Source organism: Alcanivorax jadensis T9, from assembly GCF_000756655.1.
GTDB classification, from domain to species: domain Bacteria; phylum Pseudomonadota; class Gammaproteobacteria; order Pseudomonadales; family Alcanivoracaceae; genus Alcanivorax; species Alcanivorax jadensis.
Genome location: NZ_ARXU01000011.1, coordinates 1 through 55981, shown reverse-complemented (window position 1 = coordinate 55981; position 55981 = coordinate 1). Strand labels below are relative to the sequence as shown.

The 55981-nt window shown below is 58.8% G+C and carries 58 protein-coding genes, 2 tRNA genes and 1 riboswitch (1 of these 61 cut by a window edge); of the genes, 37 read left to right on the top strand and 23 right to left on the bottom strand.

Annotation, left to right across the window (positions count from 1 at the left end; all coding sequences use genetic code 11):
* The 11 genes from uca to T9A_RS12905 form a co-directional block, all read right to left on the bottom strand.
* On the bottom strand, nt 1-737 hold the 5' portion of the coding sequence (uca, locus tag T9A_RS12955) for an urea carboxylase (protein WP_035249147.1). It extends 2854 nt beyond the left edge of the window; 737 of the gene's 3591 nt are visible here — the first part of the coding sequence; it begins with the start codon at nt 735-737; its stop codon lies off the left edge, out of view.
* A 91-nt stretch (nt 738-828) separates the two neighbouring features.
* A complete protein-coding gene (locus tag T9A_RS12950; RefSeq protein WP_035249145.1) occupies nt 829-1470 on the bottom strand; it encodes an urea amidolyase associated protein UAAP2 in 642 nt (213 codons plus the stop codon).
* Between the two features lie 58 nt (nt 1471-1528).
* On the bottom strand, nt 1529-2245 hold the full coding sequence (locus T9A_RS12945; RefSeq protein WP_035249142.1) for an urea amidolyase associated protein UAAP1: 717 nt from the start codon (nt 2243-2245) through the stop codon (nt 1529-1531).
* A 10-nt stretch (nt 2246-2255) separates the two neighbouring features.
* Entirely contained in the window at nt 2256-3047 is a 792-nt protein-coding gene (locus tag T9A_RS12940; protein WP_035249140.1) for an ABC transporter ATP-binding protein, read from the bottom strand.
* 15 nt (nt 3048-3062) lie between these two features.
* A complete protein-coding gene (locus T9A_RS12935) occupies nt 3063-3881 on the bottom strand; it encodes an ABC transporter permease (RefSeq protein WP_035249136.1) in 819 nt (272 codons plus the stop codon).
* An 84-nt stretch (nt 3882-3965) separates the two neighbouring features.
* A complete protein-coding gene (locus T9A_RS12930; protein WP_035249134.1) occupies nt 3966-5030 on the bottom strand; it encodes a putative urea ABC transporter substrate-binding protein in 1065 nt (354 codons plus the stop codon).
* 56 nt (nt 5031-5086) lie between these two features.
* Nucleotides 5087-5229, bottom strand: a riboswitch (guanidine-I (ykkC/yxkD leader).
* 187 nt (nt 5230-5416) lie between these two features.
* Nucleotides 5417-6202: a dienelactone hydrolase family protein gene (locus tag T9A_RS12925; protein ID WP_035249132.1), complete on the bottom strand. Its 786-nt coding sequence runs from the start codon at nt 6200-6202 to the stop codon at nt 5417-5419.
* A gap of 13 nt (nt 6203-6215) precedes the next feature.
* Nucleotides 6216-6530 carry a hypothetical protein gene (locus tag T9A_RS12920; protein WP_035249130.1) on the bottom strand — a complete coding sequence of 105 codons (315 nt, stop codon included), beginning with the start codon at nt 6528-6530 and terminating at the stop codon, nt 6216-6218.
* 78 nt (nt 6531-6608) lie between these two features.
* Nucleotides 6609-7151 (bottom strand): glutathione peroxidase, encoded by a 543-nt coding sequence (locus tag T9A_RS12915; RefSeq protein ID WP_035249282.1) that lies wholly within the window; start codon nt 7149-7151, stop codon nt 6609-6611.
* Nucleotides 7152-7222: 71 nt separating this feature from the next.
* Nucleotides 7223-7585: a HopJ type III effector protein gene (locus T9A_RS12910; protein ID WP_035249128.1), complete on the bottom strand. Its 363-nt coding sequence runs from the start codon at nt 7583-7585 to the stop codon at nt 7223-7225.
* A 190-nt stretch (nt 7586-7775) separates the two neighbouring features.
* Nucleotides 7776-8171, bottom strand: coding sequence for a hypothetical protein (locus tag T9A_RS12905; protein WP_035249126.1), 396 nt, complete (start codon nt 8169-8171; stop codon nt 7776-7778).
* Between the two features lie 69 nt (nt 8172-8240).
* Here T9A_RS12905 and T9A_RS12900 point away from each other — a divergent pair, with 69 nt between their 5' ends.
* From T9A_RS12900 to T9A_RS12870, 7 genes are all read left to right on the top strand, one after another.
* Nucleotides 8241-8561 carry a GIY-YIG nuclease family protein gene (locus T9A_RS12900; protein ID WP_035249124.1) on the top strand — a complete coding sequence of 107 codons (321 nt, stop codon included), beginning with the start codon at nt 8241-8243 and terminating at the stop codon, nt 8559-8561.
* On the top strand, nt 8545-9135 hold the full coding sequence (locus T9A_RS12895; RefSeq protein WP_035249122.1) for a LemA family protein: 591 nt from the start codon (nt 8545-8547) through the stop codon (nt 9133-9135). Before T9A_RS12900 ends, T9A_RS12895 begins: the two co-directional genes overlap by 17 nt.
* A complete protein-coding gene (locus T9A_RS12890) occupies nt 9132-9848 on the top strand; it encodes a TPM domain-containing protein (RefSeq protein WP_232222112.1) in 717 nt (238 codons plus the stop codon). Before T9A_RS12895 ends, T9A_RS12890 begins: the two co-directional genes overlap by 4 nt.
* The gene (locus T9A_RS12885; protein ID WP_035249120.1) at nt 9848-10459 is read left to right on the top strand and encodes a TPM domain-containing protein; all 612 of its coding nucleotides are present in this window, start codon (nt 9848-9850) and stop codon (nt 10457-10459) included. The genes T9A_RS12890 and T9A_RS12885 overlap by 1 nt, the downstream gene beginning before the upstream one ends.
* A 281-nt stretch (nt 10460-10740) precedes the next feature.
* Nucleotides 10741-10953, top strand: a complete 213-nt coding sequence (locus tag T9A_RS12880) for a hypothetical protein (RefSeq protein ID WP_035249117.1) — start codon at nt 10741-10743, stop codon at nt 10951-10953.
* Between the two features lie 164 nt (nt 10954-11117).
* On the top strand, nt 11118-11645 hold the full coding sequence (locus T9A_RS12875) for an outer membrane beta-barrel protein (RefSeq protein WP_035249115.1): 528 nt from the start codon (nt 11118-11120) through the stop codon (nt 11643-11645).
* A 79-nt stretch (nt 11646-11724) separates the two neighbouring features.
* Complete coding sequence (locus tag T9A_RS12870) at nt 11725-12090, top strand: hypothetical protein (RefSeq protein ID WP_035249114.1); 366 nt, start codon at nt 11725-11727, stop codon at nt 12088-12090.
* Nucleotides 12091-12323: 233 nt separating this feature from the next.
* Here T9A_RS12870 and T9A_RS12865 read toward each other — a convergent pair.
* Nucleotides 12324-12400: transfer RNA gene (locus tag T9A_RS12865), tRNA-Met, on the bottom strand.
* Between the two features lie 215 nt (nt 12401-12615).
* Between T9A_RS12865 and iscR the strand changes: the two genes are divergently transcribed.
* The 4 genes from iscR (at nt 12616) to T9A_RS12845 (ending at nt 15925) form a co-directional block, all read left to right on the top strand.
* Nucleotides 12616-13080: a Fe-S cluster assembly transcriptional regulator IscR gene (gene iscR / locus T9A_RS12860; protein WP_035249113.1), complete on the top strand. Its 465-nt coding sequence runs from the start codon at nt 12616-12618 to the stop codon at nt 13078-13080.
* 137 nt (nt 13081-13217) lie between these two features.
* The gene (locus T9A_RS12855) at nt 13218-14369 is read left to right on the top strand and encodes an IscS subfamily cysteine desulfurase (RefSeq protein ID WP_035249112.1); all 1152 of its coding nucleotides are present in this window, start codon (nt 13218-13220) and stop codon (nt 14367-14369) included.
* A gap of 104 nt (nt 14370-14473) precedes the next feature.
* Nucleotides 14474-15040 (top strand): heme NO-binding domain-containing protein, encoded by a 567-nt coding sequence (locus T9A_RS12850; RefSeq protein ID WP_035249111.1) that lies wholly within the window; start codon nt 14474-14476, stop codon nt 15038-15040.
* A gap of 318 nt (nt 15041-15358) precedes the next feature.
* Nucleotides 15359-15925, top strand: a complete 567-nt coding sequence (locus T9A_RS12845; protein WP_035249110.1) for a heme NO-binding domain-containing protein — start codon at nt 15359-15361, stop codon at nt 15923-15925.
* A gap of 158 nt (nt 15926-16083) precedes the next feature.
* Here the strand turns inward: T9A_RS12845 and T9A_RS12840 are convergent, their stop codons facing one another.
* The 7 genes from T9A_RS12840 to sufB all read right to left on the bottom strand — a co-directional run bounded on the left by T9A_RS12840 (nt 16084) and on the right by sufB (nt 22395).
* On the bottom strand, nt 16084-16530 hold the full coding sequence (locus tag T9A_RS12840; RefSeq protein ID WP_035249109.1) for a SufE family protein: 447 nt from the start codon (nt 16528-16530) through the stop codon (nt 16084-16086).
* A 45-nt stretch (nt 16531-16575) separates the two neighbouring features.
* Nucleotides 16576-17121, bottom strand: a complete 546-nt coding sequence (gene sufT, locus T9A_RS12835; RefSeq protein ID WP_035249108.1) for a putative Fe-S cluster assembly protein SufT — start codon at nt 17119-17121, stop codon at nt 16576-16578.
* Between the two features lies 1 nt (nt 17122).
* Nucleotides 17123-17482, bottom strand: coding sequence for a HesB/IscA family protein (locus T9A_RS12830; RefSeq protein WP_035249106.1), 360 nt, complete (start codon nt 17480-17482; stop codon nt 17123-17125).
* A gap of 140 nt (nt 17483-17622) precedes the next feature.
* Nucleotides 17623-18837 (bottom strand): aminotransferase class V-fold PLP-dependent enzyme, encoded by a 1215-nt coding sequence (locus T9A_RS12825; RefSeq protein WP_035249103.1) that lies wholly within the window; start codon nt 18835-18837, stop codon nt 17623-17625.
* Nucleotides 18837-20063, bottom strand: a complete 1227-nt coding sequence (sufD, locus tag T9A_RS12820; protein WP_035249101.1) for a Fe-S cluster assembly protein SufD — start codon at nt 20061-20063, stop codon at nt 18837-18839. The genes T9A_RS12825 and sufD overlap by 1 nt, the downstream gene beginning before the upstream one ends.
* Complete coding sequence (gene sufC / locus T9A_RS12815; RefSeq protein ID WP_035249099.1) at nt 20060-20815, bottom strand: Fe-S cluster assembly ATPase SufC; 756 nt, start codon at nt 20813-20815, stop codon at nt 20060-20062. The genes sufD and sufC overlap by 4 nt, the downstream gene beginning before the upstream one ends.
* Nucleotides 20816-20955: 140 nt before the next feature.
* Nucleotides 20956-22395: a Fe-S cluster assembly protein SufB gene (gene sufB, locus T9A_RS12810; RefSeq protein WP_035249097.1), complete on the bottom strand. Its 1440-nt coding sequence runs from the start codon at nt 22393-22395 to the stop codon at nt 20956-20958.
* Between the two features lie 309 nt (nt 22396-22704).
* Here sufB and ndk point away from each other — a divergent pair, with 309 nt between their 5' ends.
* The 12 genes from ndk to T9A_RS12750 all read left to right on the top strand — a co-directional run bounded on the left by ndk (nt 22705) and on the right by T9A_RS12750 (nt 36938).
* On the top strand, nt 22705-23136 hold the full coding sequence (ndk, locus tag T9A_RS12805; protein ID WP_035249095.1) for a nucleoside-diphosphate kinase: 432 nt from the start codon (nt 22705-22707) through the stop codon (nt 23134-23136).
* An 83-nt stretch (nt 23137-23219) separates the two neighbouring features.
* Nucleotides 23220-24365, top strand: coding sequence for a dual-specificity RNA methyltransferase RlmN (gene rlmN, locus T9A_RS12800; protein ID WP_035249094.1), 1146 nt, complete (start codon nt 23220-23222; stop codon nt 24363-24365).
* Complete coding sequence (gene pilW, locus T9A_RS12795) at nt 24362-25144, top strand: type IV pilus biogenesis/stability protein PilW (RefSeq protein WP_035249092.1); 783 nt, start codon at nt 24362-24364, stop codon at nt 25142-25144. The genes rlmN and pilW overlap by 4 nt, the downstream gene beginning before the upstream one ends.
* Nucleotides 25141-26046, top strand: coding sequence for a RodZ domain-containing protein (locus tag T9A_RS12790; protein WP_035249090.1), 906 nt, complete (start codon nt 25141-25143; stop codon nt 26044-26046). Before pilW ends, T9A_RS12790 begins: the two co-directional genes overlap by 4 nt.
* 20 nt (nt 26047-26066) lie before the next feature.
* The gene (gene ispG / locus T9A_RS12785) at nt 26067-27185 is read left to right on the top strand and encodes a flavodoxin-dependent (E)-4-hydroxy-3-methylbut-2-enyl-diphosphate synthase (protein WP_035249088.1); all 1119 of its coding nucleotides are present in this window, start codon (nt 26067-26069) and stop codon (nt 27183-27185) included.
* Between the two features lie 102 nt (nt 27186-27287).
* Nucleotides 27288-28556, top strand: coding sequence for a histidine--tRNA ligase (gene hisS, locus T9A_RS12780; protein WP_084573498.1), 1269 nt, complete (start codon nt 27288-27290; stop codon nt 28554-28556).
* Nucleotides 28557-28668: 112 nt separating this feature from the next.
* Entirely contained in the window at nt 28669-29304 is a 636-nt protein-coding gene (locus tag T9A_RS12775; protein WP_035249086.1) for a YfgM family protein, read from the top strand.
* Nucleotides 29305-30447, top strand: a complete 1143-nt coding sequence (gene bamB / locus T9A_RS12770) for an outer membrane protein assembly factor BamB (protein ID WP_035249083.1) — start codon at nt 29305-29307, stop codon at nt 30445-30447.
* A gap of 129 nt (nt 30448-30576) precedes the next feature.
* Nucleotides 30577-31983 carry a ribosome biogenesis GTPase Der gene (der, locus tag T9A_RS12765; RefSeq protein ID WP_035249081.1) on the top strand — a complete coding sequence of 469 codons (1407 nt, stop codon included), beginning with the start codon at nt 30577-30579 and terminating at the stop codon, nt 31981-31983.
* 104 nt (nt 31984-32087) lie between these two features.
* The gene (locus tag T9A_RS12760) at nt 32088-34139 is read left to right on the top strand and encodes a TonB-dependent receptor plug domain-containing protein (protein WP_232222111.1); all 2052 of its coding nucleotides are present in this window, start codon (nt 32088-32090) and stop codon (nt 34137-34139) included.
* A 4-nt stretch (nt 34140-34143) separates the two neighbouring features.
* Nucleotides 34144-35001 carry a type 1 periplasmic-binding domain-containing protein gene (locus T9A_RS12755; RefSeq protein WP_035249077.1) on the top strand — a complete coding sequence of 286 codons (858 nt, stop codon included), beginning with the start codon at nt 34144-34146 and terminating at the stop codon, nt 34999-35001.
* Nucleotides 35002-35009: 8 nt separating this feature from the next.
* Nucleotides 35010-36938 carry an ATP-binding protein gene (locus T9A_RS12750; protein WP_035249074.1) on the top strand — a complete coding sequence of 643 codons (1929 nt, stop codon included), beginning with the start codon at nt 35010-35012 and terminating at the stop codon, nt 36936-36938.
* Here the strand turns inward: T9A_RS12750 and xseA are convergent.
* Nucleotides 36883-38241 (bottom strand): exodeoxyribonuclease VII large subunit, encoded by a 1359-nt coding sequence (xseA, locus tag T9A_RS12745; RefSeq protein WP_035249072.1) that lies wholly within the window; start codon nt 38239-38241, stop codon nt 36883-36885. The two genes, T9A_RS12750 and xseA, sit on opposite strands and share 56 nt — an antisense overlap.
* 165 nt (nt 38242-38406) lie before the next feature.
* Between xseA and guaB the strand changes: the two genes are divergently transcribed.
* The 3 genes from guaB (at nt 38407) to T9A_RS16685 (ending at nt 43370) form a co-directional block, all read left to right on the top strand.
* A complete protein-coding gene (gene guaB / locus T9A_RS12740) occupies nt 38407-39876 on the top strand; it encodes an IMP dehydrogenase (RefSeq protein ID WP_035249070.1) in 1470 nt (489 codons plus the stop codon).
* A 96-nt stretch (nt 39877-39972) separates the two neighbouring features.
* The gene (gene guaA, locus T9A_RS12735; protein WP_035249068.1) at nt 39973-41544 is read left to right on the top strand and encodes a glutamine-hydrolyzing GMP synthase; all 1572 of its coding nucleotides are present in this window, start codon (nt 39973-39975) and stop codon (nt 41542-41544) included.
* A gap of 47 nt (nt 41545-41591) precedes the next feature.
* On the top strand, nt 41592-43370 hold the full coding sequence (locus T9A_RS16685; protein ID WP_198030670.1) for an acyltransferase family protein: 1779 nt from the start codon (nt 41592-41594) through the stop codon (nt 43368-43370).
* A 242-nt stretch (nt 43371-43612) separates the two neighbouring features.
* On the opposite strand, the gene T9A_RS12725 is transcribed toward T9A_RS16685, so the two are convergent.
* The gene (locus T9A_RS12725) at nt 43613-44815 is read right to left on the bottom strand and encodes a helix-turn-helix transcriptional regulator (RefSeq protein ID WP_035249066.1); all 1203 of its coding nucleotides are present in this window, start codon (nt 44813-44815) and stop codon (nt 43613-43615) included.
* Nucleotides 44816-45251: 436 nt separating this feature from the next.
* Between T9A_RS12725 and infC the strand changes: the two genes are divergently transcribed.
* From infC to T9A_RS12685, 8 genes are all read left to right on the top strand, one after another.
* On the top strand, nt 45252-45812 hold the full coding sequence (gene infC, locus T9A_RS12720; RefSeq protein WP_052042985.1) for a translation initiation factor IF-3: 561 nt from the start codon (nt 45252-45254) through the stop codon (nt 45810-45812).
* A 38-nt stretch (nt 45813-45850) separates the two neighbouring features.
* Entirely contained in the window at nt 45851-46045 is a 195-nt protein-coding gene (gene rpmI / locus T9A_RS12715; RefSeq protein ID WP_035249063.1) for a 50S ribosomal protein L35, read from the top strand.
* Between the two features lie 27 nt (nt 46046-46072).
* A complete protein-coding gene (rplT, locus tag T9A_RS12710; RefSeq protein WP_035249061.1) occupies nt 46073-46432 on the top strand; it encodes a 50S ribosomal protein L20 in 360 nt (119 codons plus the stop codon).
* 266 nt (nt 46433-46698) lie between these two features.
* Nucleotides 46699-47718 carry a phenylalanine--tRNA ligase subunit alpha gene (gene pheS / locus T9A_RS12705; protein WP_035249058.1) on the top strand — a complete coding sequence of 340 codons (1020 nt, stop codon included), beginning with the start codon at nt 46699-46701 and terminating at the stop codon, nt 47716-47718.
* Between the two features lie 99 nt (nt 47719-47817).
* A complete protein-coding gene (gene pheT / locus T9A_RS12700; RefSeq protein ID WP_035249055.1) occupies nt 47818-50208 on the top strand; it encodes a phenylalanine--tRNA ligase subunit beta in 2391 nt (796 codons plus the stop codon).
* A 25-nt stretch (nt 50209-50233) separates the two neighbouring features.
* A complete protein-coding gene (ihfA, locus tag T9A_RS12695) occupies nt 50234-50536 on the top strand; it encodes an integration host factor subunit alpha (RefSeq protein ID WP_035249053.1) in 303 nt (100 codons plus the stop codon).
* Nucleotides 50517-50876, top strand: coding sequence for a MerR family transcriptional regulator (locus T9A_RS12690; protein WP_035249051.1), 360 nt, complete (start codon nt 50517-50519; stop codon nt 50874-50876). Before ihfA ends, T9A_RS12690 begins: the two co-directional genes overlap by 20 nt.
* Before the next feature lie 424 nt (nt 50877-51300).
* A tRNA-Pro gene (locus T9A_RS12685) sits at nt 51301-51377 on the top strand.
* Between the two features lie 346 nt (nt 51378-51723).
* On the opposite strand, the gene T9A_RS12680 is transcribed toward T9A_RS12685, so the two are convergent.
* Nucleotides 51724-52422 carry a hypothetical protein gene (locus tag T9A_RS12680; RefSeq protein ID WP_035249049.1) on the bottom strand — a complete coding sequence of 233 codons (699 nt, stop codon included), beginning with the start codon at nt 52420-52422 and terminating at the stop codon, nt 51724-51726.
* A 113-nt stretch (nt 52423-52535) separates the two neighbouring features.
* Between T9A_RS12680 and T9A_RS12675 the strand changes: the two genes are divergently transcribed.
* From T9A_RS12675 to T9A_RS12665, 3 genes are all read left to right on the top strand, one after another.
* Nucleotides 52536-53960 (top strand): winged helix-turn-helix domain-containing protein, encoded by a 1425-nt coding sequence (locus tag T9A_RS12675; RefSeq protein WP_007150858.1) that lies wholly within the window; start codon nt 52536-52538, stop codon nt 53958-53960.
* A gap of 376 nt (nt 53961-54336) precedes the next feature.
* Nucleotides 54337-55047, top strand: a complete 711-nt coding sequence (locus tag T9A_RS17440) for an inovirus Gp2 family protein (RefSeq protein WP_084573497.1) — start codon at nt 54337-54339, stop codon at nt 55045-55047.
* 49 nt (nt 55048-55096) lie between these two features.
* Nucleotides 55097-55294 carry a helix-turn-helix transcriptional regulator gene (locus T9A_RS12665; RefSeq protein ID WP_035249040.1) on the top strand — a complete coding sequence of 66 codons (198 nt, stop codon included), beginning with the start codon at nt 55097-55099 and terminating at the stop codon, nt 55292-55294.
* 232 nt (nt 55295-55526) lie between these two features.
* Here T9A_RS12665 and T9A_RS12660 read toward each other — a convergent pair whose 3' ends face one another.
* The gene (locus T9A_RS12660) at nt 55527-55883 is read right to left on the bottom strand and encodes a hypothetical protein (protein WP_007150100.1); all 357 of its coding nucleotides are present in this window, start codon (nt 55881-55883) and stop codon (nt 55527-55529) included.
* Between the last annotated feature and the right edge of the window lie 98 nt (nt 55884-55981).

Sequence of the window (55981 nt, the reverse complement as noted above, 5' to 3'; positions counted from 1 at the left end):
AGGTTGGGCGCGGGAGTTTCTTCCAGCACTTTCTGGTGGCGTCGCTGGGCGGAGCAGTCGCGCTCGCCGAGGGTGACCGCATGGCCCTGGCCGTCACCGAAAACCTGCACCTCGATATGGCGAGCACGGGCGATATATTTTTCGATAAAAACGCCATCGTTGGAAAAGTTATTGGCGCTCAGGCGACGTACCGTGTCCCAGGCCTTGTCCAGACTGGCGGCGTTCTCACAGATCTGCATGCCGATGCCGCCACCACCGGCGGTGCTTTTCAGCATCACCGGGTAGCCGACCTGGTCTGCCGCTGTCAGGGCAGCCTTTTTGTCGGTGAGAAGGTCGGTACCGGGCAGCAAGGGAACGCCGGTGTTTTCTGCCAGGGCACGGGCGGTGTGTTTCAGGCCGAAGGTGTCCATCTGTTGTGGCGTCGGGCCGATAAAGGCAATGCCACGGGCTTCGCAGCCCTGCACAAAATCCGGGTTTTCACTGAGAAACCCGTAGCCCGGGTGCACCGCCTCGATGCCGTGCTGTTCCATCAGGGCAAACAGGGCATCCTGATTCAGATAGGTGTCGCGGGCGCTGCCTTCACCCAGACAGTAGGCCTCGTCGGCCTGGGTCACATGCAGGGAATCCCGGTCTGCTTCCGCATAGACGGCCACGGCGGTAACGCCGAGTTTTTTCAGGGTGGCAATAACACGGGTGGCAATGGCGCCGCGATTGGCAATCAACACTTTGTTGAACATGGCGATGTCTCTTTGACGGCTGACGGGTCGTCCCGTCATTGCGTTCTCTGGCCGCCGGGGTCGTCCCCGGGGAAGTGCGGATCAATCAGAATCAATGGTTCCAGATCAGCACTTCAATGGGTGTGGGGTTGTAGCCGTTGCAGGGGTTGTTGAGCTGCGGGCAGTTGGAAATCAGCATCACCACATCCATGCAGGCGGTCAGTTCCACATATTTTCCCGGGGCGGAAATGCCGTCCTCGAAGGTGAGGCCGCCGTCGGCGGTGACCGGCACATTCATGAAGAAGTTGATGTTATGGGTGATGTCCCGTTTGCCCAGATCAAACTCCGGGTGCTGGTTGACGGCCAGCATCCAGCTGTCCCGGCAGGCATGCATGCAGCGCTTTTCCAGGTCGTAGCGCACCGTGTTGCTTTCCGTGGCACAGGCGCCGCCGAGGGTGTCGTGGCGACCACAGGTATCGGCGACGATTTCCAGCAGCGGGTTGATGCGGTTGGACATCAGCACGCTACCGGCAGTGAGGTAGACGTTGCCCTGCTCGCGAATGGTGTCCATGGCGCTGTAGCGTTCCGCCGGGTCGGCAGCGCTGTAGAAAAGGGTGTCGGCGGCCTGGTTGCCTTGCAGATCGAGCAGGCGAACGGTCTGGCCTTTTTTTACCGTGTGAATGAAGTAATCCCCGGCGGCGACCACTTCACGGAAGCTGGCCTGTTCCGGTTGTCGGTGGCTTTCTTTGATCATGGTGGATCCTTTCTTGCCTTGGTTATCGCGCCTCGAGAGGCGCTCCTACAGGAGCGGGTTACACACCCAGGTGGTACAGACGATTGTTCTCGAAGGCGCGGCCATTTTCCGGGCGGAAGTGTTTGCAGTAATCGTCGTCGCTCAGTGGGGCGGCTTTGAGCATCTCCACCTGTACTGGTTTCATCGGATAGTCTGCCGCCGGGTTCAGCGGGTGCGGGCAGGTATGCAGGATCACCAGGGTGTCCATCTCGAAGCGCAGGGTGACGCTGGCACCGGCGCGGGCGGCGCTGGCATCGAAGACCAGGTTGCCGTCATCGTCGGTGATGACTTTGGAAAAAAGATTCAGGTTGGCGGCCAGGTCCCTTTCGCCCAGGCCGTACTTGGCCAGTTCGGTAAGGAAGCTGTGTTCGCCACTCAGGGTCCACTGGTTGTGACAATCCTGGTAGGAGCGCACCTGATATTTTTCCTTCAGGCTTTTTTCGCTGAGCGTGCCGCAGACGGTGTCGTGCCAGCCGAAATCATCGTCGACCATGGAGGCAAACACCCGGCCCATGTCCGAGTAGAGGCAGTTGCCCCGGGTCAGCTTGAAGGTGTGCTGGCCTTTCAAGGTGTCCGGGGCGTTGTAGCGTTCCAGCAGGTCTTCCGGGTTGTACATCAGCAGGGCCAAGTTGGCGCCACCTTCCACGTCGGTAAATCGCAGTTGCATGCCACGGCGTACCCGCATCGACCAGTGGGCGCTGCCGGGCAGGATGGTGGTGTAAAGACTGTCGCTCATCAGGCGCTCCTTAGAGGATGTCGTGGAGAACGCGGCTGGTATTGCCCACGCTTCGATTTATGTTTGTCAGGGTGCCGCTTTCGCAATCACCCACCGGCAGGTCGTAGGTCACCCGGGCGCCATAGGCACCGGGGGCCTGCGGGTCCAGGCGGGGCTTGTCGAACACCCACAGCCGGGTACCCAGGTAAAAGCCTTCGTTGATGTCATGAGTGATCATGAACACGGTGAGTCGCTGTTCTTTCCACAGCGACAGCACCAGCTTGTGCATGTCGGCACGAATGCCCGGGTCCAGGGCGCCGAAGGGTTCGTCCAGCAGCAGGATGCGGGGTTTCTTGATCAGCGCCTGAGCCAGGGCCAGCCGTTGTTGCATGCCGCCGGAGAGTTCATGGGGGTATTTGTCCACGGCGTGGCTGAGGCCCACGCTTTCCAGCATGGCCAGGGCGTCTTTTTGTAGTTGCTTGCGACGCTTGCCAAAACTGAAACCCAGCCAGGGGCTGTGCTGCAGTTCGCCGCCGAGCATGACGTTTTCCAGGGCGGTCAGATGGTTGAGTACCGAGTAGCGCTGGAACACGATGCCACGACTATCGTCCGGTTCGCCGGGCAGGGGCTGCCCATCCAGCAGCAGTTCACCACGGCTGGCCTGTTCGGTGCCCAGCAGCAGTTTCAGGAAGGAGGTTTTGCCACAGCCGGAGGCGCCGACGATGGTGACGAACTCACCTTCCTGGACGGTGGCGTTGAGGCGTTCCAGCACTACCTGGTCGCCGTATTCCTTCCACAGGTTTTTCATTTCGATGATAGCCATTACCACGGATCTCCCTTAATGAGCCTGTTGATGGAACCAGGGGTAGCGCCATTGCGAGTAACGACGCAGAAGAAAGTCGATGGCAAAGGCCAGCAGGGTGATCCACACCACATAGGGCAGAATCACATCCATGGCCAGATAGCGCCGTACCAGGAAGATGCGATAGCCCAGCCCTTCGGTGGCGGCGATGGCCTCGGCGGCGATCAGGAACAGCCAGGCCGGGCCCAGGGACAACCGCACGGCGCCGATCAATCGCGGCATCAGTTGCGGCCATACCAGGCGGGTAATGATCTGCCAGGTATTGGCGCCCAGGGTTTGCAGCTTGATGATCTGCTCTTCCGGAATTTCCAACGCCCGTTGCTGCAGATCACGAATCAGAAAGGGTGTAATGCCGATGATGATCAGCATTACCTTGGCCAGTTCACCCAGGCCGAAAATAATGAACAGCACCGGCAGGATCGCCATGGGCGGTACCAGTGACAGGCCGGTCACCAGCGGTGACAGGGTCGAGCGGATATAGGGAATGGTGCCGTTGCCGATCCCCACCACCAGGGCAACCAGCGCACTGATGGCCACACCGATGCCAAGCCGTTGCAGGCTGGCCAGGGTGTCGTTCAGCAACAGATAGTCGCCGCTGCGCTTGCTGGGTTCGAATGCCATACGCTGGATGGCATCCACAAAACTGCCCAGCGCCGGCAGCAATTTGTCGTTGGGGTTTTCCGTCAGGCGTGCATCGGAGGCCACCATATAGACAATCAGCAGCAGCACGAAGGGCAGCAGGCCCAGTGCCCAGGCACCGACACGTCCCGGTTGACGGTTGATCAGTTTTTTCATGGCAATTCCCGGTGATTGAATTCGCAACAGGCCGGACCCCGCACGCTGGCGTGGTGCGTGCCAGCGTGCGACGTGTTTGCGGTGTTACAGCTTTCCTTCTGCTGCCATGGCCATGTAATCCGGGATAAAGCGCAGCGTTACATTGCTGTCGCTGCCATAGATGCCCGCCGGGGTTTCGATACCCACAAAGCCGGCATCCGGAGCGCCTTCACCCAACAAGCCGTGCTGGAAGGAAAATTCCGCCACCTTCTGCATGGTGTCTTTCAGTGCCGGGCTGTTGACGAAGGCCACGGCCTCGGCGGGCTGGTAGAACATGCGGGTGGAATCCAGCTGGGCTTCATAGCCGGCCAGGTCGGTACCGGAGGCATTGGCCATGAAGGTACGGGCGGCCTTGCCGGCCTCATCATCGGCGGACATGGTGGCCATGATCTCGTACCAGGCACCGGTCAGCGCCTTACCGAAATCCGGGTTGGCTTCCAGGGTGTCGGTGTTGACCACCATCAGGTCGATGATTTCACCAGGGATCTGCGCGGAGTCGAACACCTTGTGGCTGTCCGGCATGGCAGTGATTTCGCTGAGCAGCGGGTTCCAGGTAGCCACGGCGGTGACGCCTTTGGTGGTGAAGGCGGACACCAGATCCGCATCCGAGGTATTCACCACGGTCAGGTCGCGCTCAGTCAGCCCCACGGTTTCCAGGGCACGGGCCAGCAGGTAGTGGGAGACCGACAGTTCCACCAGGTTGACCTGCTGGCCCTTGATGTCGGCCAGCTTGTCGGTGCCTTTGAGGACCACGCCGTCGTTACCGTTGGAGAAGTCACCCACGATCAGGGCGGTGGAATCCACGCCGCCGGCGGCGGGAATGGTCAACGCATCCATGTTGGTCATGGCGCAGCCGTCATAGGCACCGGCAGTGTACTGGTTGATGGATTCCACGTAGTCGTTGATCTGTACTACATCAATCTCGATGTCGTACTTGTCGGCCCACTTGTCGACGATCTTCTGTTGGGCACCGTAATCCCACGGCATCCAGCCCACATAGATGGACCAGCAAATGCTGAAGGAATCTTTGGCCAGTGCGGTGACCGGCATCAGGGATGTGGACAGGACAAGTGCTGCAACGGCAGCGGTCTTACGTACGGAAAGGGTCATCTCGGACCTCCTTGGCTACGGACGATGAGGAATCCAATGACAACGCGGTCATCGTGTCCTCCCGGGCTTTTGTCCCGCCGTGTAACCTTCAGCCGCATGTGCTGCGAAACGACTGCAAGAAGGTCGACTGCTCTCGGACCAGGCATCGGCTGCACGCTGTCTGTCGGCGCAGGCGACCGGAACCCTAGCGGTCTATTGGTTCAAATTGTATTGAGTGCTTAATGGCAACGTGGCCATTCGATTCCTCTTCTTTTGGTAAAGCAAAGGGAATGCCAAGTGGTGAGAGTGAGGAAAATCAGGGGGTTTGGCACAGAAGAAAAACGAATCGGGCAGAAAGATGGGCAGTGACGGGGCATTGCGTTGTGCAATGCCCCTAACTGGTGCGCTTATTCCGCGTGGGATTTATGTTCGATGAAATCCACCAGCGCTTTCCAGCTCACCTGGTCCGCATGGGCATCATAGCCCACCGGCATGTCGAAGCGTTCTGCCACCGCATCCGCCTTCGGATTGGTGAAGCTGTGCTTGACGCCCGGGAAGCTGAGCAGCTGGAAGTCGGCGCCGGCCTCGGTCATTTCCTTCACGAAGCCGGTGACTTGTTCGGCGGGAATCATCGGATCGGCCTGGCCGGTGGCGGCGAGAATACGCGCCTTGATGTCACCCGGTTGGGCGGGAGTGTCGGTGCCCAGGGTGCCATGGAAGCTGGCCACGCCGGCCAGGTCGGTGCCCATGCGGGCCTGGTTCAGTACCACGCCACCGCCAAAGCAGTAGCCGATCGCGAACAGACGGCCTGCTTCTACCTGCTGCTGTTTCAGCATCATCTTGCGGGCGGCTTCGAAGCGGGCGTTCATCTTTTCTGGCTCGGCCATGGCGGATTTCATGAAAGATTCCGCATCCTTCGGATGAGTGGCCACCTTGCCGGTGCCATACATGTCTACCGCCAGGGCGGTATAACCGGCCCGGGCCAGCATGCGGGCGCGATCGCGGGCGTAATCGTTCAGGCCCCACCATTCGTGGATCACGATTACCCCGGGCCCGGGTTTTTTCTGTTTGTCATTCAGGTACATGACGCCGGTGCCCAGATCGTCGGGCAGGGTGACCGGGGTTTCAATGATGTCGCTGAACGCGGTCTGACTCATCATAAACAGGGATACCAACAGCAGAAGCCGTTTCATTGCAGATCCTTCTTCAGTCGTGCCACACCCAGCGTAACGGTTCTCCGAAATCATCATAAATCAGCTTGCGGGTGGGGCGGTGGGTGAGTCGTTGGCGGCGGGGTTTGTGCTTGCGCGCGTCGATGGTGGCGGCCACCTGGCTCAGATCGGTGCGCTGGGGTTGGCGGGGGCCGTTGAACAGCACAGTCTGGTGCCCTTTCCCGTGCACGGGATCGGTACCACTGACGCCACGGGGGATCTCCTTGATCTCTCCGCCCTTGGACAGATAGCGCTCCATATCGCGCTCAAGCTGATGGCGTTGCTGTTCTTTGCTGCTGCGAACCTTCACAGGACTCACCGCCGGGTAATAATGGGTGACCGTTCACAATATCAGCCTCTGCCGGAGGCATCTACCTCCTTGCCCAGGTCACCGGGTCAATGCATCGCGGATGGCCGCTTCCAGCTCACCACCGCGTGGCTCCGCCGTTGCCGGGAAATGGCGAATAACGGAGCCGTCCGCCGCTACCAGATACTTGTTGAAGTTCCAGCCCGGCGCCTGGGTGGCGGCACCAAGGGCCCGGAATACCGGGTTGGCGTTGTCGCCCTTGACCGAACTGGTGGCGGCCATGGGGAAGGTGACGCCGTAGTTCACATAACAGACTTCCGCGGTATCGGACTCACTGTTCAACTCCTGGCGGAAGTCGTCAGAGGGGAAGCCCACCACAAGCAGGCCCTGCTCCCGGTAGGTCTGGTACAGCGCCTCCAGATCCTTGAACTGCGGGGTGTAGCCACACTGGCTGGCGGTATTCACCACCAACGTCAGCTTGTTGCGGGTGAGGGCACAGAGATCCAGCGTTTGCTGGGAATGCAGCTTTCTGACGGTGGTATCCAGGGCGTCGGCACAGCCGTCCGCCGCCTGCACCGCGGGTGTCAGTAACAAGGCAAACAGCAGGCCCAGATAGCGCGCCATGATCATCTCTCCATGAAATTGTCTGCACAGGATTCACGAAAGCGGATCAAGATGGCGCGAAGGGGATCACATTATCGAGGAACGAGGGCGTCGCCTTCGAACTGCACCTGGCTCAGGCCGTGGCGCATGAAGGTGCGGATGTTGGCGTGGTCGGTGCCGTCCGGGTTGCCCTGAACGTCATGCCGATAGAAATGCCCGAAGCAGGCCAGGGTCTGGGCGTCGGACAGGTTGTTGAGTTTGGCGAAGGCAAAAATCTTGCAGGATCCCTCATTGCTGCCTGCCTCATTCACCACCTGGTCATCGCCACTGCCGTTGGTAAAGCGGGTAGGGGTGTAGGTGTAGTGCTCGGCAATCACCTCCTGCACCTGCTCGAAGGCGACAGCATCGGGTACCAGGTTCAAGGCAAACATCAGGGTCTGAAGGGAATTGCTCATGGGGCGTCCTGTTCCGGTCAGTGAAAAGCGGAAGGGTAGCCGCATCACCGGAACAGGGGAAGGGGCAGCTACGGTTACCCGTTGGAGCGTTGTTCACAAAGCGAAGAGGTTGCCTGACCAGTTTTGGCATTCGCCTTGCCAGCAAGGCTCCAACGGTGGGGGTTGGCACGTCCCTTTTTCAAAGAGGCGGTTACTTCAGCGCCGGGTCTTTCGGTAGCACCATGCCGGTGCCCTGCAGCGGGTCACAGTTCTTCAGCACCACCTTGCCTTCGAGCATGTTGCCCCGGGAGTATTCCTGGAAGATGCACTCGTTGGTTTCCGGGTTGTAGTTCTGGATCCACAGGTTGTCGCCCTTCCAGGTGGCACCGATGTGGTACTGCTCTTCGGGCACCTTGATATTCATGGTGCCGCCAAAGCGTTTCACAAAAATCTGTTCCAGCCAGAAGTAGTAGGCCAGGGTGGCCACTAACCAGATCACGGCGGCAATAATCAGTGCCGGCTTCCATTTGCCCAGACGCACGCCGATACCGAACAGGGCACCGATGACGAGTACTGCAACGAGAAACCAGTAAAGGTAGGTAATCATTTTTTCATCCTTGTTGTCTTGAACGTCTCTGGCATCATAGCAGCCAGTAAAAAGTGGGATGTAAAAACCATGCAAGAGTGGTGGGTGTATATGCTGCGCTGTGCGGACCAGACACTGTATACCGGTATCAGTACCGAACCGGCCCGGCGTTTTCACGAGCATAATTACAGCCCCAAGGGCGCACGTTACACCCGTGCCCGCCGACCGGTACAGCCGGTGTTGCTGGTGCCCGCCGGCGATCGAGCCTCCGCCTCGCGGCTGGAAGCCCGGCTCAAGCGGTTGACCCGTAGCGAAAAACAGCAGTTACTGGCGAGCCTGCGCGACGACAAGCGCAAGGAACCGCTGTCATTCTGGATTGAAGGAGCAGAGAACCATGACACTTTGGCGTAGCCTTTTTCTGGTCATGCTGGCCGGCTGGCTCAGCGGCTGTGGCATCAACAACATTCCCACCTACGACGAACAGGTAAAAGCCGCCTGGTCGCAGGTGGAAAACCAGTATCAGCGCCGGGCAGACCTGATCCCCAACCTGGTCAATACCGTGAAGGGCTATGCCAGTCACGAGAGGGAAGTGCTGGTGGAAGTGACCCAGGCCCGCGCCAAGGTGGGCTCCATCCAGGTGGATGGGAACATGCTCAATAATCCGGAAAAACTGAAACAGTTCGAGCAGGCCCAGCGTCAGCTCGGTTCGGCCCTGCAACGGTTGATGGTGGTGGCGGAACGCTATCCGGACCTGAAAGCCAACCAGAATTTCCTGGCGCTGCAATCGCAGCTGGAAGGTACCGAGAATCGCATTAGCGTGGCGCGCCGTGACTACATCGCCGCCGTGCAGCAGTACAACACCGAAATCCGTACTTTCCCCGGGCGGCTGTGGCACAGCTTCCTGTACAGCGACATGGAAATGCGTGAAACCTACGAAGCCACCGCGGAAGATGCGGATCAGGCGCCGGCCGTCAGTTTCGAATGATGCGCTTATTTACCCTGCTGATACTGCTTCTGTCGTCGCCCCTGTGGGCGGCGCCGGAATTTCCCGAACTCACCGGCCGGGTGGTGGACAACGCCAACCTGATGACCGCCGCCCAGCGTCAGAGCCTGACCCAGGCACTGGCCTCGGCGGAACAGAACACCTCCAACCAGGTGGTCGTGGCCACCCTGTCGGATCTGCAAGGTTATGAGATCGCCGACTACGGCTACCAGCTGGGCCGCCACTGGGGTATCGGCAGCAAGGAATCCGATAACGGTGTTCTGCTGATCGTGGCGCCCAAGGATCGCAAGGTCCGCATCGAAGTGGGTTACGGCCTGGAAGGGGTGCTCACCGATGCGCTTTCCAGCGTCATCATCCAGCAGGAAATCCTGCCCGCCTTCCGCCAGGGTCAGTTCTACGGCGGTATCCAGGCCGGTGTCACCGCCATTCAATCGGCCATCAAGGGCGAATATCAAGGCGAACGCCAACCCCGCGACAAACCCAGCGGCCTCAAGGCCCTGCTGATGCTGATCGGCATGGTCGTGGTCACCTTCCTGCTGTCCTTTGGTGGCGGTGGGGGCCGGGGTGGCCGTCGTGGGGGTATGTTCCTGCCGGTGCCCATGGGCGGCTTCGGCGGCGGTGGTGGTTTTGGTGGCGGCGGCTTCGGCGGCGGCGGTGGTGGATTCGGAGGCGGTGGCGCCTCGGGAGGTTGGTAATGTTGCTGGATAAAAACGCACAGGAAACCCTGTCCCAGACCATCGGTGAACAGGAAAAACGCACCGACGCGGAGCTGGTTACGGTACTGGCAGGCCAGGCCGACGATTACCGCTACGTGACCCTGCTGTGGGCGGCCTTGCTGTCCCTGCTGGTGCCGGTGGCTTTGCTGTTCCTGCCGGTCTGGCTGACTCCCTTTGAAGGCCTACTGCTGCAATGGGGGGTACTGCTGGTGCTGGCGGTGCTGTTCCGCCTCAAGCCGGTGCAGTTCCGGGTCGTGCCCCGTCGCCTGCAACGCATGCGCGCCGCCGGCCTGGCCCGGCAGGCGTTCCTCGAGCAGGGCCTGCACCGCACCCGCGGCGGCACTGGCCTGATGATCTTCGTCAGCGAAGCGGAACACTACGTGGAAATCCTGGCGGATCAGGGCATTGCTCGCCATGTGGATGACAGCGAGTGGCAGACCATCGTGGATGCCTTCATCGCCCGGGTGAAAGCCGGCCGGGTAGCGGAAGGCTTCCAGGAATGCGTGGCCGCCTGCGGCGACAAACTGGCCACCCACGTGCCCGCCACGGAACAAAAAAATGAGCTGCCGAACCACTTGATCATGCTCTGACCGACGAATGGTTAACTCATTCATTTTCTTGAGAAAAAGCCTGCCCTGTGCAGGCTTTTTTACTGTGAAATCAGGCGGTTGACTCACTTCGCATTTTCTTGAATATGAGCAAACAGGGTTATTGCACCGGGTAAAAGGTTCCGGTAACAAGAGAGAGCAAAGGTAAAACGCACGAATAAAAATACCGGCTCACCCCGAACAAGGACTGAGCGGTCGTCACCTCAAAGCAGGGTCGCCATGGGCCTTGATGTAGCTGCTTTGACACAGCGAGGAGAGAGACGATGAGACTGTTTCGCGAAAAGAGCGCTGCTGCCATCCCCCCGGTGTTGATCACCGAGTCCAACGATGTGGAGCGCCTCAAAGCCATCGCCCGCAACACCGCCGCCTTCGATCTGGGCGTCCAGGACGTGGAGTGGGAAAACGATCTCCCCGATGACCACGGCTGCATGCGCCTGAAACTCAGCGGCGACTATTACTTCGTGATCCGTCCCTGAGCGCCGTTGTTGATCGTGCGACATGCCCTGATATCTGCAACCGGAGCGCAGTAACCCTTAACAGGCGAATCCCCTGACGCCCGCACCGGCGTTTGCCCTCTGGCATCCTTCCTGCCTCGTGATAAAGTCGTACCTGAATCAATAATGATCGCAGGGAGCGACACATGAAAACCCCTTTGCTTGCTACCACCGCCATCCTCGGCGCCATCACACTTTCCACCCCTGTCTTTGCCTCTCACAGTGTCTATGGCGTCCTCAAAGGCGGCTGGACCGATCTGGATGACCGGGATATCCCCTCCGAAGTAGACACCACGGACACCACCTTCTCGCTGCTGGGTGGCGTCAGCTTCCCCCTGGCTCGCGATACCTTCTCCGTTGGCGTGGAAGGCGGTGCTGTGTGGCTGGGTGACTACGGTGACGACAACGAAGTCGATATCTCCGGCATCGAAGCCGCCGCCATCGGCAAGGCCCGCATCGCCACCGGCACCGACCTGTTCCTGCGCGCCGGCGCCCTGCGCTGGGACGCGGAATTCGACCACGGCAGCGACGAAGACGGCACCGACGGCTTCTGGGGCGCGGGCTTCACTTACGGCCTCGACAACCTGAAATTCCGCGGCAGTGTGGACCGCTATTCACTGGATGAGGTGGATGTGGAGGCGTATACGCTGGGGCTGGAGTATCGGTTTAACTGATTAGCCTCGGCCTCCTGTTTTTGTAGGAGCTATGCTTGCATGGCGAATGGAGTTTGCTGGTCACAAAGGAAGTGATGGAATGCAGGAAGTGAAATCGAATCTGTACCCTTGCAGGCATTGTAGTGAAACGGGCATTTGCACATCGGGTGAAGAAGGAAAAAGTTGCCGGGCCTGCGCTAAATATCACGAATTGAAAGGCAGGGACTTGGCCGGTTTGGCGTGTGGCACCTGTGGGGGTTTGGGCCAGTCAGAACCCATTACTGAGAGAATGAACAAACGAGTTAAGCCTGTTCTGGCTATGCTTATCGTTTTCTCGATCCTTATCTTTATCTTTCTTTTGGCACTCACCAAGAACCCACACTTCCCGGAATTTCTGGCTTTCGGCGGAACCCTGATTGGTGGGGTAACGGCGTTTTATTTTAATGCTAAGAGTGGCGGCGTGTAGTAGATTTTCTAGATTTTGAGCTTGGATTTTTCCTTCAACGTTTGCCCACCCTATTTGAGAAAATATGCTCTAGAAAGCATAAACGCTGTTTTTGAGTAATTGTGCTATGGGTGAGAGAGGTTCTGTCGGAGAGAAGTTGAAGATTTTGCTTCGCGCACTGGGGCTAAGCAATGTCTAAAGTCGTAAAACAAAAAAGGGGCCTGACGTTTCCGTCAGGCCCCTTTTTCTTTATCTGGTAGCAAGGGGCGGACTTGAACCGCCGACCCCAGCATTATGAGTGCTGTGCTCTAACCAGCTGAGCTACCTTGCCATTTGAGGTCGCGAATTTTCCGCGAGGGAGGGGTGGGTGTCAAGCGCTGGGTGCCTTTGTGGGTAATGTTTGATCAGTTGTTGGCAGAGAAAGGGGATATCTGCCATAGTTGCACATTAAATGAAAATGATTCTTAATTGTAATTCATTAATACTTGACCAAATTGCTCAGGATTACTACGCTTCACGTCAAATACACGCAATAAGGGTGTGGATATGCGGTTGACTACAAAAGGTCGCTACGCGGTGACGGCGATGCTGGATCTGGCATTGCATGCGGCCACGGGCCCGGTGTCGCTGGCGGATATTTCCGATCGTCAGGGTATATCCATTTCCTATCTGGAGCAGTTGTTCGCCAAGTTGCGCCGTAATGGCCTGGTGAACAGCGTACGCGGGCCGGGCGGGGGCTATCAGCTCAGCCGGGCCAGCGACGATATTGATGTGGCGGCGGTGATTGCGGCGGTGGACGAGTCGGTGGATGCCACCCGTTGCGGCGGCCACGGGGATTGCCAGGAAGGCGATACCTGCCTGACCCACCACCTGTGGTGCGATCTGTCGGATCAGATACAGGCCTTTCTGGGCGGTATTTCCCTGGGGGAGCTGGTGGCTCGCCAGGAAGTGAAGCAGGTGGCCCAGCGTCAGGACCGTCAGCATCAGCGTCTGCCCGTCAGTAGCCTGTAAGCTGCTTCTGAATCCTCATCGTCAGCCTTTGCCGGCACCGCACACCCTTTACCCGGCAACCACGATGACGGTGTGGATTCAGGTATAATCTCCTCTCTGTTTTTTCGCCAACCCCAATCGCCACAAGCCAAGTCGCCATGAGCCAAGCCGTCTATCTCGACTACGCGGCAACTACCCCGGTAGATCCGGCGGTGGTTGATGTGATGGTCCGTCATCTCGGTCCCGAAGGGACGTTCGCCAACCCGGCCTCACGTAGCCACCTTTATGGCTGGCTGGCAGAGGAAGCGGTGGAATCCGCCCGCCGTCAGGTGGCGGACCTACTGCAGGCGGACCCGCGGGAGATTGTCTGGACCAGCGGTGCCACCGAGGCCAATAACCTGGCCATCAAGGGCGTGATCGAAGCCCGTGGCGGTGGCCATGTGATTACCAGTGCCACCGAACACAAGGCGGTGCTGGATGCCTGTGGCTGGCTGGAAAAGCAGGGCCACCCGGTGACCTATCTGACACCCGCTGCGGATGGCCGTATCGACCCGCAGAGTGTGGCCGAGGCGCTCCGTGAGGACACCGTGCTGGTGAGCGTGATGCACGCCAACAACGAGACCGGGGTGATCAACGATATCGCCGCCATCGGCGCCCTGTGCCGCGAGAAGGGTGTGTTGTTCCATACTGATGCGGCCCAGAGTGTGGGCAAGCTGGATTTGAATGTGCAGGCCCTGCAGGTGGATCTGTTGTCCGTGTGCGCGCACAAGATTTATGGGCCCAAGGGCATTGGCGCGCTATATGTTCGCCGCTCGCCGGATGTGAAGGTGGCGGCGCAGATTCATGGTGGCGGCCACGAGCGGGGCATGCGCTCCGGTACCCTGGCGACTCACCAGATCGTCGGTATGGGCGAAGCGGTTGCCCTGGCGGCCCGTTTGCGGGATGAGGAAGGCCCGCGTATCGCCGGGCTGCGCGATCGTTTGTGGCAAGGCATCAGCCAGCTGGACGGGGTGAGCATCAATGGTGAGGGGGCGCCGCGCTTGCCGGGGCATCTCAATGTGGCCTTTGCCGGCGTGGACGGTGAAATGCTGCTGACCGCCATGAATCAGGCGGCGGTGTCCTCCGGCTCTGCCTGTACCTCTGCGTCCCTGGAGCCTTCCTATGTGCTCAAGGCCATGGGCGTCCCGGATGCGCTGGCCCATGGCTCCATCCGCTTTTCGGTGGGGCGCTTTACCTCGCAGGCGGATATTGACCGGGTGATCGAGAACGTGACCGAGGTCATCCAGAGACTGAGAAAGGTGGCCGGTTAGACGTTGTTATCCTAATCGGTGGCGCGTTTTATGCCCCGAGCGGTTTTCTGCACGGTAGTACCTCCCTGCTATGGTGAATAAACACCTGAATGGGAGGGAGCTCCATGCACGGCGTCATTATTTCCAACCTGAAAAAATACGTGGAAGAAAAACTGGGCGAGGAGGCCTGGGACACTCTGCGTGACAAGGCCGGGCTGCCCGGCAAGGCCTTTATTCCTATCAGCATGTACCCGGACAGTGATCTTGAGGATCTTCTGGCGGCGGCGGTGGAGGTCACCGGCCAGGGCCGCGACGAGATACTCAAGGATTTCGGTGCCTGGGTGATTCCCCCGCTAATGAAAATGTACCGCTCCTTTATTCCTGATGACTGGGACGCGGTGACCTTCCTGAAAAACATCGACGATCGCATTCACGAGCGGGTGGTGCGCATGAAAGATGCCAACGCCAAGCCGCCGCATATCAATGTGTCGGAAATTTCCCCGGGGCTGCTGGAGGTGGAGTATCAGTCGCACCGGGACATGAGCTATCTGGCGCTGGGCTGCGTCTATGGTGTGGCCGAGTACTATGGGCAGAAGGCAGCGCTGATGGAGGAGAAGCGGGTGGTGGGTACCCACAGGACCTTCATCATGCGGATCTCTGCTGCGGAGCAGACGCAGCGGGATGCGGTCTGAAAGGCACGCGCCGTTGCCTCATTATCCGTTGGAGCCTTGCTTGCAAGGCGAAGGCGGTTGGTCTGGCACGGTGCCAGCGTTTTGCTCTTCGCCTTGCAAGCAAGGCTCCAACGGTCCTTTCTTTCATCGCCCTTAGGCTTTCCCGTCAGGGGGATAAATCGCGCAAAAACAGAAAAATGTGACCGGCTATGTCACCTGGCTGTGAAGGGGTAGATATTCGCCGGGCCAGTGGTGGTGCGGGCTGGTTGGACGGTCGTACATGCGGCACAGCTCTTGCTGTTATAGAGGGAGAAGGAGAGCCGGCTCGGGAGCAGTGACATGCATGGCGTGATCGTGACCAATTTCAAGCGGTATCTGGATGAATTCATGGGTACCGACGCCTGGGGCGAAGTGGTCTCCACGGCGGGGTTGCAGGGCAAGACCTATCTGCCGGTGGCGCTGTATCCGGATGAGGAAATGGAAGCGCTGTTGCGGGCGGCGGAATCTGCTACCGGGCTACGCCGGGATGACCTGCTGGCGGATTTCGGTGAGTGGGTGATCGGCCCGCTGATTACTATGTACCAGCCGATGATTCCCACGGGCTGGGATGCCATGACATTTCTGCTGAACATGCAGCAGATCCACGAACGCATTTTGCGCCTCAAGGACCCGGCGGCGACAGCACCGAAGATTGAGGTGCACAAGCGCGGCGACGATACCCTGGAAATTCACTACCACTCCCACCGCAATATGGCGGCGATGATTCATGGCTCGGTGAAGGGGGTTGCCGCCTATTTCAATGAAACCGCCAGCCTGCTTGGCTCGGAAGCGGGTGAGGGTGGGGAGCAGCGGTTTGTGTTCCATATCCAGCCGAACAAGACGCAGCAAGCCCTGGAGGCGGTGTAAGGCGGACGTGGTGTTGTGCCGTCTTCTCGGACGACAAGTTCCAGAACCAAGTCAAAAGCGATTTACCACAGAGGACACAGAGTTCACGGAGGATAAACATCCTTTCCCTATGAGCTCTGTGTCCTCTGTGGTGAAAATGCTTTTTGCGTAGCGGGAGGCTAGGCAGTCAGTGACTGGGCCTGTTGTTTGATCTTGCCGACCATGGCGCGCAGGCCGTTGCCGCGGGTGGGGCTGAGGTGGTTGAGCAGGTCGATGCGATCGAAGAAGGCGTCCATGTCGTAATCGTGGATGGCCTGGGGAGACTGGCGGTTCAGGGCGGCCAGTACGATGGCGGCCAGGCCCTTGACGATCAGGGCGTCGGAATCCACCGCCATGTACAGCGTGTCCGCGTCGCTGTCGTAATCGGTTTCCAGCCACACCTGGCTCTGGCAGCCGCGCACAAAGCGGTCTTCGGTTTTCAGCTCATCGGGCAGCTCGGGCAGTTGCTTGCCCAGGTCGATGATATAGCGATAGCGCTCTTCCCAGTCATCCAGGAATTCCAGGTCTTCACTGATGTCCTCAGCGGTAATCTTTTCGCCCAGGGTGATGTTGTGGATATCGAACACGTCGCTTGCACTCCAGAATAGCGGCTAGCTTCTAGCAGCTGCTTTTCAAAACATTCCCAACTCGAGTTGAGCCTCTTCACTCATCATATCGCGGCTCCAGGGCGGATCGAACACCAGGGCCACTTCCACCTTGTTCACGTTGGGCACCTTGCCGAGCCGGTCTTCCACATCGCCCACCAGTACCGGGCCCATGCCGCAGTTGGGGGCGGTGAGGGTCATGCGGACCTGCACCACGTTTTCGCCATCGCGCTGGATCACATCGCAGCCGTAGACCAGGCCCAGTTCCTTGATGCTCACCGGAATCTCCGGGTCGAAGATGGTCTGTAGGGTGCTGTCCAGGTCGTCCTGGCGCACGCTGCCGTCCTCGTTGGCGGGCGCGAAGTCCAGCTTCAGCGGTTGCTGGCCGATGGCGTCTGCGTCGGTGCCGTCGATGCGTGCCATGTTGCCATTGATGGTCACCGTGTAGGTGCCGCCCAGGGCCTGGCTCAGATTGACGAAGCTGTTCTTGGGGATGGTAATGCGGGTGCCGTCCGGCACCTTGCGGGCCGGTACATCACGCTGGACGACAACCGTTCTCTGTTCTTGCGCCAACTCAGACCTCGTCTACGGTAAAGCTCTCGCCGCAGCCGCACTCACCGGTGGCGTTGGGATTGCGGAACTTGAACAGGCTGTTGACGCCCTCGGTGACGTAGTCGATGACTAGGCCATTAAGCATGGGCAGCCACTTTTCCGGCACGTACAGGTTGACGCCGTCGATCTCGAACAGCTTGTCGCCGTCTTTGGGTTCTTCCACAAAATCGAGGGTGTACATGAACCCGGAACAGCCGGATTCGTCCAGATCCAGACGGATGCCGCTGGCACTGGCTCGCTGGATTTCCCGCAGGGCCTGTTGGTTGGCAGCCTCGGTCAGGTTAAGGGTGACCTGGCCGGGTTGGAATGTCTGAACTGTCATGAAATTACCTACCTTGCATTAGCGCATGGTTGATATTGCCGCAGGAGCGTCGCTTGAGACGCGAATCGTACTTGGCGCAGCCTGTCGCGAGCAGGGTTCGCGTCTCAAGCGACGCTCCTACGGTGAGGTGTGTGCCGGGCTCAGAGAAAGGTCTTCACCTTCTCCAGCGCCTCGAACAGGCGATCCACCTCATCAAGGGTATTATAAATGGAGAACGAGGCCCTGACTGTGCCCGGAATGCCCAGAGTGTCCATCAGCGGCATGGTGCAGTGATGGCCGGTGCGAACCGCCACGCCCTGTTTATCCAGCAGCATGCCCACATCCGCCGGGTGAGCGCCTTCCAGCAGGAAGGACAACACACTGACTTTATTGGCGGCGGTGCCGATGATTTTCAAGCCATCGAAAGCCTCTGCCTGTTTGGTGGCATGGACCAAGAGAGAATCTTCATGGGCCTGTAGTGCCTCGCGGTCCTGCTGATTGAACCAGTCGATAGCAGCGGCCAGGCCGATAGCCCCGGCAATATTGGGGGTGCCGGCTTCGAATTTGTAGGGCAGCTGGTTCCAGGTGCTCTTTTCGAAGCTCACCGTTTCGATCATCTCGCCGCCGGTCTGGTAGGGCGGCATGGCCTCCAGCAGCTCGCGACGGCCGTAAAGCACGCCGATGCCGGTGGGGCCAAACAACTTGTGGGCGGAGAAAGCGTAGAAATCCACGTCCAGGGCCTGCACATCCACCGGGAAGTGGGCCACCGCCTGGGCGCCGTCGACTACGGTAATAGCGCCTGCCTCACGGGCCTTGGCGACCATTTCCTGCACCGGGTTCAGGGTGCCCAGGGCATTGCTGGCATGGCCGATGGCGAAGATTTTGGTGCGCTCGGTGAGCAGCTGGTCGAAGGCGTCCTGATCCAGGCTGCAATCCTCGCGCAGCGGGATCACCTTCAGCGTCGCGCCGGTGGCCAGGCATGCCTGCTGCCAGGGCACGATATTGGCGTGGTGCTCGCTGGTACTGATCAGCACCTCGTCGCCGGGCTGCAGGCGCTCACGGCCGATGCACTGGGCGATGATGTTGATGGACTCGGTGGTGCCCTTGGTCCACAGGATTTCTTCGCGGCTGGCGTTCAGGAAGCGGGCCACGGTCTCGCGGGCGCCCTCGAACTGGCCGGTAGCCAGGTCGCTGAGATGATGGGCGCCGCGGTGCACATTGGAGTTCACCGTGCGGTAGTAGTGCTCCAGCACGTTCAGCACCGCTTCCGGTTTCTGGGTGGTGGCACCGTTATCCAGATACACCAGCGGCTTGCCGTTGACCTGTTGATTCAGGATCGGGAACTGTGCGCGAAGGGCTGCCACATCAAACGTCATTACGCGGCGTCTCCTGCCGGGCTGGCATGGGTCAGTTCCGCTTCCAGCCAGGGCTGGGCCCACTCGGTCACTGCCGCGTCGGGCAGGGCCATCAGCAATTCGTTAACGAAGCCCAGGCTCAGCATGCGCTTGGCTTCGGCAGCGGGAATGCCGCGCGATTGCAGGTAGAACTGCTGACCGGCATCCAGCTGGCCGACGGTGGTGCCGTGGGCACACTTCACATCGTCGTTGTAGATTTCCAGCTCCGGCTTGGTGTTGATCTCGGCGCCGGGGTTGAGCAGCAGGTTCTTGTTGGACAGCTCCGCATTGGTGCCGCTGGCGAAGGGGTGAATGTGGATGCGGCCATTGAAGACCGCCTTGCCGCTTTCACCGGCCAGGCCTCTGAAGTTCTGATCGGACTGGCAATTGGGCACCGCGTGCTCCACGCACAGCTGGTTGTCCACGTGGCTCTTGTCGCGCACCACGAAGATGCCTTTCATGTTCAGCTCGGCACCGCTCTTGTTCACCAGGGCGCGCACGTCGTTGCGGCGCAGGCGGTTGCCGGTCATCAGCTGGTAGCTGTCTACCTTGCTGACGCCCTGCTGATCGATGATCAGGGTGCCGATGTGCAATGTATTGGCCTGCTCGCCCTGCAACCGGTAATGGGTCAGGGTGGCGTTGTCGGCGGTGATCAGGGCGGTGACCGCATTGGTCAGCGCCTGGCCTTCGGCGTGATAGTGCTCGATGACGGTGGCTTCGGCGCCGGCATTGAGCTTGACGATGACACGCGGGTTGCAGTGGGCCGGCGCTTCGCTGGCGCTCTGGATCTGCAGGTGAATCGGTTGTTCGATGCGGGTATTGGCGGCCACTTCCAGCACCACCGGTTGCCCGCACACCGCGCCGTTATAGGCGGCAAAGGGGGTCTGCAGGCCGTTTACCACGGGCGCGTCGTGATGCAGATTGACGCCGGCGGGCAGGGAGCTGCCCTGCAGTTGGCCATTGTTGATGGTGACCACAAACTCGCTCAGGGCTGGCAGGGGCTGACTGATCTCGCCATTGGCAACCGCGTTCAGGTGGCCGTCGGCCAGGGCCTTCAACGAGGTGTACTTCCAGCGTTCGGTCTTGCGTTCCGGGAAGCTGGCAGCCTCCAGGTCGGTCAGCGCATCGCCGTCACTACCGTGGCGGCGGGCGTTGGCCAGGGCCTGGGTTTTCAGGTCAATGGCGAGGTCGCTTGCAGAGAGTGTCATGCGGACTCCTCTTCTCCTGTGAGCCAGCCGTAGCCTTTCTTCTCCAGCTCCAGGGCCAGTTCCTTGCCACCGGATTTGATGATCTGGCCGTTGGACAATACGTGCACAAAGTCCGGCACGATGTAGTCCAGCAGACGCTGATAGTGGGTCACCAGCACGATGCCGCGCTCCGGGCTGCGCAGGGAATTGACGCCCTTGGCCACGGTTTGCAGGGCATCGATGTCGAGCCCGGAATCGGTTTCGTCGAGCAGCGCCAGTTTCGGCTCCATCAGCAGCATCTGCATGATTTCGTTGCGCTTTTTCTCGCCGCCGGAAAAGCCTTCGTTGACCCCACGCTTGAGGAAGCTGGCGTCCAGGTTGACCTGTTTGCAGGCGGCACGGGCCTGGCGGAGCAGGGTAACCGAATCCCACTCTTCCTTGCCCTGGGCGGTGCGCACGGATTCCAGCGCGGCCTTGAGAAATTCCATGTTGGAGACGCCGGGGATTTCCACCGGATACTGGAAGGCCAGGAACAGGCCCGCCTGGGCGCGCTCTTCGGGCTCCAGCTCTGCCAGGCTCTTGCCCTCAAACAGGGCTTCGCCGCCAGTGATGGCGTAGTTGTCACGACCGGCAAGCACGTTGGCCAGGGTAGATTTGCCGGAGCCGTTGGGGCCCATGATGGCGTGTACCTCGCCCGGTTTAATGGTCAGGTTCAGGCCCTTGAGAATCGGCTTGTCCGCCACGGTGGCGTGCAGATCACGAATTTCCAGCATGTTTTGATGCGCCTTTCGGTTGGGCTGGCTTCCAGCCCGGTTAATCAGGGTGTTGTAGGAGCTATGCTTGCATGGCGAAGGGGTCGCGATGGTTCGCCATGCAAGCATGGCTCCTACAGTGTCGTCTTCAGGGTATGGCCTTAGCCCACGGCCCCTTCCAGGCTCACTTCCAGCAACTTGCCCGCTTCCACGGCAAACTCCATGGGCAGTTCCTTGAACACCTCTTTACAGAAGCCGTTCACGATCATGGAGACCGCTTTTTCCGGGTCGATACCGCGCTGGCGGCACAGGAACATCTGGTCGTCACTCACCTTGGAGGTGGTGGCCTCGTGTTCGATGGTGGCCGAGGGGTTCTTCGACTCGATGTACGGGAAGGTGTGCGCGCCGCAGGTGTCGCCCAGCAGCAGGGAGTCGCACTGGGTGAAGTTGCGGGCGTTTTCTGCCCGTGGGCTGATCCGTACCAGGCCGCGGTAGCTGTTGCTGCTGCGGCCGGCGGAGATGCCCTTGGAAATAATGGTGCTCTTGGTGTTCTTGCCCAGGTGGATCATCTTGGTGCCGGTGTCCGCCTGCTGCATGTGGCGGGTCAGGGCCACGGAGTAGAACTCACCGATGCTGTTGTCACCACGCAGGATCACGGACGGATACTTCCAGGTGATGGCGGAGCCGGTTTCCACCTGGGTCCAGCTGATCTTGCTGTTGTCGTGGGCAACACCGCGCTTGGTGACGAAGTTGTAGATGCCACCTTTGCCGTTTTCGTCGCCCGGGTACCAGTTCTGCACCGTGGAGTACTTGATCTCGGCGCCGGGCAGGGCGACCAGCTCAACCACGGCCGCGTGCAGCTGGTTCTCGTCCCGCTGGGGTGCGGTGCAGCCTTCCAGGTAGCTCACATGGCTGCCTTCATCGGCGATGATCAGGGTGCGCTCGAACTGGCCGGTGTTGGCTTCGTTGATGCGGAAGTAGGTGGACAGCTCCATGGGGCAGCGCACGCCCTTGGGGATATAGACGAAGGAGCCATCAGAGAACACGGCACTGTTGAGGGCGGCATAGAAGTTGTCGCCCTTGGGTACCACGCTCCCCAGATATTTCTTGATCAGCTCCGGGTGATTCTGGATCGCCTCGGAAATGGAGCAGAAGATCACCCCGGCTTCCCACAGCTTCTCTTTAAAGGTGGTAAACACGGAGGAGGAGTCGAACACCACATCCACGGCGACGCCGGCCAGCATCTCCTGCTCATGCAGGGGAATGCCCAGTTTTTCATAGGTGGCGAGCAGCTCCGGGTCCACCTCATCCAGACTCTTCGGGGCGTCATCCAGGCTCTTGGGCTTGGAATAGTAGGACACCTTGTTGAAGTCGATAGGGTCGTGGTGCAGGTGGGCCCAGCCCGGGGAGGGCATTTCCTGCCATTTGCGGTAGCTGTCCAGGCGCCATTCGAGCATCCATTCCGGCTCTTCTTTCTTGGCGGACAGGAATCGGATGACTTCCTCGCTCAGCCCGGGGGGCAGGGTTTCGGTGTCCACCGTGGTGGAGAAACCGGCCTCGTAGTTGGAGCGAATCAGTTTGTCCAGTTCAGCTTGGCTCATAGGTCAGGGCCTGATGTTGAATACCAGAGTAATTTAGTCAGGTATTATACGCCATTCGTGAGCGCTGTCGACCATCGACCATATAGAGGCGGGCTTTCGACCGGCTCCCGGTGGCGGCAGGGCGGCAGGCCCGTGGCGGGGCGGCAACGGTATCATAATTCACCCTGCTTGCGTATAATCCGCCGGTTCCAAAGGGGTGGCTGTGGTTCTTGCGTTCGCAAGGTTGCCGGATTGCCCCTTCTCTGCCTGGAGGAGCTTGTTTTGGGTTCCCGGGGACCATTTAACGTAAATTCTGGAGTGAACTGACTGATGGCTGTTGAGCGCACCCTCTCTATCATCAAGCCTGATGCCGTGGCCAAGAACGTAATTGGCGACATCGTATCCCGTTTCGAGAAGGCCGACCTGAAAGTGGTTGCCATGAAAATGGTACACCTGAGCGACGAGCAGGCTGGTGGCTTCTACGCTGAGCACAAGGAGCGCCCCTTCTTCAAGGATCTGGTGTCCTTCATGACCAGCGGTCCGGTAATCGTACAGGTTCTGGAAGGCGAAGACGCCGTAGCCAAGAACCGTGACCTGATGGGTGCTACCAACCCGAAGGATGCGGAAGCTGGAACCATCCGTGCCGATTTCGCTCAGACCATTGACGAAAATGCGGCGCACGGCTCTGACTCTGCCGAGTCTGCTGCCCGTGAAGTGGCTTATTTCTTCGCTGACGAAGAACTCTGCCCGCGCACCCGCTAAAACAGCCGGTGCACTGTCTGCCACGGCGCCTGCCGTGGCAGACTTGTATACAGACTGACTAAACAGTCTGACTGGAGAATGCTATGACAACCCAACAGAAGGTCAATCTGCTCGGTCTTTCCCGTCCGCAAATGGAAGAATTCTTCCTGGAAATGGGCGAGAAGAAGTTCCGTGCCCAGCAGGTACTCAAATGGATCCACCACCATCAGGCGGATTCCTTCGAGCAAATGACCGATGTGGGCAAGGCATTGCGCCAGAAACTCTCCGAGGTGGCGGAAATCCGTGGCCCGGATGTAGCTCATGAAAGCATCAGCCGTGACGGCACCCGCAAATGGGTGTTCGAACTGAGCGGCGGTGGTTCTGTGGAAACCGTTTTTATCCCTGATGGTCGCCGCGGCACTCTGTGCGTGTCGTCCCAGGTCGGCTGTGCCGTGGATTGCAGTTTCTGCTCCACCGGCAAGCAGGGTTTCCAGCGCGACATGACCAGCGCCGAGATCATCGGCCAGGTGTGGCAGGCCAGCCGCGCTTTTGGTCCCCGTCGCAATCTTGGCGAACACCCCATCACCAATGTGGTGATGATGGGCATGGGCGAACCCATGCTCAATTATGACAATGTGCTTACCGCCATGCGCATCATGAAAGATGACCTGGGTTACGGTATCGGCAAGAAGCGCATCACCCTCTCTACCTCCGGCCATATCCCGAGGATGGACCAGCTCAGCCAGGATCTGGATGTGTCGCTGGCCGTCAGCCTGCACGCACCCAATGACGAGCTGCGTAACGAACTAGTGCCGCTGAACCGCAAGTACCCGCTGAAAGAACTGATGGCGGCCTGCAAGCGCTACAGCGACAACATCACCCATCGTCATAAAACCATTACCATGGAATACGTGATGCTGCGTGATGTGAACGACAAACCGGAGCATGCCCGTCAGCTGGTCAAGCTGCTTAACGGCATTCCGGTGAAGGTCAATCTGATCCCGTTCAATCCTTTTCCCCATGCCGGTTATGAACGGTCACGGAAAAGCGATATTCTGGAGTTTCATAAGTACCTGAATGACAATGGATTGCTGACTACCGTAAGGACAACGCGCGGTGACGATATTGATGCCGCCTGTGGTCAGCTGGTGGGGCAGGTGCAAGATCGGACCCGGCGCAGTGAGCGCTGGAAGCAATCCATTTTTCACCGCTCCGAACAAACCGATAACAACACAGCGCAAGCGCAATGAGACGTTTTTTTCGGGTTTTTCCAGGCTTGCTGATCGCAAGTCTGTTGGCTACCGGGTGTGTGACGGTGGATTCGGGGCAACGGGAAGTCAAAGTGGACGATGCGGTAACCAGCCGTGTTGCCGCGGGCCTGCAGTATATGCAGCAGGGCAATCCTTCCGAGGCGCGCCGGCATTTCTCCCGGGCTCTTGCCCACAACGATGACAGCGCGGTGGCGCACAACGCCATGGCTCTGCTCTACAAATACGAAAATGACCCCGAACGGGAAGAGTTTCATTACAAGAAAGCGTTACGGGCAGATCGCAACTTTGCTCCGGCGCTGAATAATTACGGCACCATGCTTTACAGTCGTGGTGCTTACCAGGACGCACTGGAAAAATTCGAGCGCGCTGCCAATGATCCTTCCTACCAGGGTCGAGGCAGCGCCTGGGCCAACATGGGCAGGTGTTATCGCCAGCTGGGCAATGATGACGCCGCGGAAAAGGCCTTTGTCAAAGCGATTCGCCTCGACCCCAGGGCCGTAACACCGAACCTGGAACTGGCCGAACTGTACCAGCGGCAAGATCGCATGCGACTTGCCTGGGATTACTACCAGCAGTATCTACAGCGCAGTGGTCGGCAGAGTGCCCGATCCCTGTGGCTCGGCATCCGTCTGGCAAGTAGGTTGGGTCACGAAGATCAGCAGTCCAGCTATGAGCTGGCACTGGAAAACATGCATCGCCGCTCCGGAGAATACCGTGAGTGGCAGAATTGGAAAGCCTCTCAGGAGAGCGGGAAATGAGCGATAACATGGTCGTGCTACCGGGTGAACGTTGTCGCAAAGCCCGTGAGGCACTGGGCTGGACCCCTGCCGAAGCGGCGAAGAAGATGCATCTCTCCCAGAGCTACCTGGTAGCCCTGGAAGCGGATGACTACGAGCGTTTGCCTGAGGCAACCTTCGTCAAGGGTTACCTGAAGAATTACGCCAGGTTACTCGGCTTGCCAGCGGATGAAATTGCCAACACCTTCCAGCAGATAGTTAACGATGATGCTTTCGATAAGCCGCTGGATCTGCCGAAAATGGCGCCGCCGCCGTCCGTGTGGCGCAAGCCGTTGCTGGCGGTAGTGGCCCTGCTGGTTGTGGTGGCGCTGCTCATCTGGCTGTGGCCTGAAGAAGAAGCGCTGGCGCCGTTGTCTACCTCCGGAATGAATGCGCCTGAAGAACGTGTTTCTCTGCAGGCTGATGAAGAGGTCGGCGGCGAAACTGGCCCTTTTCCCGGTGAGCCGGAATCGGCGCCAGAGCAGGGCGCCGGTGACGAGCTTTCCCCCCAGTCCCTTGACGATACTGCCAACGACGCCCAGCCTGAAGACACCGGGGCGGCGGCAGACGGTAACAGTGCCGAGAGTCTAAATAGTGTAGAGAGCAGCGACGAGCCTGCCCCGAGCATGTTGGCCGAAAACGGCCTCGACCGCCTGCTGATGGCGTTTTCCGGCAATTGCTGGATCAGCGTCAAGGACGCCACTGGCCGCACCTTGCGCCAGGGTGAACAGCAGGGCGGCGCCTCGTTGCAACTGGATGGCAAAGCGCCGTTCAGCCTGACTCTGGGCGATGCCGGGGCCGTTGATGAACTGATCCTCAATGGCGAGGTTGTCACCTTGCCGACGAATTCCCCCGGTACAGTTGTGCGAGTCTCCATTCCCTGATTCGCGAGGGTAGAAACACCATGGAACCGGAAGTCAAAATCCAGCGCAGAAAGACCCGGCAGATTTTTGTCGGCAACGTCCCCGTGGGCGGCGATGCCCCCATCTCCGTGCAAAGCATGACCAACACCGAAACCTGCGATGTGGACGCCACCGTTGGCCAGATCCGCCGCTTGCAGGATGCCGGTGTGGATATCGTGCGCGTCTCGGTGCCCAGCATGGACGCCGCCGACGCCTTCGGAAAGATTCGTCAGCAGGTGGATGTGCCGCTGGTGGCGGATATCCACTATGACTACAAGATTGCCCTGGCTGTGGCAGAGCGTGGCGTGGATTGCCTGCGTATCAACCCGGGCAATATCGGCCGCGAAGATCGCATCAAGGCAGTGATCCAGTGCGCCAAGGACAAGGGTATCCCGATTCGTATTGGCGTGAATGCCGGCTCACTGGAAAAGGAGCTGCAGCGTAAATACGGTGAGCCCACTTCTGATGCGCTGGTGGAATCCGCCATGCGCCATGCGGATATTCTCGACCGCTATGATTTTCAGGACTTCAAGGTCAGTGTGAAGGCCTCTAATGTCTTCATGACCCTGCAGGCCTACCGTAAATTGTCTGCCCAGCTGGAACAGCCGTTGCACCTGGGTGTGACTGAAGCGGGTACCTTCCGCTCCGGCACGGTGAAATCCGCTGTGGCGCTGGGCGCGCTGCTGATGGAAGGCATTGGCGATACGATCCGCATTTCCCTGGCTGCCGATCCGGTGGAGGAAGTGCGCGTGGGCTTCGACATTCTGAAAAGCCTGAACCTGCGCAAGAAAGGCGTGAACATCATCGCCTGCCCAAGCTGTTCCAGGCAGAACTTCGACGTGATCAAGACCGTCAACGAGCTGGAAGCGCGCCTGGAAGATATCAACGAGTCCGTGGACCTGGCGGTGATTGGTTGCCTGGTCAACGGTCCCGGCGAAGCCCGGGAAGTAGACGTGGGCCTGACCGGGGGCACACCTAACAATCTTGCGTATCGGGACGGTGAAAAGAGTCATCACATCACCGCGGACAATCTGGTCGATGAACTGGAACGCATGGTTCGGGCCAAGGTGCAGAAACAGCGTGACGACGAAGCCAAAGGCATTATCGCAAGAAGTGAATGACAGGTCGGACGTCGAGAGTCTGATGTCAGACGCCTGAAGCCTGAAGGCTTTCGCGTCAGACGTCTGACATCAGACGTCCGACTTTTTTACCAAGGAATTTTCGTGAGCAAGAAAATCACCTCCATCCGTGGGATGAACGACATCCTGCCGGAACAGACGGGTCTCTGGCAGTGGCTGGAAGACAAGGTCCGCGCTGTGCTGGCCAGCTACGGCTACCAGGAAATCCGTATGCCCGTGGTGGAACAGACCGACCTGTTCAAGCGCAGCATCGGCGAAGTCACTGATATCGTCGAAAAAGAGATGTACACCTTCGATGATCGTAACGGCGACAGCCTGACCCTGCGTCCGGAGGGTACCGCCAGCTGCGTACGTGCCTGTGAGCAGCACGGCATGCTGTATAACCAGACCCAGCGGCTCTGGTACACCGGCCCCATGTTCCGTCATGAGCGTCCCCAGGCTGGCCGGTATCGTCAGTTTCACCAGATTGGCGTGGAAGTGTTCGGCATCACCGGTCCGGACATCGATGCGGAAGTGATTCTGCTCACCGCCCGTCTCTGGAAAGCCCTGGGCCTGGCCGACAAGGTCACCCTGGAGCTCAATTCCCTGGGCGACAGTGACGACCGGGCCCGTTATCGCGACGCCCTGCTGGATTACCTGAAGACCCATTTCGAACAGCTGGACGAGGATTCGCAGAAACGCCTCGAGCGCAGCCCTCTGCGGGTGCTGGACAGCAAAGACCCGGGTACCCGCGAAGTGCTCAAGGATGCGCCGCAGCTGGCGGATTACCTCAATGAAGACGCCCGCGAGCATTTTGATGGCCTGAAAGCCTTGCTCGATGCCAACGGCATTGCTTATAAAGTGAACCCCTACCTGGTGCGGGGCCTGGACTACTACGGCAAGACCGTGTTCGAGTGGACCACCGACGCCCTCGGCGCCCAGGGCACCGTCTGTGCCGGCGGTCGCTATGATGGCCTGGTGGAGCAGCTGGGTGGCAAACCGACTCCCGGTGTGGGCTTTGCCATGGGCGTGGAACGACTGATTCTGCTGATCGAGCAGGAAAAGCCGGAACTGTCGGCCGCCGTGGACGTCTATGTAATGGCCATGGGTGATGCACTGACCCCCGCCATGGCGCTGGCCGAGCAACTGCGCGATGCCACGCCAGGTCGTGGCATTCAGCTCCATTGCGGCGGCGGAAGTTTTAAAAGCCAGATGAAAAAGGCAGACCGCAGCGGTGCGGCCGTCGCCCTGATCATGGGCGAAGATGAACTGGCCAGTGGGGTCGTCACGGTGAAGCCGTTGCGCGGCCAAGGTGAGCAGCAGCAGGTTGCACAGGGCGATGTCACCAACGCACTGATATCGTTTCTGGAATAAATAGGCAGCTTGTAGTTTGCTACCCCCGGCGTTGATTTGTGCACCGGAACAAACGAAATACCCAAGCGTCAGGAAGAACACTTCCCGGCAATAAAAACGAAAGGAGAGCAGGGTGGTCGATTACATCCGCGACGAAGAAGAACAGGTCGAACGCATCAAGGCCTGGTGGCAGGAAAACGGTACCGCTGCAGTGATTACTGTAGTGCTGGCGGTGGCTGCGCTGATTGGCTGGCGTCAATGGCAGGGTCATCAGGGGGAGCAGGCTTCTGAAGCGTCAGCTCACTACCAGGTCATGGTGGAAGCCCTGTCCGCCAACCCTATGGATGCGGCGGTCATCAACGACAAGGCCGACCTGCTGATGGAGGACTTTTCCAGCAGCGCCTATGCGGATTACGCCCGCCTGGCCAAGGCCAACCTGGCTGTGCAGGACGCGGACTACGACAAGGCTGTGAGCTTCCTGCAGCCGGTGGCCGATGATGGTGCCACCGATGAGCTGAGCTACACCGCCAGCTTGCGTCTGGCCCGGGTGTTCCTGCAGCAGCAGGCCTGGGACAAGGCCGATGACCTGCTCGGCAAAAGCTTTCCGTCGGCCTTTAACGGCATGGCGCTGGAGCTGAGAGGCGATGTGGCCAAGGCCCAGGGCGAGGCAGAACAGGCCCGCGATCTTTACACACAGGCCCTGGATGTCCTGCAGGACGGTGGTGAAAAAGACCGTGTGCAGATGAAACTGGACGACCTGAAGAGCTAAATGAAATATTTCCTTCTCCCCGTGATTTTGGCCAGCCTCGTGCTGGCCGGCTGTAGCTCCAACCCCAATGCCATTGAGCCCAATGACTTGCCGAAATTCGAGGCCAGCTACAAGGTCAAGCGGCTCTGGAAAGAGGGCGTCGGCAACGGGGTGGAGGACAGTCAATTGTCCCTGCGCCCGGCGGTGACCGAGCAACAGGTATTTGCCGGTGATGTGTTTGGCGATGTCTATGCGGTCAGCCGCGACAAGGGCAAGCGCCAGTGGCGGGTGAAAACCGAGGACCGCATTGCCGGTGGCTTCTATGCCGGCTACGGCATGGTGCTCTACGGTACCCGCGAGGGGGTGGCCGTGGCCCTGTCCATGGAAACCGGCGATACCCTCTGGCGCACCACGCTTTCCGGCGAAGCCCTGGCGATTCCCGCCAGTGACGGCAATGTTGCTGTATTCCAGACCCAGGATGGCCATGTGACGGCCCTGGATGTGGAAAGCGGCGAGCAGCTGTGGGACTACGAGACCCCGGTGCCCACCCTGACCCTGCGCGGGCTGGCGCAGCCTACCCTGGATAACGGCAAGGCCTACGCCGGTTTTGCCAACGCCAAGCTGGCGGCGCTGGATCTGGAGAACGGTATCCCGCTGTGGGAGCAACGTATCGCCGAACCCACCGGACGCTCCGAACTGGACCGCCTGGTGGATGTGGACAGCAACCTGATCGTGGAAGGCGGTGGCGTGTTCGCCGTGACCTTCCAGGGCAAGGCGGCAGTGGTGGACCAGGAAAATGGTCGCCCCTACTGGGAAAAGGAACTGTCCAGCGCGCAGATCATCAGTGCCAGCAATGGCAGCCTGTTCGTGGCTGACGACACAGGCGTGGTACGTGCCCTGGATATGCGCAGTGGTACGGTTCTGTGGAAGCAGGACAAGCTCTATGGTCGCCGTCTTACCGGTACCGCAGTACAGGGCAATCACGTGGTGATTGGCGATTTCGAAGGCTATCTGCACTGGCTGGATGTGGACGATGGCAGCATCGTTGCCCGCAAACGCCACGACTGGGATGGCTTTGCCGGCACCGCCGTGAGCTACGATGGTGTCCTCTATGTGCTCAGCTATGACGGCAAACTGGCCGCGTACCAACTGAAAGAACGTTAATCTCAACAAGAGGGAGCGGCCAAGTGGCCGCTCCCATTGCGCCTGCCCCTGTTTTCCTGATTTTCTTCTCTCCGCCTCTATCACCGAATTGCGTTACCATAGCGCCCAGACATCCTTGCAGAGACAACTATGAAACCGGTCATCGCCCTGGTGGGGCGGCCCAATGTGGGCAAATCCACCCTGTTTAACCGACTTACCCGTACCCGTGACGCTTTGGTAGCGGATTACCCGGGCCTGACCCGTGACCGAAAGTACGGTGACGGTCGGCTGGGGGATTATCTGTATACCGTTGTGGATACCGGTGGCATCGGGGAAAACGACGATGGCATCGACGCGCCCATGACAGAGCAGTCATTGTTGGCGGTAGGTGAGGCGGACCTGGTGTTGTTCCTGGTCGACGGTCGGGCCGGCCTGACCGCCGCCGATGAGCAGATTGCCATGGAGCTGCGCAAGCTGCCCAAGCCCACCTATCTGGTGGTGAACAAGACCGACGGCATCGACCCGGATACGGCCATGGCGGATTTCTATGCCCTGGGCCTCAGCGACGTGCTGCCCATCGCGGCTGCCCATGGTCGTGGCGTGCGCAGCATGATCGAAATCATATTGGCGGCATTTCCAGATCTGGAACCCTATTACGATGAACAGGGTGAGCCGGTGGATACCAGTGACGGCAGCATTCGCGTGGCCGTGCTGGGTCGCCCCAATGTGGGCAAATCCACCCTGATCAACCGCATGCTGGGGGAAGAGCGTGTGGTGGTATTCGACCACGCCGGCACCACCCGGGATTCCATCGAGATTCCCTTCGAGCGCATGGAAAAGGCTTATACCCTGATTGATACCGCTGGGGTACGCCGCCGTGGCAAGGTTGCCGAAACCGTGGAAAAGTTTTCCGTGATCAAGGCGCTGCAGGCGGTGGATGCCGCCCAGGTGGTGGTGCTGGTGATCGATGCCCGGGAAGGCATCACCGATCAGGATCTCCACCTGCTGGGCTATGTGCTCGATAGTGGCCGCGCCCTGATGATTGCAGTGAACAAGTGGGATGGTCTGGATGCGGACCACAAGGAACGGGTGCGCGTGGAACTGGGGCGCCGCCTGGAATTTGCTCCCTGGGTGAAGATCAAGTTCATCTCTGCGCTGCATGGCACCGGGGTGGGTGATCTGTGGGGCATGATTGAAAAAGCCTGGGACTCGGCCTTTATCAAGGTGGGCACCAACGAGATGACGCGCATCATGGAAAGCATTACCGCCGGTCATCCGCCGCCGCGTAATGGCCGTTTCCGCGCCAAGCTTCGTTACGCGCACCTGGGTGGTAATAATCCGCCTACGATTATCTTGCACGGTAATCGTACCGAATCTCTGCCGATCAGCTACAAACGCTTTCTGGAAAACCGCTTTCGCGAGTTGTTGAAACTGGACGGCACGCCCATCCGGCTGGAATTCAAATCCGGTTCCAATCCTTTTGAAGGGCGCAAGAACACACTGACGGATCGCCAGGTGCACAAGCGCAAGCGAATGATCAAACGCTTCAAGAAGTAACCCCGCTGCACGGGGGAGGGGGCCACATCAAACGTCGGGGATCGTGGGGCAAATACTGGGGGCAAGGCCTGCTGGGGCTGGCCTGTGCGCAGGGCGTGCAGGGCATGGAGCCGATGATGCCGCTGGCCGATGAGCCGGCAATGGTGCTGACCCCAGCCCGGGTCAGCCAGCCCCAGTCTGAAGCGCCCGCCAGTGTCACCGTCATCGACCGTAACCTGATCGAAGCCAGCGGCGCCCGGGAACTCTACGAGGTGCTGCGGCTGGTGCCGGGCATGTCCGCGGTCAAAGTAGATGGCAACGTACCCACGGTGGCCTACCACGGCACCCAGGCCCGGGATTCGCGCCGCATGCTGGTGTTGCTGGACGGCCGCAGCCAGTATCAGCCCGGTCTGGCGCGGGTGAACTGGAACGACATGCCCGTGGACATCCGCGATGTGGAGCGCATCGAAGTCACCCGTGGCCCGGCAGCGGCTGCCTACGGTGCCAACGCCTTCACCGCTGTCATCAATATCATTACCCGCGATCCCCGCGATATCAGCAAGCACACCCTGGCGGTGCAGGGCGGCAATAACGCCATCCGCGATGGCTATGCCTCCGCCGCAGGGCGGACGGGCACAGATGCCTGGCGAGCGTCCCTGTCACGGCGCGCGGATGACGGCTACGACGAACCCTTTGAAGGCCGCCAGCTCAATGACGCCAAACGGATTGAAACTCTCAATGGCGAATGGGTCCGTGAACTGGACCCGCGCAATACCCTGATCATGCAGGCCGGCGGCAGCCAGAACCGCCTGGAGCGGCAACAGGAAGGCGGGGTGCAGGATATCGGCATCTACCAGCAGGACCCGGTACAAAAAGGCCAGCGAGCCTTTGCCTCCCTGCAATGGCAGCATGCCTTCGACCAGCACCACCAGTTGCAGATTACCGGCTATGGCCAGTACACCCGCGACGTAACGGATTTCTCGGTCTGCTATCTGGACCCTCTGACCGGGCAGCCTGGGCCGGGCGGCGGGGTGCTGTTTTCCCGGGAGCTACGTGAGCTGTATCTGGAAAATAACCGGGACGTGGGCGCCACCTTTGCGGCGGCACAGAGTGATCCGGATTTTGCCAACCGGTACGCTAGCCTGCAGTCCGCCAATGCGCCTTTCTGTGCCGCCAGCGCGCTGGATATCGAGGAAGAGCGTTACGACCTGGAAATCCAGGACACCCTGCAAATGGGTGATCGGGTACGGCTGGTCAGCGGTCTGAACCTGCGCCACGACCGGGTCAGCTCCGACAGTTATCTGTCCGGCACCTACGACAATGTCAGTTACCGCGCCTTTGGCAATCTGGCAGTAGATCTGCTGCGCCCGGTGACCCTCAATCTGGGCGGCTACTGGGAGCGTGACAGCATCTCCGGCCAGCATTTCAGCCCCCGGCTGGGGCTCAACTGGCGAGCGGCGCCGGGGCACAGCTTCCGCTATGTGTTTTCCAGGGCCCTGCGCACCCCGGATATCTACGAAGACCAGGCGCACACCAATATCCGCGCCCGGGAACTGTCATCGCCCTTTGCCGACAATACCGAAGCCCTGCTGGGCTGGGCGCCGGCCAGTTTCTTTATTACCCAGACCAGCCCCGGCACTCTCAAGCCTGAGCGCATTCGCTCCTGGGAACTGGGCTACTACGGCCAGTTCCCAGGCCTGGAGCTGGATGTGCGCTATTTCCAGGAAGAGCTCACTGACCTGCTCAGCCATGCCCTCAACCCCTTCGAGTTCGAACCCAACAACGAAGGCCGGGTGGACCACCAGGGCACGGAGGCCCAGCTGAGCTGGCGGCCCGGTGTGAATCACTTGCTGCGCCTTACCGGTGCCCACATCCATACCCGCGTCAACAAGAAGACCGAGGGGCGTCTGGCGGCCCGTGACAGCGCCAGTGCCCTGTGGGCCTGGCAGCTGAGCCAGCATTGGGGATTGTCCAGCGCCTATTACCTGGCCAACGACTACAACGACAATGTGTTCGAGCGCCTGGATCTGCAGGTGCGTTTCCGGCACCGGGTGATCGACACGGAGCTGGAATGGAAGGGCGTGGTACAGCATGCCCTGAACAAGGAACCGGTGGTCTTCGAGGAAAACCGCTATCAGGAAGACCGTTTCTGGTTGGGACTGGCGGTGAGGATATAGAGGAATGAAACGGCAGGGACGCCTCATCCTTTTGTTGTGGCTGGCCTGGCTGGCGCCGTCCCTGTGCGCCCAGACCCCGCTGCCGGTGCATGTGCTTGCCGAGGATGGGCCCTTCCGCGACAGTTTTATTCAGGCGCTGGACGACGCCGCCACGCCATCGATTACCCGGGTGGCCGATCCCACACAGGCAGAGTTGCTGATCGCCATCGGTGATCAGGTGTTCCGGCGTGCTCAGAAACTGGACAAGCCATTACTGGGTGTCTACGTGAGCCGGTCAGCGGTCACCCTGGCCAAGCGCAAACGATGCCAGTGTGAGGGCATCTGGGCCGGCGTGGCATTGCACGATCAGCTGGCCATGCTGGAGATCATGATGCCCCTGGCGCGCCGCGTGGGGGTGATTATCGGCCCGCACAGTGCCTGGACACCGGGCATGGTGCAGGATTATCAGGGTCGCCTGGGGCTGACCGCACTGCCGGTCTCGTCGGTAGATGAGATGGGAGATCGCCTGCGCGAAAGTCTGGCCAGGTTTGATGCCCTGGTGTTACCGGTGGATGGCGAGTTGTTTGGTCCCGGTACCGCCAAGCTGGTGTTGCTGACCAGCTACCGGCTGCGTCGCCCGGTGTTCGGTCCCGATCATGCCTATGTGCAGGCGGGGAGCGTGGCCAGCCTGTATGCCAGCGGTGCGGATCTGGTCGCCGAGACGCTGGTGCATCTGCAATTTTTCCAAAGCAGCAAGCGGTTGCGGCGTTCCGGCTTTGTGCATACCCCCACCGTTGCTGTGAATGAGCACGTGGCCAACAGCTTCGACATGGTGTTTCACGACATCGACTCCCTTCGTGAAGCCCTGGAGGTTTCTCCATGAGAGAGGGCATGAAAGAAACCATGAAAAAAGGGGCGGGCATCCGCAAGCAGCTGCAGCTTCTCGGGCTGATTCCGGCCCTGATCATGCTGTTGCTGCTGTTGGTGGCGCTGACCTGGCAGCGCTTCGAGGATGCCGATCGGGATTTGCGTGAACTGGGCAGCTACCTGGCCCAGCAGATTGCCTCCTCGTCGGAGTATGGGGTACTGGCAGGTAACTATGATGATCTGCGCCGCCAGGCACGCCTGGCCATGCAGCAGGCAGACCTGCAATACGTGGTCTTCCACGACGGTGAAGGCAAGGTGTTGCTCTACGAGGGGCGTGGTCAACGTCAGGACCATGCCGACGTGCTGGAATTCCACTCCGGCATTTATCGCCAGCCGGTATCCGATAGCGATTTGTTGGAAGGGGCAGAGAGCGACAGCCAGCCCGAGCGAATCGGCGAAGTGGTGCTGGGCATGTCCAGTGCCCGGCTACTGGCGCGGCAGAAGGAGATCCTGCTGGCAAGCCTGTTGCCGGCCCTGTTCGCTACCATCATCGGCCTTTGGATCGCCCATTACCTGGCCCGCCAGATTGCTTCCCCGCTGGGCTATCTGTCCGGCCTGTTGCGCACCCTGCGCAATGGCGATTATCGGGTCCGCGGCCGCAGTCACCTGCGCGGCGAGTTGGCAGAACTGCAGGACGATATCAACGAGCTTGCCAGCAGCCTGGAAGGGGCGCATCGCGAGCAGCAGACTGCCATCGACAAACTCCGTCATGCACATCGTCAGGCACAGTCTGCCAGCCAGGCCAAGAGTGACTTTCTGGCCATGATGAGTCACGAGCTGCGCACGCCGATGAACGGGGTGCTGGGCATGTTGCAACTGCTGGAAGAAACCCCGCAGAGCGAAGAGCAGCACGAATACACCCTTGCCGCGCTGGAATCCACCGGGCACCTGCTGGATGTGATCAACGATATTCTCGATTTTTCCCGCATCGAAGCCGGACGCATGGATCTGGACCCGGTGTTTTTCGAGCTGCTGCCGCTGCTGGAAAACTGTGTGGCCACCTTCCGCTACATGGCGGAAAGCAAGGGCCTGTATCTGCGCCTGGAAAACGCCGGGGAGCTGGCTGGTAAAATGGTGCGCAGCGACCCCACCCGGTTGCGTCAGGTGCTCAATAACCTGATTTCCAATGCGGTGAAATTCACCCAGGAAGGGGGCGTGGTTCTGGGGATCACCACCGCCCAGGTTCGCGATGACTGGCTGGACCTGACCCTGGCGGTGCGCGACACCGGTATTGGTATTCCCCAGCATCGCCAGAGTGATTTGTTCAAAGCCTTTTCGCAGGTCGACTCGTCCACCTCACGTCGCTTTGGCGGCACCGGTCTGGGGCTGGCCATCGCCCGCCGTCTCAGTGAAATGCTCGGTGGCACCCTGACAGTGAGCAGCGACGAGGGCGGCGGCAGTACCTTTACCCTGTCCTTGCGCTTGCTCTATCGCACTCAGGCGCCGGCGCCGCTGGCGGTGCCCGCCGACGAGGAAGACCGTGTCGGCGGCCTGCTTTTCGGGCTGGTACTGCTGGTGGAAGATAACGATGTGAATCTGCTGGTGGCGCGGCGGCTGCTGGAGCACATGGGGGTCACCGTGGTGACCGCCAGCAACGGGCGCGAAGCCTTGGAAAAAGTGCGTCAGCGGGATTTCGACTGCATTCTCATGGATGTGCAGATGCCGGTGATGGATGGCCTGGAAGCCACCCGCGAGTTACGGCAATGGGAGAGAGAGCGGGGGCGGGCGCCAATCCCGGTGGTGGCGCTCACCGCCAATGCCATGGACGAAGAGCGCGACCGCTGCATGGTGGCGGGCATGAATGCCCACCTGGCCAAGCCCTTCCGCCGTCAGCAGCTTACTCGGGTGCTGAGCCCTTATCTGACCCCTGAACACGCTCAACACGGGCGCTGACTTCGCCGTCTGCCAGGCGGGTGGTCAGGGTATCGCCGGCCTGCAACTGGCTGACGGAGCGCACCGCTTCGTCCCCCTTGAAGGTAATGCTGTAGCCACGACCCAGGGTCTCCAGGGGGCTGGCGGTGTGCAGCCGTTTGCCCAGATTGCCCAGTTGCACCTGCTGCTGCTGGATCAGCCGCAGCAAGGGCTGCGGCAGGCGTTTTTCCAGCGTCTGTAGTCGTTGCTGGCGGTCCGCCAAAAGGCGTTCCGGCGATAGCCGGGCCAGCCGTTGCTGGTTGGGGCGCAGGCGGCTTTGCGCTAGCGCCAGCCGTTGTTGCATATGGCGCTGCAGACGGCCCTGCAATTCATCCAGCCGTTGGCTGCTTTGTTCCAGGGACTGGCGCGGCGAGCGCAAGCGCTGGCTGAGATGGCGCAGACGTTCCTGTGGCGTCCGCAACTGCTGGGCCATCACCCAGCGCAGGCGACGATGCAGGCCGCCCAGCCGTTGCGTGACCACCGACAGGTCCGGGCTCACCAGCTCGGCGGCCGCGGACGGAGTCGGCGCTCGCAGGTCGGCGGCAAAATCGGTAAGGCCGGTATCCACTTCGTGACCCACGGCCGAGACAATGGGAATCGGGCAGGCGGCCACGGCGCGGGTCAGGGCTTCATCGTTGAACGCCCAGAGATCCTCCAGGGAGCCGCCGCCACGGCCGATGATCAGCACGTCGCATTCGTCCCGGGCAATCGCCACATCCAGCGCCTGACGCAGTTGTGCCGGTGCATCGGCGCCCTGTACCGCCGCCGGGTAGATCACCACCGGAATGGACGGGCAGCGGCGTTTGAGGACCTGCAGAATATCGCGGATGGCGGCGCCGCTGGGGGAGGTGATGACTCCGATCTGGGTAGGCCAGGCGGGCAGGGCGCGCTTGCGTTCCTGAGCGAACAGGCCTTCCGCCTGCAGCTGGGCCTTGAGGGCGTCGAATTGTGCCTTCAGCGCCCCCTGACCGGCCGGCTCCATGTGTTCCACGACAATCTGGAAGTTGCCACGAGGGACATAGAGAGTGACTTTGGCGCGGATCAGCACCTGCTGCCCATTCTGGGGATTAAAGTCGAGCAGCCGGTTGCGATTTCGAAACATGGCCCCATTAATCTGGGCACGCGAGTCTTTCAGGCTGAAGTACCAATGGCCGGAGGCCGGGCGGGAAAAGTTGGATAGTTCGCCCTGCAGCCAGATCAGCGGGAAGGAACCTTCCAGCAGGCCCTGGGCTTCCAGGTTCAGTTGACTGATGGACAGCGGTTCAGCGCGGGATGAAAATGTCATCGCGGGAGGGTAGCGAGTTTTTTTGCCGTGGGCCAGCGGTGATTGTGTGACCGACCGCCCTTGACGTATAATCGCCCGCCTAATTTAACGGGGTGCCTGTCTCGAGGTGCCGCCGCTCCACCCGGCGGACCTGCCAGGGGCCCCCCTCACTCCCTACGGTGCAATATGCTCAGAATTGCGCAAGAGGCACTAACGTTTGACGACGTTTTGCTTGTTCCCGCCCATTCCAATGTGCTGCCCAAGGACGTGTCCCTGAAATCGAAACTGACTCGGGACATTGCTCTGAATATTCCGTTGGCGTCCGCAGCCATGGATACGGTTACCGAGCACCGCCTGGCCATCACCATGGCGCAGGAAGGGGGCATCGGTATCCTCCATAAAAGCATGGATACAGCCGACCAGGCGCGTAACGTGCGCATGGTAAAGAAATACGAATCCGGCGTGGTGAAAGATCCCATCACCGTGAGCCCGGAAACCACCGTGGCCGAGCTGCTGCGCATTACCGAAGCCAATAACATTTCCGGTGTGCCGGTGGTGAAAGGCAATGAGGTTGTCGGCATTGTCACCAGCCGTGATACCCGCTTCATCACCAACTACGACCAGTGCGTGCAGGACATCATGACCGGCAAGGACCGGCTGGTGACCGTGCAGGAAGGCGCTGGCGCGGATGAAGTTCAGGCCCTGCTGCACAAGCATCGGATCGAAAAAGTCGTGGTAGTCAACGATAAAGGCGAACTGCGCGGCATGATCACCGTGAAAGACATCGAGAAAGCCGCCAAATATCCCAACGCCTGCAAGGACTCTCAGGGTCGTCTGCGAGTAGGCGCCGCCGTCGGCACCGGTGCCGGTACCGACGAGCGCGTGGCCGCACTGGTGGAAGCCGGTGTTGACGTGATCGTGGTGGATACCGCCCACGGCCATTCCCAGGGCGTTATCGACCGGGTGGCCTGGGTGAAGAAACACTTCCCCGAGGTGCAGGTGATCGGCGGCAACATTGCCACCGCTGCTGCTGCGAGGGATCTGGTTGCCGCCGGCGCCGATGCGGTAAAAGTCGGTATCGGTCCGGGCTCCATCTGTACCACCCGCATCGTGGCCGGTATCGGCGTGCCGCAGATCACGGCCATCTCCGATGTGGCGGAAGCCCTGAAAGGCACCGGCGTACCGCTGATTGCTGATGGTGGCATCCGCTTCTCCGGTGACATCGCCAAGGCCGTGGCCGCTGGAGCCAGCGCCATCATGATCGGTTCCCTGCTGGCCGGCACCGAAGAAGCGCCCGGCGACGTGGAGCTGTTCCAGGGTAGCTACTACAAGGCCTACCGGGGCATGGGCTCCATGGGCGCCATGTCCGGCTCTACCGGTTCCTCCGACCGCTACTTCCAGGATGCCGCCGCCGGCATCGAGAAGCTGGTGCCGGAAGGTATCGAAGGCCGGGTTCCCTACAAGGGCCCCATGAGCGCCATCGTTCACCAGCTGATGGGCGGCCTGCGCGCCTCCATGGGCTACACCGGCTGTGCCACCATCGAAGAGATGCGCACCAAGCCGGAATTCGTGAAAGTCACCAACGCGGGCATGAAAGAATCCCATGTGCATGATGTGACAATCACCAAGGAAGCGCCGAACTACCCGGTAGGCTGAAGCCCGCCACCGAGTGTCAGCGATAACGATTCAGGGCCGGCGTAGCCGGCCCTTGTATTTACAGCCTGCCAGCCAGGCGCCAGCGGAAAGCGAGCCATGCAAGATATCCATGCCCAGCGCATCCTGATTCTGGACTTCGGTTCCCAATACACCCAGCTGATCGCCCGCCGGGTGCGGGAAATCGGCGTGTACTGTGAAATCCGTGCCTTCGACATGACCGCCGAGGAAATCCGCGAGTTTGCGCCCAAGGGCATCATTCTTTCCGGTGGCCCGGAGTCTGTCACCGCCGCCGAAACGCCCCGTGCCCCCGATGCGGTATTCAAGGCCGGCATTCCGGTGCTGGGTATCTGCTACGGCATGCAGACCATGGCCGAGCAGCTGGGCGGCAAGGTGATTGCCGGTGAAAAGCACGAATTCGGCTACGCCCGGGTCGCCAAGGCGGAAAAGAACGGCCTGCTGGACGGCATCGTCGATCACGAAGAGCAGGGCAAGGAATACCTGGACGTGTGGATGAGCCACGGTGACCGTGTCGGCGAGATGCCGGCGGGTTTCGTGGCGACCGCCACCACCGGCAGCTGCCCCATCGCCGGCATGGCCAACGATGAAAAACGCTTCTACGGCATCCAGTTCCACCCGGAAGTCACCCACACCCTGCAGGGCGGTCGCCTGCTAGAGCGCTTCGTGCGCGAACTGTGCGACTGTGAAGCCCTGTGGACGCCGAGCAACATCATCAATGATGCCATCGACACCATCCGCGAGCAGGTAGGCACTGACGAAGTGATCCTGGGCCTGTCCGGCGGGGTGGATTCCTCCGTGGTGGCAGCGCTGCTTCACAAGGCTATCGGCGATCAGCTCACTTGCGTGTTTGTCGACAACGGCCTGCTGCGTCACCAGGAAGGTGACCAGGTCATGGAAATGTTCGCCGACAACATGGGCGTGAAAGTGATCCGCGTGGACGCGGAAGACAACTTCCTCGGCAAACTGGCCGGCGAGGCGGATCCCGAGCTGAAGCGCAAGATTATCGGCAACACCTTTATCGATATCTTCGACGACCAGGCCAGCAAGTTGAAAAACGCCAACTGGCTGGCCCAGGGCACCATCTACCCGGACGTGATCGAATCCGCCGCCAGCAAGACCGGCAAGGCCCACGTGATCAAGAGCCACCACAATGTAGGCGGCCTGCCGGAAGACATGAAGCTCAAGCTGGTCGAGCCCCTGCGCGAACTGTTCAAGGACGAAGTGCGCAAGATCGGCCTGGAACTGGGCCTGCCCTACGACATGGTCTACCGTCACCCCTTCCCGGGGCCGGGGCTGGGCGTGCGCATCCTCGGTGAAGTGAAAAAGGAATACGCCGACACCCTGCGTCTGGCAGACCACATCTTTATCGAAGAGCTGCGCGCCGCCGGTCTGTACCACAAGACCAGCCAGGCTTTCGCCGTGTTCCTGCCGGTCAAGTCAGTGGGCGTGGTGGGCGATGCCCGCCGCTACGAGTACGTGGTAGCTCTGCGTGCCGTGGAAACCATCGACTTCATGACCGCCCGCTGGGCGCACCTGCCCTACGAGTTCCTGGAGCTGGTCTCCAGCCGGATCATCAACGAGATCCCCGGCATCAGCCGGGTGACCTACGATATTTCGTCCAAGCCGCCGGCGACCATTGAGTGGGAATGATGGAGAAAAAGAATAAATCGTTCCTGAATCGATAGAGGGTGCATGCCTTGAAATACCGCGCTGAGATTGACGGTCTGCGTGCTTTGGCCGTTGTGCCGGTGATTCTTTTTCATGCGGGTTTTGAAGGATTCTCCGGGGGGTTTGTAGGGGTCGATGTCTTTTTTGTCATCAGTGGCTACCTGATTACCACCATTCTTGCCGAAGATATTGAAAAGCAGCGTTTCAGTATCATTGACTTCTATGAGCGCCGGGCCCGGCGAATCTTTCCGGCACTATTTTTCATGATGCTGTTCTGCATTCCGTTTGCCTGGATGTGGATGTTGCCGGACCCCCTTGAGAATTTTGGTCAGTCTATCGTTGCCACCACCTTGTTTGCCAACAATGTGTTGTTGATGATCACCACCGGCTATTGGGACTTGGCCTCCGAGTTCAAGCCGCTTCTGCATACCTGGAGCTTGGGGGTGGAGGAGCAGTATTACGTGATCTTCCCGCTCCTCATGCTGGCAGGCTGGAAATTCGGCAAAAAATCGGTAGTGGGGATGATCATCGCTCTGGCACTGCTTAGTCTGGCGGTCAGCGAACTTGGCAGCAGTCGTTTCCCCGACGCCAATTTTTATCTGATCACGTCCCGGGCCTGGGAGTTGTTGGCAGGGGCGGTGGCTGCATTCTGGGTGCAAAAATATGGCGTCAGGAGCAACGAGGGCCTGGCCTTACTGGGGCTTTTGGGCGTGGTGTTCTCGGTGGTCGCTTATGATGCCGCGACGCCTTTCCCTGGGCTCTACGCGCTGGTGCCGGTGCTCGGAGTGGTGCTGCTGGTGTTATTCGCCGGGGAAGGGACCCTCGTTGCGCGTTTTCTGAGTCTGCCGTTGCTGGTGGGAATTGGTCTGATCAGCTACTCGGCCTACCTCTGGCATCAGCCGCTATTCGCTTTTGCGCGGATCTATATGGTGGAAGAGCCGAGCAGAGTGGCGTTTGCTGTACTGACGGTGGCGACCTTTTTGGTGGCTTATCTGTCTTGGAAATACATCGAGAACCCGTTCAGGAACAGGGCGTTGGTTGCGGCGCGGCCATTATGGATCTTCGTGTTCAGTGCCTCGCTGTTTCTGGTGGCTTTCGGCCTGGCAGCCCATAAAACCCAGGGGTTTGTCTCGCGGGTCTTTGATCCGGACCAGGCGGCAGCTGAGGATATGTACATTTCCTATAATGAGCGGAATTTCCTGTTCAAGAAGGATGCGTTTGATCCCGATGTACCGGTAAAGCTGCTGGTGATCGGCAATTCTTTCGGTCGAGACCTGGTCAATGTGGTGCGTGAGACCTATGACCTGACCTCGGTAGGCCTGATTTATCGGGATGACCTCAGTGACTGTTCCCTGGTCGAGTCTGAGCTTGGCCAACGCCTGTTTGCCAGTGCCAGCATGGTGTTGTTCGCGTCAAATTATAGTCTGGGTGAGCCCTCTTGTATCAATAGGGTGATAGATTTGTCTGCAGAGCAGGGTAACCGGGTTTACTTTGTTGGCGCCAAACAGTTCGGACATAACCTTAACTGGGTTGCCCGCACCAGAAAGCAGGAGCGTGCTTTGTTGCGCAATCCTATCCTTGAAGAGGTGCTTGAGCAGGAGCGTCTTGCCCGGGCAGTGATACCCAAAAAGCATTATTTGTCCATCATTGATGCCCTGATAGACCAGAATGGCAACATGCTTATCACCGATGAAAACGGCAGATTGTTAAGTGCTGATCGGGTGCATCTGACCCGTTATGGCGCTATTTATGTTGGGGCACAAGTGTTGTTCCTTTCGCCAGTGACAGAGACCCTGATGCCAAAGTAAGGGGTTGATCTGGCCGCCAACATGAGTAAAAGAGCCCCGATTTACCAGCCACCAGCGCCTTCAGGTTGTCGGTAATAGAGGGGTAATAGCGGTCGGACAGCCCAGCCCTGTCCCCCTTGGGAGGCTTGCCTGATCAATGTTGGGGCAGAAGTGTTGTTTCCTCGCCTGCGACAGGACGAATAATCCAGAATACGCAGACCTTTTTATTCTCTTCCTGGGCTGTTGCTGTCACTGGGAAGAGCCTAAGAGCAAATCCGCATCAGGTGTGTAATCAGGTCCACCTGTCTGCTGAAGCTGTTCTTCTGCAGCAGTGATTTGATGTTGGTGCGAATGGTGCTAATGGCCAAATCCAGTTGCTCGGCAGCTTCGGCGGTGTTGGCCCCCTTGAGCAGGCACAGGCAAACGCGGGCCTCGGCCTCGGTGGCGCTGATGACCTTGCGGATTTCGGCAATGCTTGGGGTGCGGCTGACATTGGGGTCGAAGATTTCCACCAGCACATTGCTGTTGTTGCTTTCTCGGTTGTGTACCGGGGTGATGGAGATCCGCAGGGGCAGGGCGCTGGTTTGCAGGTAAAGGGTGTCGCTGTCGTCCAGGGCGCCGGTCTTGCCGGTAATGAACAGCATCAGCTGGGTGTAGAAATCCTTGCCAAACTGTTGATCCCTGAACACGATTTCCCGGCTGTCCTGATTAATGGTGAATACCTTGTAGCGTCTGCCAATCTCAACAAAGGCTGGGCTGGCACTCACCAAGAGCGAAACCGGCGAAAACACGGCAACAGGTTGTTTCAATACGGCGATGCTGCTTTGCAGGTCCTTGAAACTCTGTTCTGAGCGGTGCAGTCGCTCATACAAATCGAGGGCAATTTCGGCGTGTTTCTTCAGCCGCGAGAGCATGGCCATTTCCGGCTTGCTGAACACTTGGCTGTCTTTGTGCCGGTTGAATACCAGCACCACGTGCTGCTGGTACTTATTGGTGAACGCGATGGTAGCACTGTCGATAATGCCGGCAGCGCGTATCCAGGTGCGGGAGAAGGTGGGCATATCTGCCAGAAAGTTGCTCTCCGGATCCCCATCGGCGTAACTGAACAGGGCGTTAGGGCCGGTTTCCAGTGCCCGGGCGATGGCCTTGTCCTTGAACACCAGGCCGGTCTTGAGCATCAGCGGGACGATGCCGGGCGGATAGCCCACCGCCCAGCCATACAGCCCTTTCAGGTGCGGCTCTTTCTGTATCACCGCCAGACAACAGCTGACCAGGTCAAAGGTGTCGCGGATGTTACGCAGAAAGAGGTCGAAGCCGTCCTTGTGCTCAACACAGCTGTAGAGGCTGGTGACCAGGCTATCCAGTATATCCGCCTGGGCGTCGTCCGGTTCCAGCTGTTCGGCGCCGGGCGGGTCGTTATCCGTCCGCGCCAGATGGGTAAGATGACTTTGATCGGCTGCTGACATTCCCCTGTCCCTTCCCCCGGGCAGAGCGCGTTGCCCCTGAAATTGTTAACAGGTTCAAATATATCGAATAGGGGGAGGGCGATCCAATGACCCCCGAAGCAAGTGGGGCCGGCAAGTGGCCCATTACCCCTTTCTCGGGGTGTGGCACGGCAACGCCGCCCAGGCGGAATAGCGCCTCGCAGGGGGATTTGGCGGGATTCACTGCTTGAAAAGTGTCCAGATTTGCTTAAAATACGCTCCCTTGCCGGAATTCAGGCCCTGTTTGTGCAGTTGCCTGGAGTGGGAGGAGTCTCTCAACCGGCCAGAATTCATTCCGTTTCAGTCAGTTGCGCACGCCGGCCGCTGGGGTCGGGGTTGTTGTGCCCGTTGTGGTGGCATACAATGCGCGCCTATTTACTGAGGCGGTGAGGCATCCTGCCTCGTTTTCGATAACAGATTGGAGGTTCACGACATTAAGCGTGGAGGCAAAGGCCGCGAGCAGCGCGCCAATATAAATCAGCAAATCCAGGCAACCGATGTTCGGTTGATTGATGTAGACGGTGAGCAGGTCGGTATTGTGACCCTGCAGGAAGCGCTGGAGAAAGCCACCGGGAAGCAGATGGATTTGGTGGAAATCTCCCCTGGTGCGGAACCGCCGGTTTGTCGAATCATGGATTACGGCAAGCATCTGTTCGAAGCCAAACAGAAGGCCAAGGAAGGGCGCAAGAAACAGCGTCAGACCCAGGTCAAGGAAATCAAATTCCGTCCCGGCACCGACATTGGTGACTATGAGGTGAAACTGCGTAACCTCATTCGTTTCCTCGAGGCCGGCGACAAAGCGAAAATCACCGTCCGTTTCCGCGGTCGGGAGATGGCTCACCAGGAACTGGGCCGGGATCTTCTCGCACGTATCGAGAAGGACCTGGAAGAGTACGGTTCTGTTGAGCAACGTCCGAACATGGAAGGGCGCCAGATGATCATGGTGCTCAGCCCGGGCAAAAAGAAGAAACAGCCGTAACCGGTTGTTGAACTAACTAACCAACTTGAGAAGGTACCATGCCTAAAATCAAGACAAATCGTGGGGCTGCCAAGCGTTTCAAAAAAACCGCCTCCGGTTTCAAGCGCAAGCAGGCATTCAAAAACCACATCCTGACCAAGAAGTCTGCCAAGACTATTCGTCAGCTGCGTCCCAAAACCGAAGTGCATGATTCTGATGTCGCTCTGGTTAAACGCATGATGCCCTACGCATAACTGATACGGTTTTTGGAGATCTGAAAAATGGCACGAGTAAAGCGTGGTGTGCAGGCCCGTCGTCGGCACAAGAAAATTCTCAAGCAGGCTAAAGGCTACTACGGTGCCCGCAGCCGTGTATTCCGTGTAGCGGTTCAGGCCGTTACCAAAGCCGGTCAGTACGCCTACCGCGACCGTAAGGTTCGTAAGCGTCAGTTCCGTCGTCTGTGGATTGTTCGTATCAACGCCGCTGCGCGTCTGAACGGCCTGTCTTACAGCCGTCTGATCGATGGTCTGAAGAAAGCGTCCATCGAAGTAGACCGTAAAGTACTGGCGGACATCGCTGTCCGCGATCAGGCGACCTTTAGCGCTTTGGCCGAAAAAGCCAAAGCGAGTCTCACCGCCTGATTTCTGTTTCGTCCTAGACAAAACAGCATACTCAACGGGGGAAGAGCTCGCGCTCTTCCCCCGTTTTTGTTTGAAAAAAGACCAGTTGAAAGTTGAAAGTATAAAGTTGAAACGCGGTTGGGTTTTAATGCCAATCGAGTGTCTCTTTCCCCGCGGTGTATGGGTGAGGCGCGGCTTTAGTGGTGTCGGGTGGCATCTGTCTGGAATCGCGCTTTGCAACTTTGAACTTTCAACTTTCTCCTGATTTAAAGACTGCGGAGTCTTAAATGGAAAATCTCAACGCCCTGGTGGACGCTGCCCTGGCAGATGTCGAACAGGCTGGCGATATCCGGGCCCTGGACGATGTGCGGGTGAAATACCTGGGCAAGAAAGGCGAGATCAGCGCTCTGATGAAGGGCCTTGGCAAGTTGAGCGCGGAAGAGCGCCCCCAGGCCGGTGCGGTGATCAACGAAGGCAAACAGAAAGTGCAGGATGCCATCGCCACCCGCAAGCATGCCATGGAGGAAGCGGCTCTGGCCGAGCAGCTGGCCAGCGAAACCGTGGATGTGACCCTGCCGGGCCGGGGCGAGCTGCCCGGCAACCTGCACCCGGTCACCCGCATGCGTCGCCGCATTGAGGATTTCTTTCTCCGCCTGGGCTTTGATATTTCCGAAGGCCCGGAAGTGGAAGACGACTTCCATAACTTCGAAGCCCTGAATATTCCGTCCCACCACCCGGCGCGAGCCATGCACGACACCTTCTACTTCGGTGACGGTCGCCTGTTGCGCACGCACACCTCGCCGGTGCAGGTACGGGTGATGGAGCAGGGCAAGCCCCCATTCCGCATCATTGCCCCGGGCCGGGTGTACCGTTGCGATTCCGACCTGACCCACACCCCCATGTTCCACCAGGTGGAAGGCCTGCTGGTGGACAAGGGCGTCACCTTTGCCGATCTGCGCGGCACCGTGGCGGAATTCCTCAAATTAGTGTTCGAAGTGGAAGACCTGCCGGTGCGTTTCCGCCCCAGCTACTTCCCGTTCACCGAGCCCAGCGCCGAAGTGGATGTGGGCTGCGTCAGCTGTGGTGGCGAAGGCTGTCGGGTGTGTTCCCACACCGGCTGGCTGGAAGTCATGGGCTGCGGCATGGTGCACCCGTCTGTGCTGGAGCACGGTGGCGTAGATGCTAACGAATACAGTGGTTTTGCCTTCGGCATGGGCGTGGAGCGCCTCACCATGCTGCGTTATGGCGTCAACGACCTGCGGTTGTTCTTCGAAAACGACACCCGCTTCCTGTCCCAGTTCGGTTAAGGCGTTTCTGTTCCGGTACGCCGCCGTTGGAGCCTTGTTCACAAGGCGAACTCCCCCGGCGGCCAAACAGAAACTCCCATGATTTAAAGGAATTCGACAATGCGTTTTAACGAAGCCTGGTTGCGGGAATGGGTCAACCCCGCCATCGATACCGACACCCTGGTGCAGCAACTGACCATGGCCGGCCTGGAAGTGGATGCCGTGGAACCGGCGGCCCCGGCCTTCACCGGCGTGGTCGTCGGCCAGGTGGAAAGCTGCGAGCCGCACCCGGATGCAGACAAACTGCGCGTCTGCCAGGTCAGCAATGGCGCCGATACCACCCAGGTGGTCTGCGGTGCGGCCAACGTGCGCCCCGGCCTGAAAATCCCTTTCGCGCAGGTGGGCGCCGTCCTGCCCGGCGACTTCAAGATCAAGCAAGCCAAACTGCGTGGCGTGGAATCGTCCGGCATGCTGTGCGGCGCTTCCGAGCTGGGCCTGGAAGACCTTATTGATGGCCTGATGGAGCTGCCGGACGACGCTCCGGTGGGCACCGACTTCCGCAAGTACCTGCAGCTTGATGATGCTGTCATCGAAGTGGACCTGACCCCCAACCGGGCAGACTGCCTGAGCCTGCGCGGCATCGCCCGCGAAGTCGGGGTGATGAACCAGAGCCCGCTGATCAATGCGGCCATCGACAAGGTGGCCCCGGCCATCGACGACACCCTCACCGTGAACCTGGCAAACAGCCAGGGCTGCCCCCGTTACCTGGGCCGCGTGATCAAGGGCGTCAACGTCAATGCCGACAGCCCGTTGTGGATGATCGAGCGCCTGCGCCGTGCCGGCCTGCGCACCATTGATCCCATTGTCGACGTGACCAACTACGTGCTGCTGGAACTGGGCCAGCCCCTGCATGCCTTCGATCTGGCCAAGCTCAACGGTGGCATCACCGTGCGCAACGCCAACGCCGAAGAAAAACTGCTCACCCTGGACGACCAGGAACTGACCCTGCGCGACGACACCCTGGTGATCGCCGACGACAGCCAGGCATTGGCCCTGGCTGGTGTCATGGGCGGCAAGCCGTCCTCCGTCACCAGCGACACCCAGGACATCTTCCTGGAATGCGCCTTCTTTGCGCCCCTGGCCATTGCCGGCAAGGCCCGCTCCTACGGCCTGCACACGGATTCCTCCCACCGCTTCGAGCGGGGCGTGGACCCGCAGCTGCAGAACGAGGCCATCGAGCGCGCCACCGCTCTGATCCTGGAGATCGCCGGCGGTCAGCCGGGCCCGGTCAGCGAAGCGGTGGACGAAGCACAACTGCCGGGCCAGGCAGAAATCACCCTGCGTGCAGACCGCATCGAAGGCCTGCTCGGCATGGGCCTGCCCGCCGAACAGGTGGAAGACATCCTCAGCCGCCTGGGCATGGAAGTGTCGACTCAGGAAAGCGGCAAGGAATGGATGGTGCTGGCCCCCAGTTGGCGCTTCGACATGGCCATCGAAGCCGACCTGATCGAGGAACTGGCGCGCATCTACGGCTATGAAAAGCTGCCCAGCCGCGTGCCGGCCGGTTCCCCCTCCGGCGAACCCGTCGCCGAACAGACCGTCAACCAGCGCCGCCTGGGCGATGCCCTGATTGATCGCGGTTACCTGGAAGCGATCACTTACACCTTCGTGGAGCCGGGCCTGCTCAAGCAGGTGGAGCCACGGGTGGAGCCGCTGCCGCTGCTCAACCCCATCTCCACGGATCTGGGCGTCATGCGTACCACCTTGCTGGCCGGCCTGTTCAGCACCGCCCGCCACAACCTGAACCGCCAGGCCGACCGCCTGCGCCTGTTCGAAACCGGCCTGCGCTTCGTGCCCACCGGTTCGTCTGAGGGTGAAGAGAGCCTGGAGCAGACCCCCATGATCGCCGGCCTGCTCTACGGCAGCGCCCAGCCGCAGAACTGGGAAGGCAAGCGCCCGGTGGACTTCTTCGACCTGAAAGGCGACGTGGAAGCTCTGCTGACCCTGTCCGACGCCGACGCCTTCAGCTTCGCGCCCGGCGAGCACCCGGCCCTGCACCCGGGCCAGACCGCAGCGCTCAAGCGTGATGGCGAAGTAGTCGGCTATCTGGGTCGCATCCACCCGCGCCTGGCCGCCGATCTGGACCTGCCCGCCCAGCTCTACGCCTTCGAACTGGCCCTGGCCCCGCTGCTGGACGGCGTACTGCCGCACTTTGCCGGCGTCTCCGACCAGCCACGCATGCGCCGCGACCTAGCCTTCGTGGTGGAAGACAGCGTGCCCGCTGGCGAGCTGGTAGCGGCGGTCCGTGACGCCTGTGACGAACGTCTCACAGGGGTGCGGATTTTTGATATATATCAAGGTGATAGCATCGGGGAAAATCGCAAAAGCCTCGCTTTGGGCTTGACCTTCCAGGACCGTTCACGCACTCTTAAGGATCAAGAGGTAAACGACCTGGTGGATGCCGTAGTATCCCAGTTAAAACAACAGTTTAACGCCGCCTTAAGGGACTGATTAAGGAAGGGTTAGGGAGCTATTGATGGGAGCGCTGACCAAAGCGGACATGGCCGAGCGTTTGTTCGAGGAGCTTGGCCTGAACAAACGTGAAGCGAAAGAAATGGTGGAGATGTTCTTCGAAGAGATCCGCCATTCGCTGGAAAACAACGTGCCCGTGAAACTCTCCGGCTTCGGCAATTTTGATCTCAGGGACAAGAGTGAACGGCCAGGACGCAACCCGAAAACCGGTGAGGAAATTCCCATCACCGCCCGCCGGGTTGTCACCTTTCGTCCAGGACAAAAATTAAAACAACGGGTTGAGGACTATGCTGGAACCAAGTCATAACGACGAATTACCGGCGATTCCAGGGAAGCGTTATTTCACCATTGGTGAAGTCAGCGACCTATGTGACGTAAAACCGCACGTACTGCGCTACTGGGAGCAGGAATTTCCCCAGCTCAAGCCGGTTAAGCGCCGTGGCAACCGTCGCTACTATCAGCGCCAGGACGTGCTGATGATCCGCCAGATCCGCAGCCTGCTCTACGATCAGGGCTTCACCATCGGCGGTGCCCGCCAGCAGCTCACCGGCGGCGCCAACGCCGAACAGGCCACCCAGTACCACCAGCTCATCAAACAGATGATCGTGGAGATGGAAGAGGTCCTCGACGTCCTCAAAGCCTCATAACCTCCGTTTCCCTTAGGAACGTAGCGGAGCGGAGTAACGCACGTAGTTCCGTGCGGCCCGAAGGGTGAGCGAAGCGAATAACCATGCTCGTCATGGCGAACCAAGCCCCGGCAGCCTAGCTCCCGGGGCTTTTTCATACCCACGAGTCGCCGTTGGAGCCCATGCTCGCATGGCGAAGAGCCAACAGCCTTCCTCCAGCCCTCCAGCAAACACCCATCCACCCGAACGAACCCTCCATCCCCATAGGCGCGGATACGAGGTCTCTGTCGGCACGGCATAAACCCGCGTTGTAGCTTGCAGCTTGAAGCTTGCCCCCCCCCCCATCGCTCAAACCCTGACCAAACAGCACCTTACCTGTTCCATCCCCCCACCAAATCCGCTATGATTGCCGCCGCTTTGGTAGCTCTGCCTGCCAAGCACATCTCGGGGCGTAGCGCAGCCTGGTAGCGCACTTGCATGGGGTGCAAGGGGTCGGAGGTTCGAATCCTCCCGTCCCGACCAAATTAAGGTCGGAAAAACAAAGAGATAGGCCAGTCATGGATGACTGGCCTTTTTGGTTTTTAGGCGTCGCTTATGCTTTTCTGTGTTTCGTCACCGTTCCGTCACCGTTTCTCAATAGCTAATCCCTGTGGCTGGCCTGTCTCCTTTACTTTACGCGCCACTGACCTTTAGTTTTCCCTGATTGGTCAGGCGGTCCGTTTACAAAGGCCTGGCGCGTATTGGATGCCCGGCAAGATGGCTGAAGCTGTGCCGGATCACTCTAGAAAAGGGGTTGAGGGTACTCCATAGCTATGAGGCTGGGTGACGCTTGTAGTTGCAGCGTTGGGTGGATCACTTGGAGGTGGTGTCAGGGCGCTGAGTAGTTAGAAGTGCGAGACGCGTCAATTCGAGCATCCTCAAGGTGTCTTGCTGCCAGCTTTTTGGCTTGAGAGTCCAGGTCGTCCCTTTTGTTCGCATCGAGTTGTATGGGGTCCTGCAATCCCTGCCTTTCTAATTCCTGCCTTACAAGGTCTTTCTCTACTAGCTTTCTTATAAGTTCTTCATATTGCTTGAGAATGCCCGCATGCCTCGTATTTTCTTTCCGCAGGCGACCTAGCTCTTTGGTTTTTCTGTCCTCTACCAGTGAATTGCGCGTTTTTCTGGCGCCTTCGAGTCTTTGTTGATGCTCATTTCTCAGTTTCTCGATATGTGTTCTATCCTGGCAAATCAGAGCTGTCAGGTGGGCGCTTTGTGACACCTTTAGATATTTGGACGTACGTTTCAAAAACAGAGCTTCTTCTACGGGTAGCACAAAACTGAAAGTCCGCTTGTTTTTGTTCTTCCGGTAGCTGTAAGCATTCCATGCTCGTTTGATGCGTGCAAAAGCATCTGCCCCCAATCCGTTATTCCAAATTCTTTCCAGTGTCATCAAGGTCGGCTCGTTCTCTTCGTGGGGAGCTTTTACTGAAAGGGCTGATGGGGGGTTGTTTCGCAAATAGTGCCTGGCCCAATCTGACTTGTCCTTGTCGGAGCCAAGCCACTCTTTCGGTGGGATTGGTTTCTTCACTTTCAATGCTCCTAATGCTTGAGATTTTCATGACAAGTAAATCATACCGTATGAATTGACGTAAATATGATCATAATTGATAATGGGCAAAAATAGATATCATTTGTGCAAATATGTACCTTGGCAATGCTCTAGTATCCAGCTTTAACTGCTTGTCGTCTGAAGAGCTGCAGGCCGCTGAGCGATATTTTTTGACTGCCTTTATCTATCAATTTGGTATAGGCGAATGGGCTCAAACGTCTCTGGACCGTTTGGCGGGGAAGTTGGGAGTTAGTGAGAGATTAGCCCGTCATTCGATAGGGGTACTGGTTGACCAAGGTCTTCTTGATGCCCGGCGCGTTGAAGGTAGGACCGGAAGGCCGTCTTACGATTATCGACTTTCAAAGCTCGTTGCCGATCGGTTGAATCTCCAGGTTGGGCCAGTGAGTGTGGGACATGAGGGGCTGGTAAAGTCACTGCTCAGTATTCCCTCACCTGGAGGGTTGGAGGTCACGAGAAAGAAAGGTCGTACTTTTGGCCCTCCCAACCCTGATGCCCTGAGTGTCGGTAGCAAGCTGGTTCTTATAGTGTTGCTGACTGAGGCGGATTCCTGCGGTGTAGTCAGAAATTGTTCGACTTTTGGCTTGGCCAAGCAGGTGGGGATGTCAGTTCAAAGAGTACGCCGGCATTTGAGGAAGCTTTGGCGCTTAGGGTACATGCGAGATGTGGTTGCTGGGATTGTGAGTGATATAGGAATCGGCAAGTGCCCGAGCATCTATTTTCTCAACCTGGCTCACCCTATTTTTGAGGCTAGCTGGTGTGGTCGGGCGTTTGTCCTTCATATACAAAAAAAAGATCAGTACCACCCGGGCCGAGAGATTCCTCAGTTGATAAGGATTCTCAGTAATGGTTGTGAGGATGATTCCTACGTTGCCATTGAATATGACCGTAGAAACTATTTGTTGCCGGTGAAGTGTGAAGATGACGTTGCTAAAAGACTCAAAGATGCTGTGCTCGATGGGCTTGAAGAATATCTGCAGGCTGTTTTAGACGATTATGTAGGTCAAATATTGACCGATAGATACTTATTCATTGGCAGTCAATTTCTACCAGAACCAAGCATCAATCTGCGCTTAGAAATGGAGGCATTGCTATGTGTAAAGGAGAGAAAGGGTAGCGATGAGGCGGCCTCTAGAGCGGCGATGTTCCTATCTGGCTGGATATGGAGGGCTGCGTGCATGAAATCTGAAGTGCTAAGCAAAAAACTAGGGGTGATGCGTTTGCTTATGCCACCAGATGGTAGGATATCGATATTGCGATCAACAGAGAATGGTAAGTTGTTGATTTTAAAGGCTGTGGTTGCGCCGCCGCCAGGCAGAAATGTTACTCCGGGGATTTACCAAGGGGCTTCAATCGATTATGTAAAATCAACTAAGGAAATCAACCGTGTAGACTTGTCTACAAAAGAGCAGTATGAAATTGGCCTGCTTGTTAAGCCAAGTGTAAAGACCAAAAAGGAGGTTGTAGACACGGAAGTTGGTATTGAGGATGAGGGGTAGTTACATACCGTGGATAGCACTGATTTAAGCTGTGAATTGATGTCAGCCTTCAAGCTCAATAGTGTTATTGGTTTGTGGGCCTTCTGGGTACGATAACCCCGTTCCAGAACTCGTAATCGATTGTTTTAACTGGATAGCGCTATTTGGGCTCCCGTCTGTGGGGTAAAGGCCCTGTTGTGGGCTTTCAGTACTTGATAACCCGCTCTGAGTGTCGGTAATAGATATATATAGTCATAAAGTCACTTAGCCAGCCCACTTGTGAAGGCTGGTAAGTGCAGTTGGTTGAGTAACAGGCAGGCTGGACCAAACCAGCCTGCTCATGAGTAAATTTCAACCAGTGCGCTGGTACCTATGAAGAAACCATAGGTGCCAGACAATGAGAAAACGACATTCAAGCAACACCAACCTCAAACTCCACTATGAACCCGTCTGGGAAGGCTTGCCGGTACTGGCAAGGCCTGACCGTCCACTCGCGGTGAATTACCTCAAATCTATCCGGTCTACTTTGGACCGGGCCTTAAATGAGCATCCACGAACCTGTGTCATCCATTTCGTTGCTAGGCTGCCGTACGGTTGGTCAGGTCCCAAAGGGGGGCAGGCAAGCGGCTTCATCAACTCTCTTCGTTCGCAGATCAGGTGCGATTCGAAGCGTAAGCGCGGCCAGGGAAAACGGGTTCATGACTGCCATGTTCGTATGATCTGGTGTCGCGAGTTCGGTGGGGAAGGGCAGCCCCATTATCATATTGCCATTATGGTCAATAGGGATGCTTACTCCGCGTTGGGGCGTATCTTAGGTCAGCAAGAGCCGGACTTCCCCTGGTGGTTGGCGGAAGAACAAGCAGTTAGCAACATGGCAGAGCGTATTCAGCGAGCTTGGGGTCGCACTCTTGGTCTGACTGGGAGTCAAGGAATCGGTTTAGTCCATTTCCCAGATAGCGCTGTCCAGCTGATTTCAAAAGGGTCTTCTATGTATACCACGCAATATCCAGGGGTGTTCAGGCGCATGAGCTACTTGGCAAAGGTGGATACCAAGCTTTATGACGATGGGTTTAGGAACTTTGGCTGTAGCCAGAGAGGAGGTGAGTAAGTTTTTACGTTGCTGCGCTATCGCATGAACGAATGACGAGGAGAATTTCATGCGATTCATGAGGCTAACAGAAGTGATCAAGGATACCGGTCTTGGCCGTTCTTCTATCTACAAGCGTATTGCTGAGGGGGAATTCCCCAAACCCGTGCCGCTTGGGGGAAGAACGGTTGGCTGGGTATCTGATGAAATCGAGGCCTGGATTCTGGAGAGGATTGAGGAGAGGGATTGCCAGGAAGTGCCTCATTGACCGGCTATTGGACTTTCGTTGTTCATGGATGGCTGCGAGGTTTTGTATCAGATGAAAGCAGGAGGGGGCTCCAATTTGTAATGGTAGACCCCGGTACCAATAGGACCGGGGAGGTTTAATGCCAATTGATCGAGACCTTGGAGCGTAGTAGGCGAGGAAAACGGGGACTATCCGAGAGATGTTCTGCTCGGGTATCCACACACGGCGTGACGGTGCTGTTACCAATAAGGCGCTAATCTTTCTTATACAGCACTGTCACTTTGCCGGCAGGTTTGTTCTTGCCGATCTCGTAATCAGGGTTAAAGGTTGCGAGGTTATGTGCGGCAATACCAATAGCTGAGGCGAAGCCGGTAACCTGGGTAAATCCAGTGGGGATGGCGAAGCTGGCCAGGGAGGCCGCCCGATATTCAGTGTATACCCGGCAACGTAGTCCTTTCTTTTCAATAGCGCCCTCGACTTTGTTTACCACGGAGCTAATATTTTTGACCGCGACAATTTGAAAAGAGGCTTTCTTGGAGATTAGCTCAGAAAGCTTTTCAGTAGTGATGTCTTCGGAGGTGTATTTTTCGATGTCAATATCTTTGCTCATTGAGTTGTCCTTTTTGGAAGAGGTGATAAAACGGGCAGATTCGCCGCCCGTTCAAGTCAGCGACTGGGTTTTATTGAAGTATGATCAAAGCTCCGCTA

What these genes read in the sequence shown, in the direction of transcription:
- T9A_RS12950 (WP_035249145.1), bottom strand. Translation starts at nt 1,470, where the DNA reads ATGATCAAAGAAAGCCACCGACAACCGGAACAGGCCAGCTTCCGTGAA.
- T9A_RS12945 (WP_035249142.1), bottom strand. Translation starts at nt 2,245, where the DNA reads ATGAGCGACAGTCTTTACACCACCATCCTGCCCGGCAGCGCCCACTGG.
- T9A_RS12940 (WP_035249140.1), bottom strand. Translation starts at nt 3,047, where the DNA reads ATGGCTATCATCGAAATGAAAAACCTGTGGAAGGAATACGGCGACCAG.
- T9A_RS12935 (WP_035249136.1), bottom strand. Translation starts at nt 3,881, where the DNA reads ATGAAAAAACTGATCAACCGTCAACCGGGACGTGTCGGTGCCTGGGCA.
- T9A_RS12930 (WP_035249134.1), bottom strand. Translation starts at nt 5,030, where the DNA reads ATGACCCTTTCCGTACGTAAGACCGCTGCCGTTGCAGCACTTGTCCTG.
- T9A_RS12925 (WP_035249132.1), bottom strand. Translation starts at nt 6,202, where the DNA reads ATGAAACGGCTTCTGCTGTTGGTATCCCTGTTTATGATGAGTCAGACC.
- T9A_RS12915 (WP_035249282.1), bottom strand. Translation starts at nt 7,151, where the DNA reads ATGGCGCGCTATCTGGGCCTGCTGTTTGCCTTGTTACTGACACCCGCG.
- T9A_RS12910 (WP_035249128.1), bottom strand. Translation starts at nt 7,585, where the DNA reads ATGAGCAATTCCCTTCAGACCCTGATGTTTGCCTTGAACCTGGTACCC.
- T9A_RS12905 (WP_035249126.1), bottom strand. Translation starts at nt 8,171, where the DNA reads ATGATTACCTACCTTTACTGGTTTCTCGTTGCAGTACTCGTCATCGGT.
- T9A_RS12900 (WP_035249124.1), top strand. Translation starts at nt 8,241, where the DNA reads ATGCAAGAGTGGTGGGTGTATATGCTGCGCTGTGCGGACCAGACACTG.
- T9A_RS12895 (WP_035249122.1), top strand. Translation starts at nt 8,545, where the DNA reads ATGACACTTTGGCGTAGCCTTTTTCTGGTCATGCTGGCCGGCTGGCTC.
- T9A_RS12890 (WP_232222112.1), top strand. Translation starts at nt 9,132, where the DNA reads ATGATGCGCTTATTTACCCTGCTGATACTGCTTCTGTCGTCGCCCCTG.
- T9A_RS12885 (WP_035249120.1), top strand. Translation starts at nt 9,848, where the DNA reads ATGTTGCTGGATAAAAACGCACAGGAAACCCTGTCCCAGACCATCGGT.
- T9A_RS12880 (WP_035249117.1), top strand. Translation starts at nt 10,741, where the DNA reads ATGAGACTGTTTCGCGAAAAGAGCGCTGCTGCCATCCCCCCGGTGTTG.
- T9A_RS12875 (WP_035249115.1), top strand. Translation starts at nt 11,118, where the DNA reads ATGAAAACCCCTTTGCTTGCTACCACCGCCATCCTCGGCGCCATCACA.
- T9A_RS12870 (WP_035249114.1), top strand. Translation starts at nt 11,725, where the DNA reads ATGCAGGAAGTGAAATCGAATCTGTACCCTTGCAGGCATTGTAGTGAA.
- iscR (WP_035249113.1), top strand. Translation starts at nt 12,616, where the DNA reads ATGCGGTTGACTACAAAAGGTCGCTACGCGGTGACGGCGATGCTGGAT.
- T9A_RS12855 (WP_035249112.1), top strand. Translation starts at nt 13,218, where the DNA reads ATGAGCCAAGCCGTCTATCTCGACTACGCGGCAACTACCCCGGTAGAT.
- T9A_RS12850 (WP_035249111.1), top strand. Translation starts at nt 14,474, where the DNA reads ATGCACGGCGTCATTATTTCCAACCTGAAAAAATACGTGGAAGAAAAA.
- T9A_RS12845 (WP_035249110.1), top strand. Translation starts at nt 15,359, where the DNA reads ATGCATGGCGTGATCGTGACCAATTTCAAGCGGTATCTGGATGAATTC.
- T9A_RS12830 (WP_035249106.1), bottom strand. Translation starts at nt 17,482, where the DNA reads ATGACAGTTCAGACATTCCAACCCGGCCAGGTCACCCTTAACCTGACC.
- T9A_RS12825 (WP_035249103.1), bottom strand. Translation starts at nt 18,837, where the DNA reads ATGACGTTTGATGTGGCAGCCCTTCGCGCACAGTTCCCGATCCTGAAT.
- sufD (WP_035249101.1), bottom strand. Translation starts at nt 20,063, where the DNA reads ATGACACTCTCTGCAAGCGACCTCGCCATTGACCTGAAAACCCAGGCC.
- sufC (WP_035249099.1), bottom strand. Translation starts at nt 20,815, where the DNA reads ATGCTGGAAATTCGTGATCTGCACGCCACCGTGGCGGACAAGCCGATT.
- sufB (WP_035249097.1), bottom strand. Translation starts at nt 22,395, where the DNA reads ATGAGCCAAGCTGAACTGGACAAACTGATTCGCTCCAACTACGAGGCC.
- ndk (WP_035249095.1), top strand. Translation starts at nt 22,705, where the DNA reads ATGGCTGTTGAGCGCACCCTCTCTATCATCAAGCCTGATGCCGTGGCC.
- rlmN (WP_035249094.1), top strand. Translation starts at nt 23,220, where the DNA reads ATGACAACCCAACAGAAGGTCAATCTGCTCGGTCTTTCCCGTCCGCAA.
- pilW (WP_035249092.1), top strand. Translation starts at nt 24,362, where the DNA reads ATGAGACGTTTTTTTCGGGTTTTTCCAGGCTTGCTGATCGCAAGTCTG.
- T9A_RS12790 (WP_035249090.1), top strand. Translation starts at nt 25,141, where the DNA reads ATGAGCGATAACATGGTCGTGCTACCGGGTGAACGTTGTCGCAAAGCC.
- ispG (WP_035249088.1), top strand. Translation starts at nt 26,067, where the DNA reads ATGGAACCGGAAGTCAAAATCCAGCGCAGAAAGACCCGGCAGATTTTT.
- bamB (WP_035249083.1), top strand. Translation starts at nt 29,305, where the DNA reads ATGAAATATTTCCTTCTCCCCGTGATTTTGGCCAGCCTCGTGCTGGCC.
- der (WP_035249081.1), top strand. Translation starts at nt 30,577, where the DNA reads ATGAAACCGGTCATCGCCCTGGTGGGGCGGCCCAATGTGGGCAAATCC.
- T9A_RS12760 (WP_232222111.1), top strand. Translation starts at nt 32,088, where the DNA reads ATGGAGCCGATGATGCCGCTGGCCGATGAGCCGGCAATGGTGCTGACC.
- T9A_RS12755 (WP_035249077.1), top strand. Translation starts at nt 34,144, where the DNA reads ATGAAACGGCAGGGACGCCTCATCCTTTTGTTGTGGCTGGCCTGGCTG.
- T9A_RS12750 (WP_035249074.1), top strand. Translation starts at nt 35,010, where the DNA reads ATGAAAGAAACCATGAAAAAAGGGGCGGGCATCCGCAAGCAGCTGCAG.
- xseA (WP_035249072.1), bottom strand. Translation starts at nt 38,241, where the DNA reads ATGACATTTTCATCCCGCGCTGAACCGCTGTCCATCAGTCAACTGAAC.
- guaB (WP_035249070.1), top strand. Translation starts at nt 38,407, where the DNA reads ATGCTCAGAATTGCGCAAGAGGCACTAACGTTTGACGACGTTTTGCTT.
- guaA (WP_035249068.1), top strand. Translation starts at nt 39,973, where the DNA reads ATGCAAGATATCCATGCCCAGCGCATCCTGATTCTGGACTTCGGTTCC.
- T9A_RS12725 (WP_035249066.1), bottom strand. Translation starts at nt 44,815, where the DNA reads ATGTCAGCAGCCGATCAAAGTCATCTTACCCATCTGGCGCGGACGGAT.
- rpmI (WP_035249063.1), top strand. Translation starts at nt 45,851, where the DNA reads ATGCCTAAAATCAAGACAAATCGTGGGGCTGCCAAGCGTTTCAAAAAA.
- rplT (WP_035249061.1), top strand. Translation starts at nt 46,073, where the DNA reads ATGGCACGAGTAAAGCGTGGTGTGCAGGCCCGTCGTCGGCACAAGAAA.
- pheS (WP_035249058.1), top strand. Translation starts at nt 46,699, where the DNA reads ATGGAAAATCTCAACGCCCTGGTGGACGCTGCCCTGGCAGATGTCGAA.
- pheT (WP_035249055.1), top strand. Translation starts at nt 47,818, where the DNA reads ATGCGTTTTAACGAAGCCTGGTTGCGGGAATGGGTCAACCCCGCCATC.
- ihfA (WP_035249053.1), top strand. Translation starts at nt 50,234, where the DNA reads ATGGGAGCGCTGACCAAAGCGGACATGGCCGAGCGTTTGTTCGAGGAG.
- T9A_RS12690 (WP_035249051.1), top strand. Translation starts at nt 50,517, where the DNA reads ATGCTGGAACCAAGTCATAACGACGAATTACCGGCGATTCCAGGGAAG.
- T9A_RS12675 (WP_007150858.1), top strand. Translation starts at nt 52,536, where the DNA reads ATGTACCTTGGCAATGCTCTAGTATCCAGCTTTAACTGCTTGTCGTCT.
- T9A_RS17440 (WP_084573497.1), top strand. Translation starts at nt 54,337, where the DNA reads ATGAGAAAACGACATTCAAGCAACACCAACCTCAAACTCCACTATGAA.
- T9A_RS12665 (WP_035249040.1), top strand. Translation starts at nt 55,097, where the DNA reads ATGCGATTCATGAGGCTAACAGAAGTGATCAAGGATACCGGTCTTGGC.
- T9A_RS12660 (WP_007150100.1), bottom strand. Translation starts at nt 55,883, where the DNA reads ATGAGCAAAGATATTGACATCGAAAAATACACCTCCGAAGACATCACT.